Below are 54151 nucleotides of genomic sequence, written 5' to 3'. Positions count from 1 at the left end.
GGCCGTGGTTTGCGCGCGAAGTCCGGCCTTGCGCAGGGCCTTTTCCAGCTCCTTGGCCGGCTCGGCCATAAGCGGGCTGTGGAACGCGCCGCTGACGGCCAGGGGAATGGCCCGGCCCTTGCGCGCCTTGGCCAGCTCGGCGGCCGCCGCGACGGCCGGCCCCTCGCCGGAGATGACGTACTGGCCCGGGGAATTGTAGTTGGCGATCACCAGCAGCTTGCCCGTATCGTTTTTGGCCGTGGCCACCACGTCCTCGATGGCCTCGAGGGAAAGCTTGAGCACGGCGGCCATCTTGCCCTCGCCGCCGGCGGCCTCGGCCATGAGCCGGCCGCGCAGGCTGGTAAGCTCCAGCGCCGCCGCCACCTCGAGCATGCCCGAGGCGGCCAGGGCGGCATATTCGCCAAGGCTGTGCCCGGCAAAGCCGACCACGCCGGAAAGTTTGTCGCGCAGCGCCAGCCACAAGCCCAGGGTGACGGCGGTCATGGCCGGTTGCAGGGCGCGGGTGTCGGCCATGGCCGCCTCGTCGCCCTCCCAATAGATTTCGCGCAGGGGCAGCCCCGAGGCCTTTTCGGCCAGACGCCACAGTTCGGCCGCGTCGGCGGAAGCTTCGGCCAGGACTCGGCCCATGCCCTTTTCCTGCGAACCCTGGCCGGGAAAAAGCACGGCCAGGCGGTTTTCGGTTGCGCTCACGTTCGCCTCTCCTTAGAGATTTTTCGCGTCATTTCGGCCGCGATTGGTAGAGCAATGGGCTCAAATGTGCAACGGTCAATTTAACGGGGGATACGCATGCCGCAAAGCGATACGATGCCCGATGCCGCCGCCGTGGCCAAGGCCGCCACGGCGCTCGGACGGGCGCTTGCGCCGGATCAGGCGGCCCTGCTCGCCGGCTACCTGCAACTTCTCACGCGCTTTCGGCGCAAGATCAACCTGGTCGGACCGCAGGATTGGCCGACCATGCTCGAAACGCTCGTGGCCGACTCCTGGCACCTGGCCGATTTTCTGGCCGGTCCGGAAGCGAAACGCGTGCTGCCGCCTGGGGATGCGCTTGTGTTGGGCCTGGATTTCGGGGCCGGGGCGGGGCTGCCCGGCATCGGCCTGCGGGCTTTTTTCAATCGGGGACCGTACTACCTGCTCGAGTCCCGGCAAAAACGCTGCGTGTTTCTGGCCGAGGCGACGGCAAGGCTGCATCTTTCCGGGGTGCATGTGGCCGAAGGGCGGGTGGAGCGCACCGTGCCGGACATCCTGGCCGGGCATCCGGGCGCGTTCGTCTTGTGCCTAAGCCGCGCCTTCGCCCCCTGGCCGCGGTTTTTGACGCTGTGCCGGGAACTGGTGCGGGAGCCCCTGGCGGTTGTGACCATGACCGGCGAGGCCACGACCGTGGAGGAAACGCCGCCGGGCTGGGCGCTGGCCGCTGCCGCGAGCTACCCCGTCGCCGGCAGGACGCGTCACGTGTCGCTTTTTTCCGGCTCCGCGACGTCCATGTAGGCGTCCTTGAAAATAAGCCGCGTGGCCGTGGCGTCGGCGACATCGGCCAGGTCCATGAGGGATTCCAGGAAATCGAGGATTTCCCCTTTGTCGGCTTCCGAGGCGTTTTCGAATTCGAAGGCCAGGTCGCCGGATTCGAAATAGCGCCGCAACTTGTCGAGATACGTCTGGTCGAGAAGGGGGAAGGGCATACGAAACCGCCTTTTGCCTGGGAGAGGTCAGTGGTGGTACGGTGCGCCGGCGTTGATGGCCGCCGCCCGGTAGAGTTGCTCGTAAAGGACCACCCGGGCCAGTTCGTGGGGCAGCGTGCCGGGACCGAGGGCCAGAGTCATATCGGCGCGGGCGAGCACCTCCGGCGAGAGGCCGAACGCGCCGCCGACGACGAAGCTGGGAGCCCGGCCGGGGTCCTCGATAAAGGCCGCCAGCCGCGCCGCCAGTTCGCGCGAGGGCAGCGACCGGCCGCCCTCGTCCAGCACGACCACGAAGTCGCGCGGGGAAAGCTTCGCCAAAAGGGACTTGCCTTCCTCGGCCTTGCGCCGCTCGTGGTCGGACGCCTTGGCGTCGCGCACCACATGTTCCTCGACCGGCAGATAGCGCCGTAGCGCCGTCAGGTAGTGGGCGGCGGCATCGCGGAAATAAGGGGCCTTGGCGGCTCCGACGACGAAAAGGCGTACGGGTTTCATGGGCGCATTCCCCGGAAGCGGCCGGGTGTGGGCCGGCTGTTAGCCCAGGGGCGCGCTTATTGTCAAAGCGGTCGGCTTGGATTAGGCCAAATGGCGCATCACTGTATCACAACCCGATAGGGAGAGGCATGCCGTCTTGTAACACCGTTCACCGCCGCCTGCGGCAATGCGTCTTTTTGCTGACGGCGGTCCTCGTGGCCTCGGCCCTGGCCGGGGGAACGGCGTTCGCCCAGGAATTGCTTTTGAGCAACCTGGTGCTCAACAATTTCGAAGGGAAGATCCGGGTGCGCTTCGGCGTGGAGCCGACAGGGATCGAACACATCCGGCAGGCGCTTTTGGAGGGCGAGCGGTTGGCGCTCGTCTGCAAGGCCAGACTCGCCGTCAAACGCGATTACGTCTGGAACAAGGAAGTCAGCCACGCGCGCTTCGAAAGTGAGCTGCGCCGGCTCAAGGGCGGCGACTTCGCCGTCAGCCTGCCCGGCCAGGGCTCCATGGCGGACCGGGACCTGTCCGCGCTTTTCCGCAAGGCCTGGAACGAAATCCTCATCGACCTCGGCTCCTGGGACCGCCTGGAACGCGGCCAGACGTACGTGCTGACCCTGGAGCTGTCGCTGGCCCGCCTGGATGTTTCGCCCTGGGTCAAAAAAGGACTTTTCTTCTGGCCCTTTGACCCCGCCACGCCTGTTTCCTACCAGCTTGACTTTACATATTAAAACCCTTCGCATCGGTTGCCTTTGCCGCCGCTTTTCGTATAATGGGCCAGGATTTCCCGAGAAATCGCGGCAAGGAGGCCTTCATGCGGGTTGTGATCGCCGGCGGAACGGGCTTTATCGGCCGGGCGCTGACCCGGTCCCTTGTCCGGGACGGGCACGAGGTTGTCGTGCTTTCCCGGGGGGCTTCGGGGCGTAAGCCCGCTCCGGGAATCACCTATGCTCCCTATGACGGCCGCACCGGAGAGGGGTGGGCGCATCTGCTGGGCGGCGCCCGGGCCCTGGTCAACCTGGCCGGTGAAAACATCGCCTCGGGCTACTGGACCAAGACGCGAAAGGCCCGCATCCTCGGAAGCCGCCTTGACGCCGGACAGGCGGTCATGGACGCCCTGTCCCGCGCGCCCGCGCTTCCGGATGTCCTCATTCAAGGTTCGGCCACGGGCTATTACGGCGACCGGGGCGATGTGCCGATCGCCGAGGATGCCCCGGCCGGAGCGGGCTTTTTGGCCGAGGTGGCGTGCCGTTGGGAGGCGTCCACGGCCGGGGCCGAGGCTTTGGGGCTGCGCCGGGCCGTCATCCGCACGGCGGTGGTCCTTGGCGCGGGAGGCGGGGCGTTGCCTCGTATGCTTGCGCCGTTTCGGTTTTTCCTGGGCGGTCCGCTCGGGTCCGGCCGACAGTATTTGCCCTGGATTCACCTTGCCGACGAGGTGGCGGCCATCCGCTTTCTGATCGACCATGAAGCGGCCGCCGGTCCCTTCAACCTGGCCGCGCCGGAAGCCGTCACCCAGGACGGGTTCGCCGCCGCCGCGGGCAGGGCTCTTGCCCGCCCGGCTTGGCTGCGCCTGCCCGGGCCGGTCATGCGTCTGGCCCTTGGCGAAATGGCCCGGGAACTCTTTCTGGGCGGGGTGCGCGCCGTGCCCGGCCGTTTGACGGAACTCGGCTTTCGCTTTTGTTTCGAAACCTTGCCCGACGCCTTGTCGGACATCCTTCGGCCTTCACGGGAATCCCACCATGCCTGAGGAAGCGGCGACATCCCCCGAAAACCCGCGCGTGCTCATCGTCGAGGACGAGGGAGTGGTGGCCTTGGATCTGGCCAGACGCCTCTCCCAGCTCGGCTATGCCGTCTGCGGCCCGACGGACCGTGGCGAGGATGCCTTGCGCCTGGCCCGGGATCTCTCTCCCGACATCGTGCTCATGGACATCGTGCTGGACGGCGCCCTGGACGGGGTGGACGCGGCCGGGCGCATCCGCGACGAGTTGGCCGTGCCGGTGGTTTTTCTCACCGCCCACGCCGATCCGGAAACTCTGCGGCGCGCCGGCGCGGCCGGTCCTTACGGCTACATCACCAAGCCCTTCGAGAACCGGGACCTGACCACGACCCTGGACATCGCCCTGTACAAGTCCCGGATGGAGCGGCGACTGCGCGATAACGAACAGTGGACGGCCATGACCCTGCACTATCTTGGGGAAGGGGTGATCACCGCCGATCCCCAGGGGTTGGTGCGCTTCGCCAACCCCATGGCCGAAACGCTGCTTGGAGTGTCGGCAGCGCGTCTGCTCGGCCGTGACTTGGCGACGCTTTACAAGACGCTTCGGGACCCCGAGCAAGGCGATATCCCCGACGGGCTGGAGGGCGCTCGGGAAGTGGCGATCTTGTGCCGGGAGGACGGGAGCCGCTTGCCCGTGGAGCAGACCCTGTCGTCCATTTTGGACGACAGGGGGCGGGCGCTCGGAACGGTACTCGTCTTTCGGGACATCAGCCGCCGCCGGGATGTGGAGCGGGCGCTTCGGGATTCCGTGGCCGGCCTGCGCCTGGCGCTTACGGAAACCGTCAACGCTTTGACCGTGACATCGGAAACGCGCGACCCCTTCACCGCCGGCCACCAGGAACGCGTGTCCCGGCTGGCCGAGGCCTTGGCCAAGGCCCTCGGGTTCTCCGACGAGGAGCGGGAAGGCGTGCGCATGGCCGGGCTGGTCCACGATATTGGCAAGATCCATGTGCCTTCGGAAATCCTGACCAAGCCCGAGGCGCTTTCCGCCATGGAAATGGGCATTGTGCGGGACCACAGCACCGTCGGCTTCGACATCCTGAAGGATGTCCCTTTCCCCTGGCCCCTGGCCCGCATGGTGCTCGAACACCATGAGCGGTGCGACGGTTCCGGCTACCCGGCCGGGCTCAGGCGCGAGGACATGCACCCCGGGTCGCGCATCCTGGCCGTGGCCGACGTGGTCGAGGCCATGACCGCCCACCGGCCCTACCGTTCCGCCTGGAGCCTTGAGCACGCGCTGGCCGAACTGGCGAAAGGCCGGGGCCGCCTCTATGACGCCGACGTGGTCGACGCCTGCCTCTCGCTCTTCGAGCGTGGCGATTTTCGGTTTTAGGTTGGGAAAGGAATGTGCGAGAGGGGAAACCCTTTGAAAAGGGTTCTCCCCTCTCGCGCTCTCCCCTTCCTAAACTTCTTAATTTCTGCAGTGTGATACGAATCACACTGCATCCCGATGATAGTCTTTGGAAAGGGGGCCGGGGGATAACCTTTCTTCAGAAAGGTTTCCCCCCGGGAGGCTTTTTACACGCCTTCTTTTTTGATCCAGATCAGGCTGGCTTGGCGGCTGGTGGTCTTGTCGCGCCGGTAGGAGAAAAAGAGCGGCAGGCTTTGGGTGCACAGATCGAGGCCGTAGATGCGGTCCCGGTCGAGGCCGGCCGCGACGAGCTGGTCCCGCGTGAGCCGCCACAGGTCCACGCGTTGTGTGCGGTAGTCGTACCAGGGACGGAATTTTTCCCCGAATTCGCGTTCGAAAGCGGTGAACTCCGCTTCCCCCGGCCCGAGGCTCGGGCCGCGAACCGCCAAAAGCTCACGCGGGTCGAGCCCGTAGCGCACGCAAAACGAGCGCACGGACCGGCCGCACATGTCGGCCACGTTGCCGCGCCAGCCCACGTGCAGCGCGGCGATGAACTTTCCCGATTCGTGGGCGAGAAGCACCGGCTGGCAATCGGCGGTCTTGATGGCCAGGGCCCGGCCGGGCCGGCTTTCGGCCATGCCGTCGCCCGCTTCGATGCTCGGCTGGTCGAGGGTGTCGAATTCCGGTTCGAACACCATATAGACGCCGTGCTCCTGCTTGAGCGAATGCCAGACAGAAAACCCCAGTTCCTCGCGCAGGGCGCGCCGGGTGGCGATGACCGCTTCCGGGTCGGACGCGCCGGTAAAGGCCATGGTGTCCGGGCCGCAGCCAAAGGCGCAGCCGACGCCGGGTAGTCCGGGAAATGCAAAAGGGATGTAATTCATGTGTCAAACCGGTATGTTTGAAGTTCGGTCACCACGATGTCCACGGGCCTGTCCCAGGGGTCGGCCGGCAATTGCGGCACCACCTGGAACGCGTAGGCCAAGCCGATGGTCAGGGCCGATGCCGCCATGGGCAGGGCAAGCAGGCGGTCGTAATAGCCGCCGCCGAAGCCCAGGCGCGCGCCTTTCGCGTCAAAGGCCACGCCCGGCACCAGGATGACGTCCGGTGAATAGGCGCTCGGCGGCAGACAGGCGGCCCGCGGCGGTTCCAGGATGCCGTAGCGACCCGGCACGGCCGCGTCCAGGCTGGTCAGACAGCCGACGTCGAGTTCCCCGGGCGCGTCGGGGCGGCAGCGGGGCAAAAGCACCCGTCGGCCCGATGCCAAAAGCGAACGGACCAGGATGCCGGCGTCCACCTCGCCCCGGATAGGCAGATAGGCCAGTACTTCCCGGGCCGCCGCATAGCGGGGCAGGGCTTCCACCCGACTGGCCACGGCCTGGCTGGCCCGGGCCGCGAGCTCCGGCTCCTGGGCGTTGCGCCTGCCGAGCATGCGGCGGCGCAGGGCGTCCTTGTCGATGGTTGCGGCGGGAGATGGTTGCATTGTTTGCACAACCACAGCATAGTAGCAAGGAGGTGGCGTCAGGGGAAGGGCGCGCCGGGGATCGAAATCGAGGGAGAGGGCATGGCCGAGGAAACGTTTTTCATCGGAATCGGGGATATTCACGACGATATCGCGTCTCTTGAACGCATACCCGACCTGGAGCGGGCGGCCGGTGTCGTTATCAGCGGCGATCTGACCATAAAGGGCGCGGCCGCCGCGGCCAAACCTGTCATTGCGGCCCTGAGGCGGCGCAATCCCGTCATCCTGGCCCAGATCGGCAATATGGACACCGCAAGCGTCGACGCCTACCTTACCGCCGAAGGCATCAACATCCACGCCACAGGCCGGGTCATGCCCGAGGGCGTGGGGTTTTTCGGCTGCGGCTGGTCCACGCCGACCCCCTTTCACACGCCGAGCGAGGCCGGCGAGGAGCGTATCGCCGACTGGCTCGCCACCGCCCATGCCGTGGTCGCCCATTGCCCGCATCTGGTCATGGTTTGCCATACGCCGCCTTTCGGCACAGCCACGGACGTGGTCGGTTCCGGCGTTCATGTCGGGAGCAAGGCGGTGCGGGATTTTATCGAACGTACCCAGCCGGCCGTGTGCCTGACAGGGCATATCCACGAATCCCGGGCGGTGGATACCCTGGGCAAGACCGTCGTCATCAATCCCGGGGCGCTTTCGGGAGGCGGCTACGCGCGCCTGGCTCTTGGGCCGGAGGGGATCGCGGCCAGCCTGCTGGCGTTTTGAATGTGGTGACGCGGCCCTTGCGTCCGGCCGTTTTCCAGGGACGGTCCGACCGGCCGTTGTGGCGTCGACCGGAATGATGACACCCGGGAGTCGTTGATGCGCGTCATAAATATCATCGACATCGTCTTTTATCGGGCCTTCCTGTCCAAGCTTTATCTGACGGCCGGCATCGACTATGTTTTCGCCTTTCCGGAGGACGGCGAGGTTTCCCAGGCCTTGGGCGATCCCACGCCCGATGCCGTCCTGATCCAGGACTCCTACATCAATTGCGACAGCGTCGCGTTGATCGAGCGTATTCGGGAGACGGCCAACGCGGCGGGAAAAATCATTCCCATCCTTTGCCTGCGCCCCTTCGACGCCGGCAGCGAGGATGATGTCGCCGTGCCCCTTCCCCCCGGTCAGGACATCTATCCCGTCAACCGTATAAACCTGACCGACGTGCTGCGGGAGATTCAGGAAAAGCCGCGGCAAAGCGTCTCGTCGCGCCGTTCCATCCTTTTCGTGGACGCCGGCAAGACGCTGCTCCACGTGGTGCGCGCGGCGCTCACCCCGGCCGGTTTTCGCGTGGTGGCCGCCCACAACGCCGAGCAGGCCCTGGCCTTCTGCCGCAAGCACGACTTCGAGCTGGTGCTTACGAGCGTGCTGTTGCCGGGACTGTCCGGTCTCGATTTATGCCGCCGGATCAAGGAGGACAACCCGGGGCGCTATCTGCCGGTCATCATTCTTTCCAGCAGCGACAGCAGCCTGGACATGGATACGGCGTTTAACTGCGGGGCCGACGACTATCTGCTCAAGGCCTTCACCCCGGAGATGCTGGCGGCCAAGGTGTCGGAGCATCTCGACCTGGTCGAGCGCAAACGCCACAATAAGATTCTGGTCGCCGACGACAACAAGCTTATCCGGGAGCTGTTGCGCCACAGCTTTATCAAGGGCGGGCATTGCGTGCTGACCGCCGAGAACGGCAAAAGCGCCCTCGAGCTGGCCAAGGAGCATCTGCCCGACGTGGTGGTGACCGATATCGAGATGCCGGAGATGGACGGCTATACGCTGTGCGAGAAGCTGCGGGACGAGCCGGATTTGCGCAACACCCTGGTCGTGATGATGAGCGGTCGCGACCGGCAAAGCGATATCCTTCGCGGCGAACGCCTGGGCATCTCGCGTTATTTCGTCAAACCCTTCGATGTCGAGAAAATGCAGCTCGTGGTGGAGCAGTTGCTGACCGAGAGCTATCGGCACATCAAGAAAGAGCACGAGCACGTCCTGGCCAGCATGTCGGCCCTCATTACGGCCCTCGAGGCGCGCGACGAATACACCAAGGGCCATACCGCCCGGGTTTCGCGCATGGCCATGCGCCTGGGCCGGGCCATGGAGCTTGGCGATAGGGATCTGCGGGAACTGGAGATCGCGGCCAATCTTCATGACATCGGCAAGATCGGCGTGCGCGACGCCGTGCTCCTAAAGCCCGGCAAGCTCACCCCCGAGGAATACGCCAAGATCCAGGAGCACGCCATTATCGGCGCGGAAATCCTGCGTCCCATCGTCTCCCTGACTCCGGTGCTGCCGCTTATTCTCCTGCACCACGAGCGCTGGGACGGGCATGGCTATCCCACGGCCATCATGGGCGAGGACATTCCCCTGGGCGCGCGCATCATCGCCATTGCCGACGCCTTTGACGCCATGACCACGGACCGGCCCTACAGAAGGGGAATGCCGCTTGCCAAGGCGCTCGGCATCATTGAGGAAGAAGCTGGGCGGCAGTTTTGCCCGATGTGCGCAAAGGCGTTTTTGGCTATGATGCATGACGGCGGCGACATGCAAAAATCCGCTGTGGAGGTTGAATTTACAAAATGATTTTGATGAGTTGGAATGTTAATGGACTGCGGGCCGTGGTACAGAAGAATTTCTGGGACTGGCTTTCGGGCTGTGGGGCGGATGTGGTCGGCATCCAGGAGTCCAAGATTCAGCCCGGGCACGAGGCGGATTTTGGCGGCACGGAGGTCTATCGCACGGTCTGGTCCAGCGCCACCGTCAAGAAGGGCTATTCCGGTGTGGGCTGCTTCTACCGCGTCGAACCCCATGACATCAGCCTGGAATTGCCCGACGAAGCCTACGTCGGGGAAGGCCGGCTGATCCAGATGGAATTTGACGACTTCTATTTCTTCAATGTCTATTTTCCCAACGGCGGACGCGGCCCCGACCGTCTGGCCTACAAGTTCGGCTATTACGATGCCTTTCTGGCCCATGCCGAAACCCTGCGCCGGAAAAAGCCCATCGTGGTTTGCGGCGACTTCAATACCGCCCATACCGCCCTGGACCTCAAAAATGCCAAGTCCAACGAGAAGACATCAGGTTTCTTGCCCGAGGAACGCGCCTGGCTCGACCGCTTCATCGCCGCCGGCTACGTGGACACTTTCCGCATGTTCGAGCCGGAAGGCGGGCACTACACTTGGTGGGATTATCGCTTCAAGGCGCGCGACCGCAACGTCGGATGGCGGATCGACTATTTCTTCGTGTCCGAGGAACTGCGCGGCAAGGTGCGCCGGGCCTGGATCGATTCCGCCGTCATGGGCTCGGACCACTGTCCGGTGGGACTCGATTTGGACGCCTCGTGACGCGGGGCCAGCCAGGGAAAAGATCCGATTTGTTTTGACCGTAAGCGTTTTTTTGCTATAACAAGACTCCATCTCTCTATTCCCCGGGAGGATATATGATGAAACGTGCGTTTGCCGCGTTTGCCGCGGCGGTGTTTGTGGCTGCGACCTGTGCCCTGGCCCTGGCCTCCTCGGCGGGCCCGGGACTGACTTCGGACGAGGCCCTGGCCAAACTCAAGGAAGGCAACGATCGCTACGTGGCCAAGGCTAGCGTCGCGCCGCGCCGGGACGCCGCCCGGCGTCATGAGACCGCGACCGGCGGCCAGCACCCCTTTGCCACAGTGCTCGCCTGCTCCGATTCCCGCGTGCCGGTCGAGGTGGTCTTCGACCAGGGTGTTGGCGATATCTTCGTGGTGCGCGTGGCCGGCAACGTGGCCGCTACCGATGAGATCGGTACCATGGAATACGGGGCCGAACACCTCGGCGTGCCGCTGATCGTGGTCATGGGGCACACCAAGTGCGGCGCGGTGTCGGCGGTGGTCAAAAACGAGCCGGTCACGGAAAATATCGGCAAGCTGGTGGCTCCCATCGTGCCGGCGGTCAAGAGCGTCAAAGCCCGGTTCGCCACGGCCAACACCGATGAGCTCATCGCAAAGTCCATCGAGGCCAACGTGTGGCAGGCCATAAGCGACATCTACGCCAAAAGCCCACTGATCAAGAAGATGGCCGCCGCCGGCAAGGTAAAGGTCGTGGGCGCTCTTTACGATATCGATTCGGGCGAGGTGCACTGGCTCGGGGAACACCCCAACAACGCCATTTTACTTGGCAAATAAAGATGTTTTAAAAGAGACTGGGGGGAAACTTTTCTGAAGAAAAGTTTCCCCCCAGCCCCCCTTTCAAAAGACTTTTAATAGTAACGTGTTGTTGGTGTAACACTCGTAACGTTAGAAAATTTAGGAAGGGGAGAGCGCGAGAGGGGAGAACCCTTTGCAAAAGGGTTTCCCCTCTCGCACTTTCTTTTCAACTCTCTATTATGCGGGCCGTTGTTGTTTGTGTTTTTTTGCTGGTCTACGCCGCCATGGCGTTGGGCCGGCTGCCGGGGCTGGCCTTGGACCGTTGCGGCGCGGCCGTGCTTGGGGCCATCGTGCTGGTCGCAAGCGGGCTCATGCCGGTGCAGGCGGCCTGGAACGCGGCCGACGTGCCGACCTTGGCCCTGCTGTTCGGGCTCATGGTCGTCTCCGCCCAGTTGCGACTCGGCGGCTTTTACACGGCCGTCAGCCGTTCCCTGGTCACCGCCGCCGCTTCCCCGGTCGGGCTGCTCGCCCGGATCATGCTCGCCGTGGCCGTCCTTTCGGCGTTTCTGGCCAACGACATTGTCTGTCTGGCCATGGCCCCCATCGTGGTCGAGGCGACCCGGGGCCGGGGACTCAATCCGCTGCCGTACCTGATCGGGGTGGCCATGGCCGCCAACATCGGCTCGGCGGGCACCTTGATCGGCAACCCGCAAAACATGCTGCTCGGACAGGTCGCCCATTTGTCCTTTTCCGGCTATGCGGCGGAGGTCTGGCCCTGCGTGGCCGTTTCCCTGATCATGGCCTGGGGCCTTACCGTGTGGGCCTGGCGGGGACGATTCGCCGGGCCGGTGATTTCCCTTCGCGTCGACGCTCCCGCCTGGAATCCGTGGCAGTCGGCCAAGGGGCTGGCCGCCCTGGCTGTCTGCCTGTCCGCCTTCGTCTGGGGCGGCGTGCCCCGGGAGAACGTGGCCCTGGCCTGCGCCGGGGCATTGCTTCTCAGCCGGCGCATGGCCTCCCGGGAGACGCTGGCGCTTGTCGACTGGCAGTTGCTGCTGCTTTTTCTCGGTCTGTTCGTGGTCAATAAAGAGGTGGCGGCGGCGGGATTTCTGGACGACCTGCACCGTGGGCTTCTGGCCTGGGGCATCGATTTGGCCCGTCCGGCCTGGCTCTATGCCGTCACCGCCGCCCTTTCCAATGTGGTTTCCAACGTGCCGGCGGTCATGCTCCTGCTGCCGGGGCACGAGAGTCCGGGACAGGCCACCTTGCTCGCCGTTTCGAGCACCCTGGCCGGCAATCTGCTGCTGCCCGGGAGCATCGCCAATCTGATCGTGGCCGGCCAGGCGGAAGGGCCCGGGGTGCGCCTGGGCTTTTGGGAGCATGCCCGGGTGGGCGTGCCGGCGGCCTTGATCGGGCTCGCAGCTTCGGGCTGGTGGCTCTTGCGGTAGCTTGTCAACATGCGCCTTGCCGTGGCGAGGCATTGGGGATTCGGCATGGAAATGGTGGAAAAGGGGATCGCCGCCGGCATGATCCGGGAAGCGGACACGGCCGTGGTGTTTCACGATCTGGATATGCTGGAACGTCGGCTGGGCGAGGTGACGACGGCCTTTGGCCCGGCCGCCCTGGCCGCGGCGGCGATCAAGGCCAATCCGCTGCCGCCGGTCTTGGCCTTTCTGGCCGGGCTTGGGGCCGGTGCCGAGGCCGCTTCCTTGCCGGAGGTCCGGCTGGCCCTGGACGCCGGTTTCACGGCCGGGCGCATCGTGTTTGATTCCCCGGCCAAGACGTTCGAAGAACTGCGCTTGGCCGTCTCCTTGGGCCTTAACGTCAATGCCGACAATCTGGACGAAGTGGAGCGGTTGGGGACGGTCGGCGCTTCCCTTGGCCGCGCGCCCCGGGCCGGGCTTCGCGTCAACCCGCAGGTGGGCCTTGGCCGCATCAAGGCGACCAGCGTGGCCGGGGTCTATTCGAAATTCGGCGTGCCTCTGGCCGACCGCGAGGCCATCCTGGCCGCCTTCGCTCGCTGCCCCTGGCTGGAAGGACTCCACGTGCACATCGGCTCCCAGGGCTGTTCGCTGGATATGCTGGTGGCCGGGGTGGGCGCGATCTACGATCTGGCCTTGGAAATCAACGCCAGGCTGGGGGCGCGCCGGGTGCGCCGGTTCGACCTCGGCGGCGGCCTGCCCGTGGCCTACCGCGATACGGACGATCCACCGACGCCCGGAGTATATGCGGCGGCGCTGGCGGAACGGTGTCCGGGACTTTTTTCGGGGCAGTTCGACCTGGTCACGGAATTCGGCCGCTTTCTCCACGCGCCCTGCGGCTTGGCCGTCAGCCGCGTGGAGTACGTCAAGCGCCAGCCCGGGCACAATACGGCCGTGCTGCATCTTGGCGCGGACATGTTCGTGCGCGAATGCTACAACCCGGAGCTCTGGACCCATGGCGTGACGCTTCTCTCCCCGGACGGCCGGGAAAAAGGCGGGGAGCGCGGTACATGGCATCTGGCCGGGCCGCTGTGCTTCTCCGGGGATTTTCCGATCCGGCAGGCGCGGCTGCCGGACGTCGCCCCCGGCGATCTTGTGGCCATCCATGACGTCGGGGCCTACACCCTGGCCATGTGGTCGCGTTACAACAGCCGCCAGATGCCCCGGATACTGGGCTATCGCCAGGGGCGATTCAATGTGCTGCGCGAACGTGAGGAGCCCGAGGACCTGGTGCGGTTTTGGCGGGGACGGCCCGTCGCGCCGGGCGGCGGCGGACAAGGTCGGGAAGAGTAGCGTCCGCCCGCCGGAAACGGGTCTGGCGAACGGACGCTACGGCTTGGCTACTTGCAGTGGCCTTCGGCCTTGTAGCTTTTGTAGAAATCGCAGTCGCCCAGATCGCAGGCCTTTTTGTAATCCGCGCAGGTCCGGGTCTCGTTGCCGAGTCGCTCGTAGGCATAGCCCCGGTTGGTGAAGTAGGCCGGGTCGGTCGCCTTCATGGAGATGGCCCGGTCGTAATCGGGCAGGGCGTCCTTGAGCCGGCCCATATTGCTCAGGATGTTGGCCCGGTTGTTGAGCAGGTTCGGGTCGGAAGGGTCGGCCTCCACGGCTTCGTTGATCATGGTGAGCGCCGTTTCCCGGTTGCCGGCGGAAGCGGCCTTGGCCGCCATGGCGGCCAGGGATGCGGCGCTGGCCGGATCCCGCGTCGGGGCCTTTTTTTCGGGCTGGGCCTTGGGCTGGCCGGTCGGCAGGGCGGAAGCCGGCGGCGGGGCCATGCTCGCCCGGGGCGGCCGCGACTGTTGGTGCTGCGGCGTCGGAGGCGTGGTGGCGGCCTGCTTGGGGGCTTCGGGTGCCGGGGCGGGGGCCTTGGCCGCTGCCGGAGCCTGTTTGGGCAGCCACAAACCGCTGCGCGGGTCGGGCGAGGGGCGTCGTACGGGATCGGGGATGGGCAGGGGCGCCTCGTCGACTTTCGGCTGCGGCACGCTCAGTTGGGCCGCATTGCGCTCGTTTTGTTCCTGGCGCTGCTGTTCCTCGGTATGCATGGCCGGTTCGGCCTGGCGCATTTTCTCCAGACGCCGCTGCAGGATTTCCTCCCGGGTCAGGGCGCTTGCCGCTCCGGCCAAGGCCAAAAGCACAAGCGTCGTCACAATGATTCGCAGCACTCGAAGCATGATCTTGATCCTGTCGTTCGCCGGCCGTCCGGAGTTACTGGCGGGGCGGAATGGTCAGCGTCTGTCCGTCGCGCAAGGTGTCCGGGTTCATGTTGCCGTTGGCCCGAACGATATCCTCCACCGTCACGCCGAAGGTATGGGCGATGCGCGTGAGCGTATCCCCGCGCTGCACGGTGTACTGGGTCGGTTCGGTCCTGGCGGCGTCCGTCCGGGACTTTTGGTCCCTGGTGTCCTTTTTCGTTTTTTCGGGCTTGGACTTGGCCTTTTGTTCGGAACCGGGAGCCGGGATCTCGATGACGTCCTCGCCTTTAAGCGGCGCGGCCGGGGGCTCGGAAACGCCGGGTCGCGTTTGGGCCTTGGGCGCGGCCGGGGCGGCGGGGGCGGGAGTGGTTTTCTTCACGCCGGCGGTCGCCTCGCCCTTCAAGAAGGCCTTGTATTCCGCTTCGGACAGGTCGCCGCTGCCGTCGGCGTCCAGCTTGGAAAAGACGTCCGGGGTGACGTCGGGGAAGACGAACAGCAGTTCCTCGTACGATATCGCCCCGTTTCTATCATGATCGACATTGCGGAAGGAATCCTTGTCCCCTCCGGAGCAGGCGCAAAGCCCGATACAAAATACGAACGCCGCGCAGGCGATAGTCGGCCGCATAGGCTCCTCTTTTCTGGCTTTGAACAAGCGGCGTAATCGTCGCTTTCGCAGGTGGCGCTTACCATGGGGACAAAGGCCAAGTCACGTGAAAAAACCGCCGTCTTCCGTTGGATAGCCGGGGGAGCGCCCGCCCGCAAGTCTTTGCCTGAAAGGGTTGCCGCCGCATGCCCCCCGGGGTAGGACGGCTGCTGGCCGGACCGCCGGGGCGCGGTCCGTAATACTTTCCGCCATGGGAGGCGCACGATGGATCTGACGACGCTTCGGACAAAGGCCAGGGAAGCTCTCAAGGGATTTTGCCGGGTGTGCCCGGTCTGCGACGGACGGGCCTGCGCCGGCGAGGCCCCGGGCATGGGGGGGATGGCCACCGCCTCGTCCTTCAAGGCCAATCTGGCCGCCCTGTCCGCCTATCGCCTCAATATGCGCACGCTGCACGAGGTGAAAGCGGCCGACACCACCGTCACGCTTTTCGGTCGCGAGCTGTCCATGCCCGTACTGGCCGCGCCCATGACCGGCGTGCTCTACAACATGGGCGGCAAGCTCTCCGAGGAAGCCTTCATCCGCATGATTATCGATGGGGCCGACGCGGCCGGGACGCTCGGGGCCTGCGGCGACGGAGCCGATCCGGCCTTTTTCGGCAGCGGCCTTGCCGCCATCCGCGACCGGGGCGGCCGGGGTATTCCGTTCATCAAGCCGCGCGGCCAGGATGCGGTCAAGGAGATGCTCGGCCGGGCCGCGGACGCCGGGGCCGTTGCCGCCGGCATGGACGTGGACGGCGCGGGACTGCTCGTCATGGCGCTTAACGGCCAACCCGTTTCCCCGAAATCCCCGGCGGAGCTGCGCGAGCTGGTCGAGGCCACGAAGCTGCCGTTTATCGTCAAGGGCATCATGACCCCGGACGAGGCGCTTGTCGCCTTCGACGCCGGCGCGGCCGGCATCGTGGTTTCCAACCATGGCGGGCGGGTGCTCGACCATACGCCCGGCGCGGCCGAGGTGCTGCCGGCCATCGCCCGGGCGGTCAAGGACCGGGGCGTGATTTTGGCCGACGGCGGCGTGCGCACCGGAGCCGACGTGCTCAAATACCTCGCTTTGGGGGCCGATGCGGTGCTGATCGGCCGGCCGCTGGTGGTCGGCGCATTCGGCGGAGGGGCCGAGGGCGTGAGCTTTTTGCTCAACAAAATCAAGACGGAACTCACCTCGGCCATGCTTCTGACCGGCACGGCCTCGGTGCGCGGGGTTTCCCCGCATATCCTGAACCCCCAGCCGATCTGCGCCTAAGGGGAGATGAGCCGGGGGGAAACGTTGTCCTACGGGAAGTTTCTCCCCGCCCGCCCACCTGCCGGGATTTCGCGAGGTCAGAAAGAGAGGGGCGACCCCTTTCAAAGGGTCCCCCCTCTCACACAGTTCCTGCGACAGGCCTTACGCCCTAATCCAGGGAAGGCTTTTCTTCCTCTTCCTTCCAGGCCAGCTCGATGGACAGTTTCCGCTTGGACTTGCCGGGTTTGATCTTCTCCTTGAACTCGATCTCCAGATTGGCCAGAAGCGGCAGGTCGATGCAGACCGGGCCGTTTTCGCCGTTGGCGACGAGCTTGCGCTGGCGCAGGCCGTCCACGATTTTTTCCAGAACGACGGCGGCGTCGTAGGTGAGAAGCTTCTCATCACAATGAAACAGATCGGATTTGTCGCTCATGGTGTTCTCCTTTGGGGATCCGTGGATGATGGCGGAGGTTATTGATCCTCTATACGCATCCCCATCGTCTTTGTCATGACGAGCGTGAGAAAAAAGGGTCGCGCTTGGAAGACGCCACGGCGTCGGGCAGGAAATCGTAGCCCCCGGACTCCGGGTCACATCCGGCTGACGATGAGCTTTTTCCAAAGGGAATAGGCGTTTTTCGTCAGATGGATGCCGTCCTTGGTGAAATTGGGGCCGAGCTTGCCGTCGTCGGCCACAAAGGAGTCGTAGAGGTCGATGTAGCGCACGAAGTGGTTTTGCCGGTCGCACAGTTCCCTGAGCCGGGCATTGGTGGCGATGATGTCGGCGTTGTCGATGTTTTGGCGGCGGGTGGGCAGGATGCTTTGCACGTAGATGAGCGTGTAGGGTGAGATTTCCTGTATTTTGTGAATGATCTTCTCGTAGTTGTCGATAATTCTATTTTGAGCCTGAATCTCATTGATGCCTATCATCAGGAAAAGTTTGTGCGGTCTTTTGGCGGCAATGGGCTCGATGCGCTTTAAAATGTCGGCGCTGGTGCAGGATTCGACACCGTTGATATAGACCTTTTGGGGCTGGTCAAAGAGGTTGTAGATTTCCCAACCCTTGGTAATGCTGTCGCCGCAAAAGACGATTTGCATGGCCAAGAGCACGGGCAAAGCGGCATGCACGGCGAACTCCTCCAACAATTTGCGCCCGCTTAGCCATACGTTTTCGACCGGGGCGACGGGACAAGAAAGCTGATACCGACTTTTTTCAGATAACTCCCTGTCCTCGCCCGGTCAATATGGCGTGGAAAACGTGGGCAGTCCAGGGCCGCGGCCAAATGGCGACCGCCCTGGACTGGTCGGTCGGGCGTCTTAGCGGGCAATGCGTCCGAATCGCTTCCAATCCCCCGCCGGGTAATAGATGTATTCCACCCGGCCTTTCACATCCGCCAGGGGAATGGGTCCGAATTCACGGCTGTCGTGGCTGTGGGCGCGGTTGTCGCCGAGCACGAAGCAATGGCCCGGGGGCACGATGGTTTTGGGATAGTCCCGGCCAGGCCCCTGGTCCGCGACCCGGATGGCATAGGCGATGCCTCCATTTGTTTCGGTGAGAATCGTGCCGTCATCAGGCGACGCGCCTGGCGACCGGTTGGCGGCATCGGAGAGCGGGGTGCCGTTTATGGAGACGATGTTGTCGCGTATTTCAATCGTATCACCGGGCATGGCCACAATGCGTTTGATGTAGTCAAGACGACGGTCGTTTGGATAGCTGAACACGATGATGTCGCCTTTTTTCGGCTGCTGTTGTTTGTAGGTTATTTTGTTGAGCAGCACATAATCGCCGCGCACAATGTTCGGCGCCATGTTGTTGCTTGGTATTTTATAGGCCTGAATCACTTCCTGCTTGATGACGGAGGTCAGGCTGACCGGGTAGAAAATGGAAAATGCGATAAAAAAAGCGTAGATGTACCATTTGTTATACTCTTTGAGTCGGTAGTCCGGCGCTGTTTTTCTCGCCAAGAGGTAGGCGTCCACGGCCGCGTATACAAAAAGCACGAGGACCAGAAAAATGGAGGCAATGGCCGCCATCAACGCCGTCGTGCTCGGCGCATGGCTGGCCGTGGCCACGAGCAATGGGCCAAAGGCAAAACTGCAAAAAAAGAAGACCATGCCCCTGGCGAACCGACCGCAATATATCTGGCCCAGACCCGGAGCCGCCAGGGAAAGGGTTGTGGCCAGAAGCGGCTTGCGCGGTTTTTCGATGGGTTTGTTATCCATGGCGTGTTGCCCTCATTAAGGGATGAGCAAATTCATGGTGATGGCGGAAATGCGGCAAAATCCCAGTAAGGCAAGTCCCAGGCCGAAGACCCAGGCGGTCCAGTCGCCGGATCCTTCCAGCCAGGCCAGCCAGCGGTGAAAGGGCCGCGTGCTCCGGGGGACGGGTTCGTGCTGCGCGATGGCGCGCCGCACCGCTTGCCGGCAATCGCTAAATCCGGTCGTGTCCTGCCGGTAGGCCAGCCAGCATTTGTACAGTTCTTCTTCGTTCATGCCTTCTCCATCCGCGTCCGCAGCAGGCGGCGCAGCTTGTCCTTGCAGCGTGACAGGCGCGATTTGACCGTTCCGAGTTTGATGCCCTCGATGGCGGCGATTTCCGCCAAGGCCAAGCCCTGGACCTCGGCCAGGATGAACACCGTCCGGTCCCGTTCGGGCAAGGCGGCCAAGGCGGCATCGAGGGCCTGGAAGGTTTCCTGCCGCGCCGCATCGCGTTCCGTGTCGCCAGCGCCAATGGCCGTCTCCTCGGCAAAGGGCGCATGGTCGCGCCGTTGCCGGCGGTAATTGAGGCTGGTGTTTCTGGCTATGCGGAAAAGCCAGCTGGAAAAGGCTCCCCGCCCGGCATCGAAGGAGGCGAGCCCCTTGTAAGCCGCCAGGAACGTGTCCTGGACGAGATCATTGGCCTGATGACGATCGTGGATCATATTGACGATCATGACGAACAGGGGCTTTTGGTATTTGAGCACCAGATGTTCAAATAAGCGGCTTTCGCCGCGTAGGATGTTTTCCACGATACTGGCGTCACTATTCATGCATGCCGATCCATGAGTTGCTGCCGCTGGCCAGGGCAAGATTGCGCGCGTTTGCCCTATACTACACCGCGCCGGCTAAATGGTTCCCTTCTTCGGGCTTGGTCGGCAATAAACGTTCGGATTTCGGTCAGCGGACAAAAAAAGCCCCGGACCATGCGGACCGGGGCTCGAAATGGCATCAGGCGAAAATCGCGGCGCGCCAGGGCGATTGGGCGGCTTAGCGCTCGAGAGCGACCAGGTCTTCGTAGGTTTCGCGGCGTCGGGCCAGGGTCACCGTGTCGCCGTCCACCAGCACCTCGGCCGCCCGGGGCCGGGAGTTGTAGTTGGAGGACATGGTGAAGCCGTAGGCGCCGGCCGAGTAGACGGCCAGGTATTCGCCCGGGGCCACGGCCGGCAGTTCCCTGTCCCGGGCCAGAAAATCGCCGGATTCGCAGATGGGGCCGACCACATCCACGTTGAGCGTATCGCGCTCGGCCGGGCGCACCTCGCTGATGGCATGGTAGGAGTCGTAGAGCGAAGGCCGGATGAGGTCGTTCATCGCCGCGTCCACGATGACGAAATCCTTGCTCGGCGTCTTTTTGGTGTACACGACTTCGGTGACCAGAATGCCGGCGTTGCCGACGATGACCCGGCCGGGTTCGAGGACGAGGGTCAGCGGCAAGTCGCCCAGAGCCTTGGTGAGGGCTTGGCCGAACTCGCGGGGATGGGGCGGCTCCTCCTCGTTGTACTGGATGCCGAGTCCGCCGCCGAGGTCGAGGTAGCGGGGCGATATGCCCATGGCGACGAGCTTTTCCCGGAAGATGAGGATCTTGTCCAGAGCCTCGAGGAAAGGCTCGATGGACGTGAGCTGGGAGCCGATGTGGCAGTCGATGCCGACCGGCGTCACGCCCGGAAGTTCCATGGCCCGGGCATAGGCGGCCAGGGAGGTTTCCATGTCCAGGCCGAACTTGTTCTTTTTGAGCCCGGTGGAAATATAGGGGTGGGTCTTGGGGTCCACGTTGGGATTGATGCGCAGGCTGACATTGGCGTTCTTGCCGAGCCGGGCGGCGATGCGGCTTATGCGTTCAAGTTCGCCCATGGATTCGACGTTGAACATAAGGATGCCGGCGTTAAGCGCTTCCTCGATTTCGTTTCCCCGCTTGCCTACGCCCGAATAGACGATCTTGGCCGGGTCGATGCCGGCGGCAAGCGCCCGGTAGAGTTCGCCGCCCGAGACGATGTCCACGCCCGCGCCCATGGCCCCGAGGGTGCGCAGCACGGCCAGGTTGGAGTTGGCTTTGACCGAGAAGCAGGTGAGATGGGGCAGGCCGTCGAAGGCGGAGTCGAAGGCCGCGAAATGGCGGCGCAGGGTGGCGGCGCTGTAAATGTAGAGCGGCGTGCCGTAGGCGGCGACAAGGGTCGAGACGGGCACGTCCTCGGCGTAGAGCTCACCGCCACGGTACTGGAAATGATGCATGGGTCAGTCTCCTTGGGATGCGTCGCCGCCAAAACGGGCCTTCCAGTCGGTCAGCAGGGTGAGTGCTTCGAGCGGCGTAATCCGGTCTAGTTCGAGCCGGGAGAGTTCGTCAAGAAGCGGGGACGCCGCCGTTTCCTGGGGTTCTTCGCGGCTGGGCGCGGATACGCCGAAAAGTCCGGGCAGGATGGGCTGGCCCCGTTCACGGCTGCCCCGCGCGGCATGGGCCGGGTCGCGGCTGCGCTCCAGTTCCTCGAGCAACTGCCGGGCGCGGCGCACCACGTTTCGGGGCACGCCGGCCAGTCTGGCCACCTCGACCCCGTAGCTGCGGTCGGCCGGTCCGGGCAACAGCCGCCGCAAAAAGACGATGTCGCCCTTCCATTCCTTGACCGCGATGTTGGCGTTGCGAAGGCGCGGGAGTCTGCCTTCCAAGGCGGTCAGCTCATGGTAGTGGGTGGCGAAAAGGGTGCGCACCCCTTGGCCGTCGTCGCGGCCGCACAGGTCCTCCACCACGGCCCAGGCCAGGGCCAGGCCGTCGAAAGTGGCCGTGCCCCGGCCGATCTCGTCCAGGATGACCAGGCTGCGCCGGCCGGCCTGGCGCAGGATGCGGGCCGTTTCCATCATTTCCACCATGAAGGTGGACTGGCCCTGGGCCAGGTTGTCCGAGGCCCCGACCCGGCAGAACACCCGGTCGACCAGGCCGATTTCGGCCTTGGTGGCCGGCACGAAGGAGCCGATCTGGGCCAGAAGCGCGATGATGGCGGTCTGGCGCAGCACGGTGGATTTGCCGGCCATGTTGGGGCCGGTGATGAGCAGCACCCGCGTGGCCTCGTCGAGGGTCACGTCGTTGGGGATGTAGTTGCCGACGCCTTGCACGGCCTCGATGACCGGATGGCGGCCGGCCCGGATGCGGATGTCCAGGTCCGGGCGCAGTTCCGGCCGTGTCCAGTCGTTCGCCACGGCCGCCTCGGCCAGTCCCTGCCAGACGTCGAGTCTGGCCACACGGGCGGCGGTGTCCATGATGCGGTCGCGTAGCGCGGCGATGTGGTCGCGCAGGGCGACGAAAAGATTGTACTCGAGGGTCTTGCGCTTTTCCCCGGCCGCCATGAGCTTTTCCTCGAGCTCCTTGAGCCTCGGGGTGACGTAGCGCTCGCAGTTGGCCAGGGTCTGGCGGCGCTCGAAATGCTCGGGCGGATAGCCGGCGGATTTGGACAATTCGAAATAGTAGCCGAAAACCCGGTTGTAGCCGAGCTTGAGCTTGGGGAGCTTGCAGCCTTCCCGCTCTTCGGCCAGCAGCTGGCGGATGCGCTCCTCGCCGTGCTCGGTCAACTCCATCAGCTCGTCGAGGTCGGGGTTGTAGCCGGGCTTGAAAAGCCCGCCCTCCGTGACCAGCACCGGCGGCGAATCGACCAGGGCGCGCGAAAGCAGTTCGCAGGCGTCGTCCAGGTCGTCCCAGCCGGAAAGGAGGTCGGTTGCCGCCTTGGGCGGTTCGGCGGAAGCGGCGGCCAGGGCGCGCAGGCGCGGCAGGGCGGCAAGGGACTGGCGCAGGGCGGTGAAATCCCGTGGCGCGGCCCGGTTGAGAAAAATGCGCGTGGTCAGCCGCTCCAGGTCGTAGACGCCGGCCAGCGCCTCGCGAAGCGCCCGGCGACGTTCCTCGTCCCCCGCCAGCCAGGCCACGGCGTCCTGGGTCTCGAGGATGGGGGCGAGGTCGAGCCAGGGCTGGCGGAGCCAGGATTCGAGCAGCCGGCCGCCCATGGGGGTGACGGTGCGGTCCAGGACGTGCCACAGCGTGCCCTGGCCCTTGCGGCCGTCCAGGCGGCGGAAAATCTCCAGGTTGCGCTCGGTCACCTCGTCGATGAGCATGTGGCGGCCGAGGTTGACCGGCTTGAAGGGAGCCAGATGCCCGATGTCGCGCATCTGGTTGCTGGCGAGGTAGGTGAGAAGCGCCCCCATGGCCCGTACGAGCTGGGGCTTGTCGCCGACGTCCAGGGCGGCCAGATCGGCCACGCCCTGGGCTTTCAGGACCTTGTCGCGGCCGCTTGTCAGATCGAAATGCGGGCGCAGGGGAAAGCGGCTTATCTGCATGCCCTCGCGGGCAAAGTCGCGGGGCGGCTCCAGGCCGTCGGGCAGCAGCAGCTCCCGGGGGCCGATCTTCGCCGCCCACTGCCACAATCGGGCGGCGTCGCGGGCGAAAAGCCCCGACCATTCGCCGGTGGAGAAATCGACCCAGGCGAGCCCGCCGGCTCTCTCGTCGGCGTCGAAATAGAGCGCGGCCAGGAAGTTGTGTTCCTTGGCCCGCAGGTTGCCTTCCTCGACGGCCGTGCCCGGGGTGAGCACCCGGGTTACGGCCCGTTTGACCAGCCCCTTGGCCTGCTTGGGGTCCTCGATCTGGTCGCAGACCGCGACCTTGAACCCCTTTTCCAGCAGTTGGGCCAGATACCCCTCGACGGCCTGATGCGGGACTCCGCACATGGGCACGGGGTTTTCCGCCTCGGGATTGCGCGAGGTCAGCGTCAGTTGCAGTTCCCGGGCCGCCGTTTCGGCGTCCTCGAAAAACATCTCATAGAAATCCCCCATGCGATAGAACAGCAGCGCGCCGGGATGTTCTCCCTTGAGGCGCAGGTATTGCTCCAGCATGGGGGTCATTTTGATTTCCCCCACGGCGCAACGACTGGCGACGAACTAGGCGTCGTCCTTTTTTTCCGCAGCCGTGTCCTCGCTTTTGGGCGTCGTCGTGCTGACGGTGGCGGCGGCGTAGTTGGGCGTCACGAGGGGAGAGGCCACGGTGGATTTCTTCTGGGCCAACTGCTTTTCCATGGCGTTGACCTTGCTTTGCAGACTGCGCACCGAAGAGGCCAACCGGACCTTTTCGGCCAGAAAATACAGGGTGCAAAAGAACCCGCCGGCGACAAAGGACATAAGGAGCACCACGTAGAAGGGAACCGCGGCCGTTTCGGCGTGGAAGCCGAAGACCTCGAGTTTGAGCAACAACGGGGTTTCCAATATGGCCGTGTTCTGCACGAAGAAGAGCATGCAGAAAAAGAAGAACGCAAGCAGGAAAAGCACCTTGATCACGCGCATGGAGGCCTCCTTGTCACGACGTAACGGTTGTGGGGTAATCCGTAAAAAAGGGCAGAAGCCGGTCATAGGTGGAGAGCAGATGCTGCGGTACGACCCGCGTCTCCCCGAAAACGGCCATGAACGAGGAGTCGCCGTTCCAACGGGGCACCATCTGGAAATGGATATGGGAGGCGATGCCCGCCCCGGCCGCCGCGCCGAGGTTGAGCCCGATGTTGATGCCCTGAGGATGCATGGCTTCCTGCATCGCCTTCGTGCAGTAGGTCAAGCCCTTGGTCAGCTCCAGGGTCTCCTCGGGCGTCAGTTCGGTCAGGCAGCTTGCGTGGCGAAACGGCGTGACCATCAAGTGCCCGCAGTTGTAAGGGAACTTGTTCATGATCACGAACGTGTGCCGCCCCCTGGCCAGCACCAGCCGCTCTCTGTCCTCGTCTCGGTTCTCGGGCAGGCAGAACACGCAGGCGTCCGGCTTGGGGCCGAGAATGTAGTCCATGCGCCAAGGCGCCCACAAAACTTCCATACGTACCGTTTACTCCGAAAATTCAATCCGCGCCGATAAGGGAAGCGGTCAGGGCGACGGCTTCCTCGGGCGTGTCGGCGGGCCGGACGCCGGAAAGGTCCGCGTAGTGCCCGATGGCCACCACGGGCCGGCCGATTTTGAGCGCCACGCCGATTTCCGACAGGGTTCCGGCCCCGCCGGAAACGGCTATTGCCGCTTCGCCGTTTTTGACCACCAACACGTTTCGCGCAATGCCGAGGCCGGTGACGATGGGCACGTCGACGTAGGGATTGGCTGCCGCCGGATCGTCGCCGGGCAGGATGCCGATGGTGCGTCCGCCGGCTTCGCGCGCGCCCTGGCAGACGGCGGTCATGACCCCGCCGAGTCCGCCGCAGACCACGGTCCATCCCCGGCCGGCCAGAAGCGCGCCAAGACGCCTGGCCAGCGCGGAAGTGGCCGCGTCGCACGTCCCCGCTCCGATGACCGAGACCCGCCTTTGCAAAGCCGTGTCCATGTCCGCCTCGTATTACACGCCTCTATCTCCAAGGGCAAGGGACGGTTAGGCCTAAGGCGACAAGTTGCGGCCCGGGGGCTTGAGTCCGGGCGGCGGCCGGACTAGAATTCCGTTCCATGTTCGACTTCGTACCGCAAAATTTCCCAACCTCCCCGGGTGTTTATCTCATGAAAGGGGGCAAGGGGAAAATCCTCTACGTCGGCAAGGCCAAGAACCTGCGCGCCAGGCTCAGTTCCTATTTCCGGGGCGAGGCCGGCCACAGCGTCAAGACGGCCGCCCTGGTCGCCCGCATCGCGGCGGTGGAAGTGCTTCTCACCGCTTCGGAAAAAGAGGCGCTGCTCCTGGAGTCGAGCCTGATAAAAAAGCACCGTCCGCGCTACAACGTGGTGCTCAAAGACGACAAAAACTACATTCTTTTCAAGCTCGACAAGCGCTCTCCCTATCCGCGCCTGGCATTCACCCGGCGCGTGTCCCGCGACGGCGCGGCCTACTTCGGCCCGTTCACCTCGGCCGCCGCCGCCCGGACCACCTGGAAGGAGCTCGGCCGGGTGTTCGCCCTGCGCAAATGCGGCGACAAGACGCTCAACAACCGCATCCGGCCCTGCCTGTACCATTTCATCGGCCAGTGCCTGGCCCCGTGCGTCAAGGCCGTGGACCCCGAAACGTACATGGCGCTGGTGCACCGGGTGGAGGCCTTTCTGACCGGCCGCTCGGCCGAGGTGCTCAAGTCCGTGCAAAAGGAGATGGAGCAGGCTTCCGAGCGGCTCGATTTCGAGGAGGCGGCCCGGCTTCGCGATCTTCTTTTCGCCATGCGGCGCACGGTGGAAGGGCAGGCCACGGTGTTGACGCGCCTGGTCGACATGGACGTGGCCGATTTTACCGTCACCGACCACGGCGTGGGGCTGTGCGTGCTTTTTGTGCGCCAGGGGCGGCTGCTCGACCGCAAGACGTTTTTCTTTCCGGGCATCGAGGCCGGGGAGGCGGTCGGCGCGGCCGGCAGCGCCCTGGTGCAGTTCTACCGGCCCGAAAGCTTCATACCGGCCCGGGTGGTGGTGCCGCCGAGCCTGGCCCCGCAAACGGCCGTCGGTTTCGTTGCGGACGGCGAGCCCGAAGCCGCCGATGCGACCGGAGAGGCTTCGGGCGACGGCGCGGCCCTGGCCGAGATTCTGGCCGAGCGCCGGGGCGGGCCGGTGCGGCTGGGACCGCCGCGCGGGCGCGAGGAGCGAAAGCTGCTGGAGCTGGCCGGGGCCAATGCCCGGCGCGCCGCCGAGGAAGCGGTCAAGGCGGCCGAACGCGACGTGCTGCCGTCCCTGGCCGGTTCCTTCGGTTTGGCGGCGCTCAACCGCATCGAGGCCGTGGACGTCTCGCACCTGGGCGGCAAGGGCGTGCGGGTGGGCATGGTGGTTTTCGAGGCGGGCGCGCCCAAGAAGAGCGATTACCGGGCCTATGCCTTTCCGGAACTGGAGGGCACCTCAGACGACTATCTGGCCCTGGCCTCCTTTGCCGCCAAGCGGGCCGCCTCCGGGCCGCCGTGGCCGGACCTGCTCCTTGTCGACGGCGGCAAGGGCCAGCTCGAGGCCGTCGGGCGGGCGCTTACCGAGGCCGGAGCCGGCGGGGCCTTCGCCCTGGCCTCCATCGCCAAGGGCGACACACGCAGCCAAAACGAGATGGGCGACGTCATTTACGTGCCGGGCCGCAAAAATCCCTTGGCGCTTCGGCCCGGATCGCCGGAACTGCTTTTCCTCCAGCGCGTGCGCGATACGGTCCATGACTTTTCCATCGGCCGGCAGCGCCGGGCCAGGACCAAAACGGGACTGCAAAGCGCCGTGCTCGACCTGCCCGGCGTCGGCCCCAAGACGGCGCGAAAATTGTGGGAAGCCTTTGGCTCGGTCGCGGCCATGAAAGCGGCAAGCCCCGCCGATCTCGCGCTCAAAGCCGGCCTTGGCCCCAAGCAGGCGGCCAAGTTGGCCGACAGCCTGGCCGGGCTTGCGGGTTGATTTGTGCGGACTTTTTGGTCTACCAAAAGTGAATCGTTTGTAATCGGAGCCCGCATGTCCCCCCTACAGGAATTTTTGGCCTTGGCCGGCGCCATCGCGCCAGAGCACCGCTATCGCACGGTCTATGACGCGGATTTTCATGTTCTCGTGCCAGGAAAGGAACCCATTGACGCCGGCACCCTCGACGCCTTTTCGCGCATCGATTTCGCCGGCCGCACGGTGGTCGATCTCGGCTGCAATTTCGGCTTTTTCAGCTTCCAGGCCCGCCGGCTTGGCGCGGCAGCGGTGGTTGGCGTGGACCGGGAACCCATGGTCCTCGACGGCTGCTCGCTGTTGCGCCAACATTTTCATCTTGATGCGGTGGCCTTCGAGTGCCACGACCTCGACGATCCGGCTTGCCCGCTGCTGTCGCGGGCATTCGACATCGCCATGCTCGTGGAATTTATCGGCAAGACCTTCGTGCTCGAAAACCGGGTGGCTCCGGCCCTGGCGTTTTTGGAGCGGCTTTCAGACCGGGAACTGATCGTTTCGGTGCAGAAGATCTACTGGATCCGCAAGGAGCTCGGCACCACGCCCGGACGCCTGCGGGACATCTATCCCTCCCGGTATATCGATGGCGGCGATTTCCGGCTCCTCGACTACGTGCGGGATTTTTTCACCCCGCGCTGGCGCATGGAAGCGCTTTCCCCGCTGACCGACGGCTACGAAAAACCGCGCAAGCTCTTACGCTTCGTGCCAGCGTAGCAAGGGAGAGACGCCATGCCGGACGGCACCAAGCGCGCCGACATCCGCCCGGGACTTCCCGTGTCGATCGTGCTCAAAAAGGACCAGCGCACGGGCGCGCTCACCGAAGGCGTGGTCAAGGATATCCTGACCAAATCGCCGTACCATTCACGCGGGATCAAGGTTCGTCTCACGGACGGACAGATCGGCCGCGTGCGCCTGATTCGCTCGCCGGGGTAGTTTTTTTGAAAACGCGCCGGGGGAGAACCTTTTTGAAAAAAGGTTCTCCCCCGGACCCCCTTTCCAAAAACTTCTAAAGGTGATGCCCTGTTATCGTGCGGCAGTTGCCCATTAAAAAGTTTAGGAAGGGGAGAGCGCGAGAGGGGAGAACCCTTTGCAAAAGGGTTTCCCCTCTCGCACTTTCTTCGCTCCTTTTCTTACTGCGCCTTCCATAAGGTCTGGACGGGCGTGAAGGCCGCTTCCAGGGCGGGGCTGACTTCGATGGTCACTTCCTCTTCGCCGCGCGTAACCCGGACGTGTTCCTTGGGGACGAGCCCGGCTTGCCTAGCCGTATCCGCCCACCTTGCTTCCTCGGAAGCCAGAATATCCTCGAAGCCCGCCTCCGGCTCGGCCGGGCGGTAAAAGCTCGACACCGTCACCCACTGCGTTTCCTTGGAGTCCTCGCTCACGTCTTTTTCCTTTTTCCCGGCCGGCAAGGGCCGATGCCGCGTTCACCGCGCCGGGACGTTTATCTTGGGATGCCCGGCAGGGGGGCCGCGGCCAGCGCATAATCGGCCCAGGCCGGGGTGTGGGGTTCGAGCCGGCCGTCCCCCCGGATATGCACCACCCGCGCGCCTTGGGAGAGCAGGGCCGGGGCTATGCGCCAGGCCCTGTGACAGCGCCTGGGGTCCTCTTCGGCGCAGACCAGGGCCAGCCGGTAAGCCTGCCGCCAGGCCGAGACCACCCGGTCGATGCCCAGGGAAAACGAGACCGCGTCCGCCACGGACGTCCCGCGCCCGCCGAGTTCCCGGCCGAAAAAAAGATAGCCCACGCCCCAGGATTTGAGCGACGCCGCCAAAGCGTCCTTGCAGAAATGCGGCAGATGGCGCGAGTAGGGCTCGGCGCGCACGTCGATGAGCAGATTGACGCCGTGGCGGGCGAGAAGGCTCAAAAAAACGGCCCGGTCGTGGTTGTCGTGGCCCAGGGTGTAGATGGGCGGCCGGGTGAGCTCCCGGGTCATTTGGCCGCCCCGGCCAGTTCCTTGTGGCGAAAGCAGCCGGTCAGGTGGTCGTTGACGAGCCCCGCCGACTGGAGAAAGGCGTAGACGCAGGTGGGGCCGACAAAGGAAAATCCCCGGGATTTGAGGTCGCGGCTTATGGTTTCGGACAGGGGCGTGGTGGCCGGGACCTGATGCAACGCCGAAAAGTGGTTGACGATGGGGCGGCCGTCGACAAAGCGCCAGAGGTAGGCGTCAAAGGAGCCGAAGGCCTCCTGGATGGCCAGGAAGCCTTTGGCGTTGGCCACCGAGGCCCTGATCTTGGCCTTGTTGCGGATGATGCGGGCATCCTCCGCCAGGGCGGCGAGCTTTGTCGCATCGTAGCCGGCCACGCGCGCCGGGTCGAAGCCGTCGTAGGCGGCCCGGTAGCCTTCCCGACGCTTGAGGATGGTCAGCCACGACAGGCCGGCCTGAGCGCCTTCGAGGATGAGCAGCTCGAAAAGCGCCCGGTCGTCGTGCAGCGGCACGCCCCATTCCGTATCGTGGTAGCGCACGTAGATGTCGAGGTCGCCGCACCAGGGGCAGCGGATGGGGGCGGCGGCGTCCGCGGTCATGGTCATATTCCCAGTTCGCCCCACAAGGCGTCGATGCGGGCCTTGACCTCCCGGGACATGACCAGCGAATCGGGCCATTCGCGCATATGGCCTTCCTCGGGACCCTTCTTCGTGGCGTCTATGCCGATCTTGCCGCCGTAAAAAGGCGTCGGCGAGGCATGGTCCAGGGCGTCGAGGGGGCCGTCCACGATGACGATGTCGCGCCGGGGATCGACGTTGTTGCCGAGCCGCCAGAGCACCTCGGAGGTGTTTTGCACGTTGACCCCGGCATCCACCACCACGATGATCTTGGTGAACATCATCTGCCCGAGGCCCCAGATGGCGTACATGATCTTGCGCGTCTGGCCGGGATAGCGCTTGTCGATGGAGACGAAGCAAAAGTTGTGGAACACGCCTTCGAGGGGCAGGCTCATATCCACGATTTCCGGAAGCTGCTTTTTTATAAGCGGCAAAAACAGGCGTTCGGTGGCCTTGCCCATGTAGCAGTCCTCCATAGGCGGAGGACCGACGAGGGTCGCCGGATAGACGGCGTCCTTGCGGTGGGTGAGCGCCGTGACGTGGAAGACGGGATAGTCGTCGGCCAGGGAATAATAGCCGGTGTGGTCGCCGAAGGGCCCTTCGCGGCGGCGTTCGCCCGGGTCCACATAGCCCTCCAGCACGAACTGGCTCGAGGCCGGGACCTGCAAGTCCACGGTCTTGCACTGGACCAATTCCACCGGGGCCTGGCGCAGAAACCCGGCGAAGAGAAATTCGTCGATATCGTCCGGCAGCGGGGCGGTGGCGGCATAGGTGCAGGCCGGGTCCGGGCCGATGGCCACGGCCACGGGCAGGCGTTCGCCGCGTTTTTCCGCCAGATGGTAGTGGTAGGCCCCGCCCTTGTGGCGGTGCCAGTGCATGCCGGTGGTGTTTTTGTCGAAGACCTGCATGCGATACATGCCCACGTTGCGCTTGCCGCTTTCCGGGTCTTTGGTCACGACCACGGGCAGGGTGATGAAGGGGCCGGCATCGCCGGGCCAGGTGGTCAGCACCGGCAAAAGGGACAGGTCCACGTCGTCGCCGGTCATGACGACATCCTGGCAGCGGCCGGAATTGACGGTCTTGGGGAAGATGCCGGCCATTTTGGCCAGCTTGGGCAGCATTTTGAGCTTGCCGATGAGCCCGTCCGGCTTTTCCATCTCCAGCACGGCGTCGATGCGGTGCCCCAGGGCGTCGAGATCATCGCAGCCAAGGGCCAGATGCATGCGGGGAAACGAGCCGAAGGCGTTGGTGACCACCGGAAAGCGTGATCCCTTGGGCTGTTCGAAATAGAGGGCCGGGCCGACGGCCTTGGACACCCGGTCCGTAACCTCGGCGATTTCCAGATACGGATCCAGTTCGGGCTTTACGCGCCGCAGTTCGCCTTTTTTTTCCAGAAGCCGCAAAAATTCCTGCAAGTCCTTGTACGCCATGGGGAAACGCTCCAAAGGTCGGTGGATTGGGCCGCGCCGGCCGGTCCCGACATTTATACCCGAAGGCGAAGCCCCGTAAAGGGCCGGGCGGTCGCGGCCACGATCCGGGCCAGGAATCCGGCGGCAAGCGGGGCGGGCAGCGCTCCGGCCGACAGGCAGGCCGGGGCCAGGACGGCCTTGCCGAAGCGCAGGTCGGCCAGCATGGCCATGCAGTCGGCGGCCTCTTGCGGGTGTTCGAGCATGAGCCGGTAGACGGTGCGGGCCGGCGCTTTCCGGGAAGCGGGGTGGTGGCTGGCCTCGATGGCGAGGCGCCCCGGACCCGAAAGGTGGCCGAAAAGACGCAAACGGAACCCCGGGCCGCCTTGCTCCGGGGAAAGACGCGCCGTCAACGCTTCGGCCTGGGTGAGCCCGGGAAACACCCAGGGGAGGTAACGCGGGTGACCTTCGATGCGGGGCACGAAGGTCCGGGCCAGCCGGAAAAGCTCCTGCACGGCGCTAAAATCCGCCTGCGCGGGGGCATCGCCAGCCAACCAATCGCGGAAATGGCGACGGGCGGCGGTGAGGTCGAGGGGCGGGCAGGACGGCGGCGCAAGCCGGCTCAGATGGCGCTCGAAACGGGTCCGCGCGGCGGCGATGCCGGCCAGGAGCAGGCCCGGCTCCGTGGCGGAACTGGGCGGCGGGGTAATGTCCTTTAAAATCAGTTCCGGTTCGAGGGCCTTGATGCGAAAGATCAGCTCGCGGCCGGGCACGGGCTCGTGGTCCAGGCTGGCCAGAAGCTTGATGCCGGAGACCACTACCCAGAAAAGCCCGCCCGGTCCGGGCGAAAGGAGTCTTCCCTTTACGGTTTGACCGACCGTATGTCCGCGCCGGAAGGCCTGGAGGTTGGATGCGATGTGCTGCATGATTGTGAACCGGGGGAGGGAACCCTTTTTTGCAAAAAAGGGGTTCCCTCCCCCGGACCCCCACCCTCCCCAAAAACTCTTAAATGGTGGGGGAAAGTTCTTAATTTTATGCGGCGCTTCGCCGCTGGCGCGGTCGTTGCCGCAATCGTGTCCGGCGTCGAGGAGCGAAGCTCCTCGTGTCGCCGGGCCGATTGCGGCAACGAACATACGACGTCCCACCGCCCAACAGCACTAAACCAATCCGACCCAGCCGCTCTCCCGCCTCACCGGCCCAACCCGGTAAAAGGGGGTCCGGGGGACATCAAGTCCCCCGGCGGGTCCAGGGCAGAGCCCTGGCGGAGTCCGGGGCAGAGCCCCGGTGACCTCTATGCCTTTTCCTGGGCCAAAATCAGCTCTACCTCTTCCCGGGACAGGCCGGTGGCCTTGGCCAGGGCCACCGGGGACTGGCCGCGGCGGGAGCCGTTTTTGATGATCTGGCGCAAGAACTCCGGCGACCGGATGCATTCCTCGGCTTTTTTGACCAGTTTTTCCAACTCGTCGCGGCGCTGTTCCAGTTGCTGGTCGAGTTCGGCCAGTTGGGCCTGGCGTTGCCGGAAACTGCCCACCAGCTCTTGTTCGAGCTTGGCGTTGAAGTCGAGTTTTTTGAGCAGTCCGTCCTGGTTTTTCTGCATCTTGGCCAGCAGGTCTTCGGAGCGGCGCAGGCGCGAGAAAAAAAGGACCACCAAAAGGAGCAGGGCGAGTTCGCAGACGGTCAGAAAGATGACGAGGGTGGAATAGCCATTCATGAAGCGGACATCCGGGCCGGCGCGGGGAGGCGGGGAAAAGCGGGGCCGCGCTGGCGGTTGCCGCCGGTCCCGGGCGTGTGACGACGTCCCCGGCCGCGCGCATCCTATATTTTCAGGTTGATGATCTGGCCGGCAAAGGGCGACGTGTTGCTGGCCTGGGTTTCTTCGGGCTCCGGCTCCGGGTGACGGCGCTGGCGATGTTGCTGTTCTCCGCCGGCCTGACGCTGGCGTTCGTCCCCGACGGAATCCATGGCGCTTTGTTCCTCGATGCGTTGGGGCTGCTTGCGCTGTTCGGCCAGGGCTTGCTGGGCCATCACCTGCGAGGCGGCCAGGGCGGCTTCCGGTTGGACCAGCTCGGCATGCGCCACGTTTTGCACGTAGGGCATGGTCTGGAAGATGGTGGTCAGATCGATGGACATCTACTTCACCAGGTAATCCTCGATAAGCAGGTTATCCAACGGTTGGGCCCCGATAAACTGGTTGATGACCGACAACACGTCTTTTTTCAGGACCTCGGCATTGTTCTTATCGGCCAGAAACTCGAATTTCTTATTCTTGAGATAATAATACACGGCATCGCGCACGACAATAATGTTGCGCTTGAATTCCAGCTCCACGGGTTTTTCCTGGGTTACGGCCGTGAAACGGATGGTGAGAAAGCGCGTGCGCCCCTGGGCGTCGGTCAGCTCCACGAGAAAAGGCTCCATGGGCATGACGATTTCCTGTTTGGGCGCGGGCGGTTCGGGGGGCGGCGGCACGGGCGCCGGGGGCGGCATGGGCGCCTCCTCGGCCGGCGGCGTCTCCTCGGCCGATTCCGGCGGGGGCGCGGGTTTTCTCAGCAGAAAAAAATAGACGGCCGCGCCGATGAGGAGCAGCAGCACCGGCGCGACGATCAGAATGAGCTTTTTTTTGGAGGGCTTTTCCCCCTCGGTCTCGATCGGAAAAGGGGAGGCTTCCTCGGCCTGTCCCTCTTCGGCGGCGGGAGTCTCTTCCTCGTCTTCGAGAAAGGGCGCGTCGTCGAGGTCGAGGTCGACCTTTTGCAGCGCCTTGGGGAGGTCGTCGGACAGCTCGCTGTCGTCGAGCTTGGCCTTGACCTGGGACTCGAGACCGTCGTCGACAGCCATGGTTGCCTCGTGGCGTATGCCGCTTCGCGCCGCGAGAACGGTCTGGCGGGCGGCCGGGGAGCCGTATTGCCCCTGGCGGGACGTGGCGGCTCCGGGGGCCCGTCGTCACGCGGGACCGCGTGGGCGCATGGCCGGCGGCAAGCGGATTACTTTTCGAAAATCTTGTCTATCTTCTGGCCGAGGGTTTCCGCCGTGAAGGGCTTGACGATGTAGTTGGAAACCTTGGCCTGGACGGCTTCGATGATGTTTTCCTGCTGGGCTTCGGCCGTGACCATGAGAAAGGGCGTTTCGGCGAACTCCTCGCTGGAGCGCACCTTGCGCAGCAGTTCGATGCCCGGCATCTTGGGCATGTTCCAGTCGGAGATGATGAAATCGACCTTGTCCTTATTGAGGGTTTCCCAGGCGGTGCTGCCGTCGTCGGCCTCGATGATGTTGTTAAACCCCAGCTGCCTGAGAATATTTTTAATGATCCTGCGCATGGTGGAAAAATCGTCGACGACCAGGATGCGCATTTCCTTGTTGGCGGCCATGGCTTTTCTCCTGTGCTTGCAAATGCCCGTCAGTCGCCCGGCGCGGGGCGACGCGCGGCATGGCGGATTATTCTTTTTTGCCGGGCAAACCGGCTTCGGGCCATACCGGCGTCAGTGCTGCTCGATGTTGAATTGGGCCTTGAACTTTTGGCGAAGCCTGGCCAGGGCCTGGGAGTGCAATTGTGATACTCTTCCCTCGGTGATGCCCATGACCTCGGAGGTCTCCCGCATGTTCAATTCCTCACCGTAATAAAGCGACAATACCAGCTTTTCCCGGGGAGTCAAATCGTCGATCAGGGAGGCGAGCTTGTCGACGAGCTCCTTGAACTCGGCCGATTTGTAGGGCTCGTTTTCCAGCTGGTTCTTCTGGTAGGAGGAGATGTTTTCGGTGATGGCGTCGAGGCTCAGGCACAGCTGGTTTTGCAGGGCCTCGAGGCCCTGGGTCACCTCGCGTTCGGAAAGTCCCGTGGCCTCGGCCAGCTGCTCGACGGAAGGCGTCCGGCCCGAGTCGCTTTCGATGCGCCGCGAAGCCTCTTCCAGGGTGCGCACCCGGTGGCGCTGGCCCCTGGAAAACCAGTCCATGCGTCGCAGGTCGTCGAGCATGGCCCCCTTGATGCGGGATTCGGCGTAGGTTTCGAACTTGATGCCGAGTTCCGGTCGGAATCTTCCCAATGCCTCGAGCAGCCCCATGGCCCCGGCGCTTAAAAGCTCGCCCAGCTCCACGGACTGGGGCAGCTTGGCTTTGAGCCGCGTGGCCACGATTTTGATCTTGGGCGAGTAGTGACGCACGATCTCCTGGCGATCGCGCGCATCGAAATCGTCCCACCGCTTCGCCCCGGATTCGAGGTCAAGCCAGGGGCTGTTCCTGGAAGAGGAGTTTTTTCCAGAAGAATTTGATGTTTCCATCGAGCTTCGCGTCCACTTCCCAGGAATCGATCGTTTGGGCCAGCTCTTGAAGCTTTTTGCTGGCCGGAGCCTCCGGCGTCAGGTGGCAGAACGGTTTTTGGCGGATAACCGCGTTTTTCACTGCCGGGTCGCTTGGCACAGCCCCCGTGAAGTCCAGGGAGATGCCCGACAGAAAATGGTCGCAGGCCGTGGACAGCTTTTCATACACGGCTTTGGCCGCCTTGAGGCTCGGGGCCATGTTCACCAGGACGCGGAAGCGGTGCACGTCGTGGTGCAGGTGCATGACCTTGATCAGCGCATAGGCGTCGGTCAGCGACGTCGGCTCCGTGGTCAGCACGAGCAGCCGTTCCCGCGCGGCCAAGTTGAAATAAATGACATTGTCATTAATTCCGGCCCCGGTGTCCACTAGCAAATAATTGATGCGGCCTTCAAGGTGGTCCATGGCTTCCAGCAGGTCGAGCTTTTGGCCGGTGGACAGGGCCAGCATTTCGCTCACGCCCGACGAGGCGGGCAGGATGGAAAACCCGAACGGCGTCTCCATGAGCACCTGCCGCAGGTCCACGCCCTCATGGAAGAGATGGAACAGGTTCATCTTGGGCGTGAGGCCGAGCAGGATATCGACGTTGGCCAGCCCCAGGTCGGCGTCGAGCAGTACGACCTTGCGTCCCATTCGGGACAGGCAATAGGCCAGATTGACCGAAATATTGGTTTTGCCGACGCCGCCCTTGCCCGAGGTGACGGAAATCACCCGGGGGATGTCCGTCCCGTTCGGGGCGTGTGACGGCAGTTCGGATGTGCGGCTAGCCATGCAGAGTCCTTAAGCGCCGGCGGCGGCATCGGCATACTCGCCGGGCAACTGGTGTTTGAAGAGCAGTTTCCACACGGCCTTGCCCGAGGCCGGCGTCATGCCGTGGGTCAACTCCGGTCCATGGGCCAGGGCCGAAATGGGGAGGGATGCGGCATGCGCCATATTGACAAGGCAACCATAATTACAGGCTTCGTCGAGCTTCGTCCAGATGATGCTGGCAAGCGGCTCACAAGCGTAGATCCGCCAGAAATGCGCCGTCTGCGCCGGGGCGTAAAGCGGGGAAAGAACCAGATGGGCGCACAGGTCCGTCCGTCCGGCAATGCCCATCTCCCGGCACCAGCCGGCCATGGCCCCCTCACCGCGAAGGCCCGGCGTGTCGATGAACACCGCGTCCCCGGACGCCGCCCCGTCCAGGATGCGGCGGAAATCCTCGGGGCCGTCGGCCTCGGCGTAGGTCAGGCCAGAGAGTTCCGCGTAGTGGCGCAGAAGCAGCCGGCCCTTGCCGCGATCGCCGTCGGCGTTGACCACCACCACCCGCCGGCCGGACTCTTCGCGGCGCACGGCCAGGGCCTGGCGCAACAGGGCGGTGGTCTTGCCCACGCCGCTCGGCCCGACGAACATATGGGCGGTTTGCGGCCACTGGCCGGCCGTCAGTGGTTTGACGCGTACCATTCGGGACAGGGCCGGAATCACCTTGTCTTCGCCGCCGTCGACGATGGAGCGGAAAAGGGCCAGGATGGACGCCTCGTCCACGCCTTCCCGTTCGAGATACTCCAGGGCCAGGCGCTGGCGCGGGGCCAGGATGCCGAAATCCATGCGCGGCCGCAGAAGCGCCAGCATGTGTCCCTTGATTTCGTCCCATTCCCGGGTCCAGTCCGCCGGCGCGGGGGAGGAGGGCGCGACTGTCGCGGCCTGTCGCGCCGGGCCGTTGGCGTTTTTTCGGGCGGGCGCGGGCTCCGCCTGCTTTTGGGGCTGTACCAACGGCTTTTCGGGCTGCTCCAGGGCGGCCATGACCTCGCACAGGCAGTGGCCGTTTTCGCGCACGGTCTGGTTGCCCAAAATGACGGCCTCGGAGCCGAGTTCCTGGCGCACCTGCGACAGTACGGTCGCCATGCTTTCGCCGCGAAAAGTCTTAACCCGCATTGGTCAATCCTATGTTGCCGACGGATTGCAGCTTGATCTCGGCGGGGATCTCGGCTTGGGAGATCACCGGCAGGTTGGGGATGAACCGCGAGAGCAGCTGGGAAAGATGCGGCCGGACCAGCGGCGTGGTCAAAAGCACCGGCTGTCCCTCGGCCAGCATGGCCTTGTCCATGGTTTTCTGGATGGCCTGGATGATGCGCTGGGCCAGTCCCGGCTCCATGGCCAGATAGGCGCCGTGGTCGGTCTGGCGCACGCTTTCCTGGATGGCGCCCTCGACCTTGGGGGCGAGGTTCAGGATCGGCAGGGCGCCGTCGCTCGTCAGGTACGGCTTGACGATGGTGCGGCCCATGCGCGAGCGCACGTACTCGGTGAGCTGGTCGGGGTCTTTGACCGAAGCCCCGTAGTCGGCCATGGTTTCGACCACGGTCAGCAGGTCGCGGATGGACACGTTTTCCTTGACCAGGTTTTGCAGTACCTTCTGGACGCCGCCGAGGTTCATGGTCCCGGGCACCAGATCCTCCACGGCCTTTGGCGCGCGCTTGGCCAGGTTGTCGAGGAGCGTCTGCACTTCCTGGCGGCCCAGAAATTCGTGCAGATGCCGCTTGAAGACCTCGGTCAGGTGGGTGGCGATGACCGTGGCCGGATCGACGACGGTGTAACCGGCCAGCATGGCCTCTTCCTTTTGCAGCTCCGGCACCCACAAGGCGGGCAGGTTGAAGGCCGGCTCGCGGGTTTCCACGCCCTTGATGCGGTGCTTGGCGTCGCCAGGGTCCATGGCCAGGAAGTGGTCGATGAGGATTTCGGCCGAGGCCACCTCGTTGCCCTTTATGAGCACCACGTACTGGCCGGGACGCAACTGCAGGTTGTCGCGCAGGTGCAGCGAGGGGACGACCACGCCCATGTCCAGGGCGAACTGGCGGCGGATGGAGCGGATGCGCGAGAGCAGGTTGCCGTTTTGCTCCTCGTCGACCAGCGGAATAAGCCCGTAGCCCACTTCCAGCTCCAGGGCGTCGAGGGGCAGCAGCGTTTGGACCTCTTCGGGCGTTTCCAGTTCCGGGGCCGGCTTTTTCTCCTGCTGCTCGGCCTCGGCCTTGAGCATCTCCTGTTGCTTTCCGGACAGGCGGGCCACGAAGAAGAGCAGGGCCGACATGATGAGGAAGGGCAGGGTCGGCAGGCCCGGGACGATGGCGAATAAGAGCAGGATGCCCGAGACCAGACGCAAGGCCCGGGGATGGAAGGTGAGCTGGGCCAGGAATTCCTCGCCCATCTTGGCCTCGGCCGCGGCCCGGGACACGATCAGGCCGGCGGAGGTGGAAATGATGATGGACGGGATGATGGAGACCAGGCCGTCACCGATGGTGAGCAGGGTATAGGTCTGGGCGGCGTCCTTCCAGTCCATGCCCTTTTGCATGACGCCGATGAGGAAGCCGCCGCAGATGTTGATCGCCGTGATGATGATGGTCGCGGTGACGTCTCCGGAAACGAACTTGCCCGCGCCGTCCATGGCGCCGTAGAAGTCGGCCTCCTTGCGGATGGCTTCGCGACGATCCGTGGCCTGTTTTTCGTTTATGATCCCGGCGTTCAAGTCCGCCTCGATGGCCATCTGCTTGCCCGGCATGGCGTCCAGGGTGAAGCGGGCGGCCACTTCGGCGATGCGGGTAGTGCCGGAGACGATGACTTTCTTGTTGATGGCGAAAAGAACCAGAAAGATGACGCAGCCGACGATGTAGTTGCCGCCCACCACGAACTGGCCGAAAGCCTGGATGACGTGGCCGGCGGCCGAGGGGCCCTCGTCGCCGTGGAGCAGGATCAGGCGCGTGGAGGCCACGTTCATGGACAGGCGCAGCATGGTGGTGACCAAAAGCAGGGTCGGATAGATGGAGAATTCCAGCGGCGAACCCATGAACATGCTGGTGATGAGCACCACCAGACTCACCGAGATGGAGAAGGTGAGCATCAGGTCGATAAACGCCGGCGGGACGGGCACCAGCATGACGAACAGGATCAGCACCACGCCGGCGGCCAGCATGACGTCGCCCTGCTTGGTGAAGCGCTCGTAATTGAATTTGACCGGTTCGGCTGTGTTCGCCATGATTTTGACGCCCTTTCCCCGGCCTTGGCCGATCAGCGATTGTGGCCGGGACGCTTGAACTTGTCGAGCTGGGCCAGGATCGAGGCCACTGCCTGGTAGAGGTCCTCGGGTATGGTCTGGCCGATTTCCACGTTCTTATACAAGGCCTGTGCCAGGGGCTTGTTCTCCCGGATGGGAATGCGGTTTTCCCGGGCGATTTCCTTGATCTTCTCGGCCAGATGATCGGCGCCCTTGGCCAAAAGCAGAGGAGCCGGTGATTCCTTGGGATCGTAGCGCAGGGCGCAGGCGAGGTGGGTCGGGTTGGTGATGACCACGTCGGCCTTCGGGACGTCCTGGAGCATGCGCCGCTGCATGACCTCCATCATCTTGCGCCTCTGCTGCTGTTTGACGACGGGGTCGCCGAGGGCCTGCTTGGTCTCGTCCTTGACCTCGTCCTTGGTCATCTTGAGGTTTTCCTCATAGTCCCAGCGCGTGTACCAGACGTCGAGGACGGCGATCAGCACCATGGGAAACAGGGTATAGAGCACCATGGTAAAGCCGTTTTCCAGCAAAAAAGTCGTCAGGGATTGGGTCGACTGGTAAAAAAGAGGCAGGAACTCGTTGAATTTGTTCTTGATAATCAGGTAGGGCGCGACGGCGATGGCCGAGGCCATGGCCACCTGCTTGCCGAGCTGCACGAGAGTCTTCGGATTGATGAGGAGCTTTTGCAGCGCGGCTATGGGATTGAACAGGTTGCTGAAATCCGGCTCGAACAGTTTCGAGTGCCAGATGCTGCCGACCTGGATCCGCTGGGTGATGAAGGCGATGATGGCGATGACCACGAGAAGCGGCAGCAGCATCATGGCCAGTTTGCCGGAAAGCATCCAGAAAAGGGCGTTGACCGCGTCGACCGTGGCTTCGAAGTGCAGGCGCTGGCCTAGAAAAAGGGTGAAGACCTCCTTGAGGTCGTCGCCCAGGGAGCGGATCGTCAAACGGATGACGAAAAGCCCGGCGAACAGCACGGTGAGCTTGGGCAGTTCCTGGCTGCGGGCGACCGACCCTTTTTCACGGGCTTTGTCGCGCCGTTTTTGGGTGGCTTGTTCTGTTTTGCTCGGATCTCTGGCCATGGCGGAAAAGGGCGTTTATCCCGACGCCTTGAGCATGAGCGTGTACATCGGGCCGATCTCGGCGACATAGCGCCCGACATAGAGCGCCAGCGCGCCGAAGACCAGGGTCATGAAGAGAAAGCCCACGCCGATTTTGAGCGGAAAACCGATGAAAAGCACGTTCATCTGGGGCGCGGCCCGGGCCACCAGGGCCAGGGCCAAGTCCACCAGGAAGATCGAGGCCATGATCGGGGCCGCGATTTTAAGCGCCATGACGAACATCTGTCCGGAAAAGACGATGAGATGCTCGCCCAGGGCCGGGCTTATGAGCAGCCCTCCCGGCGGCACCAGCTTGAAGCTCTGCGCCAGTCCGCCGAGCAGGACCAGATGCCCGTTCAAGCTCAGAAAAAGCATGGTGGTCACCTGGCTCATCAGGTGCCCGAGGCCCGACTCCGAGGCGCCGGTCAGGGGGTCCATGCTGTTCATGAGCGAAAAACCCATGGAAAAGCCCATGATGGCGCCGGCGCACTGTACGGCCGCGAACAGAAACAGAACCAGGATGTTGAGCAAAAGGCCCATGACCACTTCGCCGAGGAGCATGAGTGACAACGACCAGACGTTGGCCGGCATCATGGTCCCGGGAAAGGACAGCATGGGAAAGACGGCCAGGGTCAGCATCAGGCAAAACGCCGCCTTGACCATGTTCGGCAGGAGGTTGGCCCCGAAAAACGGCAGCAGAAACACCACCAGGCTTATGCGCATGAGCGTCAGCACGAAGCTGAACACGGTGGCGGGGTCGAACTGGAACAGATTCATGCCGACAGGCAAGCAAAAGCCGGGCCAGGGGACCTATTCCAGAATGTAGCGCATGGGGTCCACGGGCATGCCGCCAAGGCGCGTCTCATAGTGCAGATGGGGCCCCGTGGATTGGCCGAGGTCGCCCACGTGGCCGATGGTCTGGCCCCGCTTGACGGTCTGGCCGGCGGTGACTTCCGTGTCGCGCAGATGGCTGTAGGAGGTCGTCAAGCCGCCGCCGTGGTCGACGGTCACGGCGGATCCCCCGTCGTCGGCCTCGCCGGCGAAGGTGACCGTTCCGTCGGCCGGAGCCACCACCGGCGTGCCGATGGGCGCGGAAATGTCGAGGCCCTTGTGCAGCTCCTTTTTTCCGGTAAACGGTGACACCCGTTCGCCGAAAGGCGAGGAAATCCAGCCGGTCACCGGCCAGGACATGGGCATGGAGGTGGGCAGGCTTCCTTTCTTGGACAGGGCGCTTACAAGTTCCTGCTGGCGTACGCGTTCCAGGGAGGCGGTCTGGCGCAGGCGGCCGAGGAATTCGTGGAGCTTGCGGGTGAGCATTTCCTGGCGGTAGAGCGGCAGGTATCTTTTTTCGAAATCCTTGTCCCCGGCTCCGTCCGAGGAAACGTCGCGCGGCTCCTTGTCCAGGCCGACCATGAGGCGCAGCTTGGCGTCGAAGCCGCGCAGCCTGGTGAGGTCGGCCTCCAGGGTCTTGACCTTTTCCGACAGGGCCAAAAGCTGGGTGGTCTGCTCCGTGGCCTGCTTCTCCTTGGCGGTCACGTCGCGTTCCATCTGTTTATAATTATAAAAATATTTTACCAAAAAGACATTGCCGGCCACGAGCAGGGCGGCCAGGAGAAGGATGGCCGCGAAAAGCCAGCCACGCAGGCGCAGCTTGCGGCACACGCCGTGCTGATCCCGGAAAACGACGATATGGTAGTTTTTAAACATGACGACGTTGTTGGCGGCTAGCCGGGCCATGCGTCCTTGTCAAGCTGCCAGCGGCCCAGGGCGTGCTCCAGGTTGACGGCGCGTTTCTTGTCGCCGGCGCAGATGCCGGCGATCCACCCCTCGGCTTCGTGGCGCATGGACTTGCCGGCCATGGGGCAGGGATTGGCGAAGACCGGCAGTTCCCAGGCCTTGGCCGCCCGGATGATGCTTTTTTTGTCGACCAGAAGCAGCGGACGGATGACCGTCAGCCGTCCGTGAAAAAAGGATTCCCGGCAGGACAGGCCGTCCACGCGGCCGTTTTGGAACATGTTGAGGAAAAAGGTCGCGGCCAGATCGTCGGCGTTGTGGCCGAAGGCCAGGTGGGTGAGCCCATAGGCGGCGCACAGGTCAAAAAGCCGCTTGCGGCGCAGCCAGGCGCAATAAAAACAAGGGGAGTTTTTTTTGTTCTCTTCGGAAAAGGCCCGAGGGCCGAAGTCCGTGACTTCGATATGGGCGGCCAGGCCCATCTCCGCCGCCAGATCGACGAGCGGCAAATGGTTTTCCTTGTCGAAGCCGGGGTTTAAGTGGAGCAGCATCAGCTCCACGGGAAAGGGAACGATGCGACGTCGGATGGCGAGGACCGCCAGCATCACCAGGCTGTCCACGCCGCCGGAAACGGCCACGCCGACCCGGGCCTTCGGCGCCAGCTGTCCGGTCCGCATCATGAGTTTGCCGGCCTTGGCCACGCAGGTCCGCTGGGCATAGCCCAGGTCCCGGGTCCGCAGGAATCGTGTCGCGCCCGTCATCGGTCCTTCCGGTTACAGGGTGTTTTCCATGAGAATGCCGCGTACTTCGGCGATATGCTCGAGGATGGCGGCCATGACGTTTTCCATCTGGACGGGGGTGAGGTCGAGGCGGGCGAACACGGCCTCGGAAGGCGTGTACTGCATGCCGTCGATGCCCATGCCGATGCCGGTCATCTTGGCGATGACGTCTCCCACGTGCACGAGGTCCAGGGCCAGGTCCGGCTCGGGGCATTCGTCGGGGCGCAGGCGGTAGCGCACCACGTTGACGATGGGGACCGGGATGGACCAGCCCTCGAGGAGCATGGCCCCGAGTTCGGCGTGGTTGATGCCGAGGACTTCCTCCTCGGCCTGCTCGAAGGAAATCTGGCGTTCGTGGGCCAGGGCCAGGATGGGGGCCGCGTCCACCTCCAGAAAGGAGCCGAGCACCGTCTTGCCGATGTTGACGAGCAGGCCCGCCGTGAAGGTGTGGGGCGGGGCGGCCAGGTCCAGTTCCCTGGCCAGGGTTTCGGAGGCCGTGGCCACGGCCACGGAATGTTCCAGCAGCTCTCCCGGGCGCAGGCCGTAGCCCTTGATGGCGAAGCGGGTCATGGGCGCGACGCCGGAGGCGATCACGAGCTGGTAAACCCGGTGCAGCCCCAGGCGCATGAGCGCCTCCTTGACCGAGGTCACCTTGCCGCCGGAACCGAAGAACGAGGAATTGGCCATACGCAGCACGTTGACCGTGAGCCCCGGGTCGTATTCGATGATGCGGGCCAGTTTGCGCAGATCCGCTTCCGGGTTGCCGATATAGGACAGCACCTTCTGTACGGGCATGGGCATCTGGGGGATGGCCATGGCCTTTTGGATGATTTCCTCGCGTCGGTTCATAAATCCCAGGACCTCCCGCAAGATGAGATCACAACCCTGCCCGTTTCGGCGAAAAGGCGCATGGTGCGCGGAATGGTGCCGCCGACATCCTCGGCCAACAGGCGCATTTCATTGATCTGCAGCAGTTTTTTCAGTGCCGCGAAATTGTTGGCTCCCGTATCGAACTGGTTGGAAATATGCATCATCCGGCCGCAGCCGGCGGCCTTGAGGATCAAGTTTTCCTTGGTGGCCCCTCTATTGAACAGGGCTCGCATCATTTGCGGCACGCCCAGATTAACATACATGAAGGGGTTTTTGACAGGCTCCTTGGCGCCGTCCCTGGCCACGGGCAGCAGGCAATGGATGAGCCCGGCCACGCCGGTCGTGGGGTCGTAGGCGGCAAGCCCGAGGCATGAGCCCAAAGCATGTGTGACAAGCACATCCCTGGCCCGGTGGGTGACCTTCATGTCGGAGATGCTGACGATGATCTCCATGGGCTGTGGCCTGCGCGGTCCTTGGCGGCAAAATGGTTGAGGTTCTTCGAAAACCGGGGCGTAAACCTATCCGGAAAGGCGGGCGAGGACAAGGTCGCGACATGGTTGTGGACAGAATCCGGCCAAGCGCATACCTTCCCCAGGTTTCCGCAGACGTTGCGGACACCGGGCAAAGGCCCGTCAGGAGCCGACGATGTCCATCGAATTCTTCAAACACCTCATTGAGCAATACGGCTACCTCGCCCTTTTTGTCGGCACCTTTCTCGAAGGGGAGACCATTTTGCTTCTGGCCGGATTCGCCGCCCAATCGCCGCAGTTCGGACTGGATTTGCGCTATGTGATCCTTTTTGCCTTTGCCGGCAGCCTGGCCGGAGACCAGACCGCCTTTTTCATCGGCCGCCACTTCGGCCGCCGGCTGATCCACAAAAGCGAGAAATGGCGGACCCGGGCCGAGCGGGTCCACACCATGCTCAAGAAATATCACGAAATCCTGATCCTTTCCTTTCGGTTTTTCTACGGTCTGCGCAATCTCACGCCCTTCGTCCTCGGCACGGCCGACATCACCGTGCACAAGTTCTTCTTGCTCAACGCCATCGGCGCGGGCATATGGGCCGTGGTCTTCGCCTCGGCCGGCTATGCCTTCGGCAGCATTCTGGAAAACGTGCTGATCCGGCTGATCGACAACGTGCATCATGTCGAACTGGCCATATTGGGGCTGGCCGCCGTGGTCATTGCCGTCGTTTGGGTCGTCAAGCGACTGCGCCGCCGTTGACGCGTTCCCACCGGACTTCTTGCTTTCTTTTTATAAGCAACCTAACAAGTTCATTTTGCCGGGCATTGCAGGCCAGTAGCCGCGGGCCGCGCGGGGAAATACGGTGCCGTTTCGGTGACGTTGTCGCGCGAGCCTTGCGTCGGCAAAGGAATTCTTTGAACTTCGCAAAAAAACGTGTAGCTTCACCATTACCCCGGCATACCGTCCGTGGGTGTCGTTTTGAAATGCGCGCGGCAGTATCAAGCGCGAGCGTCCGGTGCGGCTTTTCGTAAAAGCCGAAGAGGCGGGGATGGGGACAATGGCCGATACCATACACCACGCGCAGCCCACTCTCGAAATGTTGCGACAATGCCGTGCCGTCCTTGGCGGCATGGAGCACGGCCTGTCGTCTCTCATGAAAGGGCGCGAGCGGGATTTTCTCGGCCTTGGGGAAAATCTCATGGCCCTGCAATCGGGCTGCGAGGACATCTCTCGCCATGCCCAGGAGCTGGTGGAGCAAACCGCCGGCGAAGACATGCACGCCGCCCTCGGTCGCCTCTCCGGCGAGCTGACCACCCTGACCGACGTCTCGATCAACGATGCCGGCCGCCGCAGCCTGGCCGACATCGAAAACGTGGGCAGGATCGTCGAGGAACTCTCCGGCATAACCTCCGCCTTCTCCAAGATCGTCAAGCACTTGAGTATGCTCGGCATTGCCACCCGCATCGAAAGCGCCCGGCTCGGCGCTGACGGGCGCGGTTTTTCCACCCTGGCTGACGACGTGGAGAAGCTCGCCCACCTGATCGTGGACCACTGCGGGGCCATCGCCGCCAAGGTCGAAACCCTGCGCGGCCATGTGCAGGCGGCCAGGGAGCGGACCAGGGGCATCATCAAGGCCCAGGAGCACTGCTACGACGTCATTTCCCGGGAACTGACGGCCAATATCGAAAGCGTGGCCGAAATGGCCGGCCGATCCGCCGAGGTCTCCCGCCAGCTGTCCCTGACCGCCGGCGAGATAGAGACCGATATCGGCCAGGCGGTACGTTCGCTGCAGTCCCACGATATCGTCCGCCAGCAGATCGAGCACGCCGAGCGCGCCCTGGCCGAAGTGGCCGGAGTGCTCGAAACCGATCCCAAGCACGACGACGCCGGCGAGGACGCCCGCGATTTGCTGGCCTTCGTCGCCGATGTCCTCACTCTGCAGGATTCCCAACTCAAAAGCGCCGACCGCCATTTCTCCGAGGCGGCGGGGGTGCTGCGCGAAAGCCTCTCCTCCCTTGCCTCCCGTATCCGGGGCTTCGGCGGGGATATCGCCGGCGTGACCGGTGTTGACAGCCCCTTGACACGGGTGCAGGCGGGCATTGCCGCAGTCAAGGCCGAACTTGGCGATTTCGCCGCCCAGGGAGAAGCGCTTGGCGGCATCATGGACTCGGTTGCCGCCACCATTACCGGCATGGGCGGCTCCATCGAGGCCATCGAGGAGGTCGGGGCGGAAATCGAACTGATCGCGCTCAACGCCAGCATCAAGGCCGCCCATACCGGCGAGGCCGGCGCGGCGCTCGGCGTGTTGGCCCTGGCCATCCAGCATCTGTCCGCCGACGCCAGACGCCAGACCGACGCCGTGGCCGCCATCCTCGGCGACATTTCAAACGCCGCAGAGACGCTGCGGGACAACGCCGGCAAACACAACGACCAGTCCGAAGCCTGGCGCGTGGTGGGCGAACTCGACGCCGTCCTGGCCGACGTCGTGGCGACGGCGCAGAAGTGCCGGTCGCTTTTCGCTTATTTGCGCGATGCCAGCGATACCCTCGGGACCAGGGCCGCCGAGGTCGGGCGGGGCATCGACTTCGATCGCGAGATCGGCTCCCGCCTGGCCGCTATCCGGCGGACCCTGAATGACCAGCTGGGCAAGGCCCGGAAGATCGTGCCCGAAGGCGGGCGGGGAACCAGCGCGCGTTTGCGCGAGCTCTACGACCGCTACACCATGGAGGCGGAACGGGCCGTGCACGAAACGGCGTTCGGCCTGGCCCCGACCGGAAACAAGGATGCGCCCGGCACGCCGGCCCCCGAGGCGGCGACGGCCGGTGCAGGGGGTTTCGGGGACAATGTCGAATTGTTCTAACCACGATTCCAACACGCGGGCAGGGAGGGCCGTTTGTCCATGAACACGCAGGAAGACGCCCACCGCGCCGCGTACCTGGAAGAAGCTCGGGATCTGCTCGCCGATCTCGAAGCGTCGCTGCTGGAACTCGAGCGCACCCCGGACGACGCCGATCTGCTTCACAAGATTTTCCGCGCCCTGCACACCATCAAGGGCTCCGGGGCCATGTTCGGCTTCGATGATATCGCCGCCTTCACCCACGATGTGGAATCGGTCTTCGACCGCGTCCGAAACGGCCTGCTGGCGGTCGACGGGAGGCTGCTCGACCTTTCGCTGCGCGCCTGCGACCACATCAAGAGCCTGCTTTCTCCCGACGAGGAGGACCTTGCGGCCCGGGAGGCGGACGGGCGGGATATCCTCGAGGGGTTTCGCGCCTTTGGCGGTGAGGCGGCCAAAGGGGCCCCCGCTGCCCAGGCCGAGCCCGCCCCGCAGACGCCCGCCGCCGAGGTGATGCGCATTTTCCGGCTGCGCTTCCGTCCCCAGCCCGGCATGCTGGCCTCGGGAAACAACCCCCTGCATCTGCTCGAGGACGTCATCGCGCTGGGCGATTGCCGCCTGTATGCCCATATCGATGATGTGGAGCCCCTCGACGCCCTGGACCCCGAGGCCTGTCTGACCTGGTGGGACTGCGTCATCCGCACAACGGCCGATGCGGCGGCCCTGACCGATGTGTTCGTGTTCGCCGAGGACGACTGCGACCTTTCCGTGGAAGTCCTTGACGACGGCTGCGCCGTGAACGGGGAGCAGGTCCATTGCCGCCTGGGCGACATCCTGATTTCCCGTGGCGACATCACCCCCGAGGATCTGGCCGAGGCTCTGGCCACCCAGCGTCGCCTGGGCGACATCCTCAAGGACAAGGGCGTCGTCAGCAACGGGCAGGTGGCTTCGGCGCTGTCCGAACAGGCCGCCGTGCGCGAGCTGGCCGGCAAGGCTCACGAGCGTTCCGAGAAGGCTTCGAGCATCCGGGTCGCCGCTGACAAGCTCGACTCCCTGGTCGACCTCGTGGGCGAGCTGGTCATCGTTCAGGCCCAGATCAAGCAAGCCGTGGAGGAGCGGGGCGATCCGCTGCTGCGTTCCCTTGCCGAGCATCTGGAACGCCTCGGCGACAGTCTGCGCGATTCCACCCTGTCCATCCGTATGCTGCCCATCGGGGCCACCTTTGGCAAATTCCGCCGTCTGGTACGCGACCTGACCGCCGAGCTCGGCAAGGAGATCGAGCTTGTGACCACGGGCGAGGAGACCGAACTCGACAAGACGGTTATCGAGCGCTTGGGCGATCCGCTGGTCCATCTCCTGCGCAACAGCATCGACCACGGCATCGAATCGCCCGAGGCCCGGGAGGCGGCGGGAAAGCCCGCGGCAGGCGTCATCCGCCTTGGCGCGGCCCATGCCGGCGGCGAAGTGGTCATCACCGTGGCCGATGACGGGGCCGGACTCGATGCCTCGGCCATCCGCACCCGGGCCGAGGAACGGGGGCTTATTCCTCCCGGCCTGGAGATGACCGAAAAGGAGCTTTACAACCTCATTTTCCTGCCCGGTTTCTCCACGGCCAAGTCCGTCACCAACATTTCCGGCCGGGGCGTGGGCATGGACGTGGTCAAACGGGCCATCGAAACGCTTCGCGGCGTTGTGGAGATCGACTCCGAGCCGGGCCGGGGCACCGTCATCACCGTACGGCTGCCCCTGACGCTCGCCATCATCGACGGTTTGCAGGTGCAGGTGGGCGCGGAATACTATGTCTTGCCCCTGGCCCAGGTCGAGGAGTGCCTCGAGATGGCGCGCAAGCCCGATGACGACGGCGAGGCTGGGATGCTCAACATGCGCGGCGAAGTCGTGCCCTGCCTGCGCCTGCGCGACCTGTTCGCCATCGAAGGGACGTCGCCGACCATCGAACCCATCGTTGTCGTGGCCGTCGACGGGTCCAGAGTCGGGCTGGCCGTGGACCGGGTGATCGGGGAACACCAGACCGTCATCAAAAGCCTGGGGCCGTTGTACCGCGACATCGGGGAATTTTCCGGGGCAACCATCCGGGGCGACGGCCGCATGGCCTTGATTCTGGATGTGTCAGCTTTGGTGCGACGGGGCGAATCCGGCGGCATCCGCCGTGTCGCCGCTGCCTGACCGGACGGCCGCCCACCGCGCGGGCGGGCCTGTTTTTCAAGGGACGCGTCACGAACGTCGCCCGCTGAGGGAGGAAAATATGGCCGAGGCCGCAAGCGCAAATGACAACCAATACCTCACCTTCACCCTGGAACGCGAGCTTTTCGCCCTGGACATAAGCTCGGTGCGCGAGGTTCTGGAGCTGGTCAACATCACCCGCGTGCCGCGCACCCCGGAGTACATCCGCGGCGTGATCAACCTGCGCGGCCGTGCCGTGCCGGTGGTGGACCTCAAGCTCAAGTTCGGCATGGGCGCCACCGAGCGCACGGTCAACACCTGCATCATCATCGTCGAGGTGGCCCTCGAAGGCGAGTCCACGGTGCTCGGGGCCCTGGCCGACTCGGTCCAGGAAGTCTACGAGATGGAAGCCGGGCAGATCGAGCCGGCTCCGCGCATGGGCACGCCGATTCGGGGGGAATTCATCCGGGGCATCGGCAAGTCCGGCGAGAAGTTCATCATCATCCTCGACATCAACAAGGTTTTCACTTCCCTGGAACTGGCCGGGCTGGCCCAGAGTCTCGGCGAGGCAACCCCGGAAAACGCGGAGGCCTGATCCCCATGGCGGCTGTCGGCGTCCAGGCCAGGGCCAGCGGCCTTGCGACCATGACCGAGAAGGAATTCAGGAAGCTCAGTGAATTCATTCATACCGAAGTCGGCATCAAGCTGCCGCCGTCCAAGAAGGTCATGGTTGAGGCCAGACTGCAAAAGCGTCTGCGTACCCTCGGCATGGCCGGGTATCACGACTATTACGAGTTCCTTTTCAGCCCCCAGGGCCTGGACGAGGAACTCGTGCACCTCATCGATGTCATCACCACCAACACCACGGAGTTTTTTCGTGAGCCGCGCCATTTCGAGGTCCTGACCCAGGATGTCCTTCCCACTTGGCGCGCCGCCTACGGCCCCTCGCGTCCGTTTCGCCTGTGGAGCGCCGGCTGTTCCACAGGCGAGGAGCCCTATACGCTTTCCATCGTGCTGTCGGAATTCGCCCAGCGCACGCCGGGATTTCGCTTCTCCATCATGGCCACGGATATTTCCACCAGGGTGCTGGCCATGGCCAAAAACGGCGTCTATCCCGAGGAGCGCCTCGCCAAAATGTCCCTCGATCTCAAGCGCCGCTATTTTTTGCGCAGCAAGGACCGGGCAAAAAAACTCGTGCGCCTGATGCCCGAGTTGCGCCGGGTCATCGACTTCAGGCGCTTGAACTTCATGCAGCACTTTAGCTTTCCGGAGCCCCTCGACACCATCTTTTGCCGCAACGTCATGATCTATTTCGATCGGACGACCCAGGAACAGCTGCTGCAGAAATTCTGCACCCAGCTGCGCCGGGACGGGTTTCTTTTCATCGGCCATTCCGAGAGCCTCACCGGAATGGACTTGCCCTTGCGACAGCATGCTCCAACAGTATATAAGAAGATCTAGCCGGTGCTCCAACCTGTGAAAAGAGGCCGTCCGTGAAAAACGCCATCAAAGTCCTTGTGGTGGACGATTCCGCGCTTGTCCGGCAAACGCTCACCGATATTTTGTCCTCGGATCCCGACATCGAAGTCATCGGCGCGGCCGCCGATCCCTATGCCGCTGTCAAACGCATGGAGATCGAAGCGCCGGACGTCATCACCCTCGATATCGAAATGCCGCGTATGGACGGGCTGACCTTCCTGCGCAAGATCATGACCCAGCATCCCATTCCGGTGGTCATCTGCTCGACGCTGACCGAAGCCGGCTCGGAGACCACGCTTCGGGCCATGGAATACGGGGCCACGGACATCATCCTCAAGCCCAAGCTCGGCACCCGGCAGTTTCTGGAGGAGTCGCGCATCCGGGTGGTGGACGCGGTCAAGGCGGCGGCCCGGGCCAAGATGAAAAAGCTTTTGCCCGTCAGCGCCATGAAGGTCGCGCCCAAGCTTTCGGCCGACGTCGTGCTGCCGGGGCCGGTCGGCAAGGCCATGTTCCAGACCACCGAGAAGGTCGTGGCCGTGGGCGCGTCCACAGGCGGCACCGAGGCCTTGCGCGAATTCCTTGAAGCCATGCCCCAGAACTGTCCCGGCATCGTCATCGTGCAGCATATGCCCGAGCAGTTCACGGCCGCCTTTGCCAAGCGCCTGGACGGGATCTGCCGCATCATGGTCAAGGAGGCGGCGGATAACGACACGATTTTGCGCGGTCAGGCGCTCATCGCCCCGGGAAACCGCCACATGCTGCTCAAGCGCAGCGGCGCGCGCTATTACGTCGAGATCAAGGACGGCCCGCTGGTGCGCCGCCACAGGCCGAGCGTGGACGTGCTGTTTCGCTCCGCCGCCCGCTACGCCGGCAAGAACGCCGTGGGCGTCATCATGACCGGCATGGGCGACGACGGGGCCACCGGCATGCAGGAGATGCACGAGGCCGGGGCCCACACCATCGCCCAGGACGAAGCTTCCTGCGTGGTCTTTGGCATGCCCCAGGAAGCCATCAAGCTCGGCGGCGTGGACAGGGTCATGCCCCTCGGCGCCATCGCCGGCGAAGTGGTCCGATCGTGCTCCGGATAAGTGAAGATGCGAGGCGTGCCGCCGGGGGGAAACCTTGTCTTACGAAAGGTTCTCCCCCCGGACCCCCTTTCCAAAGACTTTTCTAATGATGGCGCGTTAGTTGTACGTCACCTGTAGCCGTTGAAAGGTTTAGGAAGGGGAGAGCGCGAGAGGGGAGAACCCTTTACAAAAGGGTTTTCCCTCTCGCACCATCTTCCTCCCATGCGCTTCCCCCGTCACTCGCCCTTCTCGAAACCCTCTGGAAACAATCCTTGTTTGGGGCTATGGTGCGCCTCGACGCATTTCGCGTCGTGACCGCAACCCAGGGCGGCGGGCCGGGACGCATTTTCCCGATAATCGTCGTGGGGCACGCGGGACCGGGCGATCGCCCGCGCGCCGCATGCCCGCATTTCCGTACGCCGCCACCTCAAAGGCCCAATTATGGACAAGGTATTGCTCGATTACGGCAGCGGGGGGCGGGCCTCGCAACGCATCATCAACGACCTGTTTTTCCGCCATCTCGGCAACGACATCCTGGCCCGCATGGATGACGCCGCCGTACTCTCCGTCAAAGGCCCCATCGCCATGAGCACCGACAGCTTTGTGGTCGATCCGGTCTTTTTCCCGGGCGGCGACATCGGCTCACTGGCCGTGCACGGCACGGTCAACGACGTGTCCATGATGGGCGCGCGACCGCTTTTTCTGACCTGCGGCTTCATCCTCGAAGAAGGCCTGCCCATGGCCGATCTCGAACGCATCGTGGCCTCCATGGGCGAGGCGGCCCGCAAGGCCGGGGTGCGCATCGTGGCCGGCGACACCAAGGTCGTGCCCAAGGGCGCGGCGGACAAGATCTTCATCAACACGGCCGGCATTGGCGAAATCCGGGTCGATCCGGCCCCGAGCGGCCACCGGGCCGCCGTCGGCGACGCGGTGCTGATTTCCGGCTCCATGGGCGATCATGGCCTGGCCATCCTGTCCACCCGCGAGGGGCTTTCCTTTGATGCGCCGGTGGTCAGCGACAGCGCCTCCCTGGCCGGCATGGTGTCCCGGCTGCTCGAAGGGCTGCCGGACGTGCACGTGCTGCGCGACCCGACGCGCGGCGGACTGGCCACCACCTTAAACGAGATCGCCGGCCAGTCCGGGGTCGGCATCGAGCTGACCGAGGACGCCATTCCCGTGGACCCGGCCGTGGCCGGCGGCTGCGCCGTGCTCGGCCTCGACCCCTTGTACCTGGCCAACGAGGGCAAATGCATCTGCATCGTGCCCGGGGGCGACGCCGAAGCTGCTCTGGAAATCTTGCGGTCCGATCCCCTGGGGGGCAAGGCGGCCATCGTCGGCCGGGTCGTCGACGACCATCCCGGCAAGGTGGCCATGATCACGCCCCTTGGCGGGAAACGGCTTCTCGGCATGCTCGAAGGCGAGCAACTGCCCCGCATCTGCTGACGCCGCCAAATGGCAAGAGAGTGGGACGATATCAACCTTTGACCCGATGGGAGCGCGAACATGAGCGTGTGCGATGTGGTGATCATGGGGGCCATGGGGCGCATGGGCGCGACCCTGGCCCGGCTGGCCAAGGCCGATCCGGACAACTACCGTCTGGTCGGGGCGCTGGAACGTAGCGGCTGCACCGACGGCCTGGCCGGGCTTGAGTGCACTGTGGGCGACGACCTGGCGACCGTTCTGGCCAAATGTCCGGGCGCGGTGGTCATCGACTTCACGGCGCCCCAGGCGAGCGTGGCCTCGGCGGAAATCGCGGCCAAAGCGGGCAATCCCATGGTCGTCGGCACCACGGGCCTCACCCCCGAGCAGACGGCCGCCCTGGCCCGGTCGGCGGAAAAAACGCCTATCTTTTTCGCCCCCAATATGAGCGTGGGCTTAAACGTGCTTCTCACCGTGCTGCCCGACCTCGTGCGCAAACTCGGCCCGGCCTACAACCTCGAGGTCATGGAAATCCACCATAACAAGAAGGCCGACGCGCCGAGCGGCACGGCCATCAAGCTCGGCCAGTGCCTGGCCGCGGCCCGGGGCCAGGATTACGACGCGGTCAAGCGCCATACCCGCGACGGCATCATCGGCCCGCGCACCCAGGACGAGATCGGTGTGGCGGCGCTTCGCGGCGGCGATGTGGTGGGGGACCATACGGTCTATTTCTTCGGTCCCGGCGAGCGCATCGAAGTGACCCACCGGGTGGGCAACCGGGAAACCTTCGCCCAGGGAGCCCTGCGGGCCGCCGCCTGGGTGGGGCGGCAAAAGCCCGGCAAACTCTACGCCATGGCCGACATGCTGGCTTAGGGAGAGAGATAAGAATGTGCGAGAGGGGAA

58 protein-coding genes (1 of these 58 cut by a window edge) are annotated in these 54151 nt (G+C 64.2%); 22 read left to right on the top strand and 36 right to left on the bottom strand.

Features of this window, described 5'->3' with window-relative positions; all coding sequences use genetic code 11:
- Window positions 1-690: the 5' portion of an ACP S-malonyltransferase gene (locus DESFRDRAFT_RS13690; protein WP_005994834.1), read on the bottom strand. 261 nt of this gene lie to the left of the window's left edge; 690 of the gene's 951 nt are visible here — the first part of the coding sequence; it begins with the start codon at window positions 688-690; its stop codon lies off the left edge, out of view.
- A gap of 96 nt (window positions 691-786) precedes the next feature.
- On the opposite strand from DESFRDRAFT_RS13690, the gene DESFRDRAFT_RS13685 reads away from it, so the two are divergent.
- Window positions 787-1485: a 16S rRNA (guanine(527)-N(7))-methyltransferase RsmG gene (locus DESFRDRAFT_RS13685; protein WP_005994833.1), complete on the top strand. Its 699-nt coding sequence runs from the start codon at window positions 787-789 to the stop codon at window positions 1483-1485.
- Here the strand turns inward: DESFRDRAFT_RS13685 and DESFRDRAFT_RS13680 are convergent.
- Both DESFRDRAFT_RS13680 and DESFRDRAFT_RS13675 read right to left on the bottom strand, forming a co-directional pair.
- Window positions 1446-1676 (bottom strand): hypothetical protein, encoded by a 231-nt coding sequence (locus DESFRDRAFT_RS13680; RefSeq protein ID WP_005994832.1) that lies wholly within the window; start codon window positions 1674-1676, stop codon window positions 1446-1448. The two genes, DESFRDRAFT_RS13685 and DESFRDRAFT_RS13680, sit on opposite strands and share 40 nt — an antisense overlap.
- Before the next feature lie 27 nt (window positions 1677-1703).
- Entirely contained in the window at window positions 1704-2168 is a 465-nt protein-coding gene (locus tag DESFRDRAFT_RS13675) for a 23S rRNA (pseudouridine(1915)-N(3))-methyltransferase RlmH (RefSeq protein WP_005994831.1), read from the bottom strand.
- A 128-nt stretch (window positions 2169-2296) separates the two neighbouring features.
- Between DESFRDRAFT_RS13675 and DESFRDRAFT_RS13670 the strand changes: the two genes are divergently transcribed.
- The 3 genes from DESFRDRAFT_RS13670 to DESFRDRAFT_RS13660 all read left to right on the top strand — a co-directional run bounded on the left by DESFRDRAFT_RS13670 (window position 2297) and on the right by DESFRDRAFT_RS13660 (window position 5260).
- The gene (locus tag DESFRDRAFT_RS13670; RefSeq protein WP_005994830.1) at window positions 2297-2881 is read left to right on the top strand and encodes a DUF4390 domain-containing protein; all 585 of its coding nucleotides are present in this window, start codon (window positions 2297-2299) and stop codon (window positions 2879-2881) included.
- A gap of 83 nt (window positions 2882-2964) precedes the next feature.
- Window positions 2965-3897, top strand: a complete 933-nt coding sequence (locus DESFRDRAFT_RS13665) for a TIGR01777 family oxidoreductase (protein WP_005994829.1) — start codon at window positions 2965-2967, stop codon at window positions 3895-3897.
- Window positions 3890-5260, top strand: a complete 1371-nt coding sequence (locus DESFRDRAFT_RS13660; RefSeq protein ID WP_005994827.1) for an HD domain-containing phosphohydrolase — start codon at window positions 3890-3892, stop codon at window positions 5258-5260. The genes DESFRDRAFT_RS13665 and DESFRDRAFT_RS13660 overlap by 8 nt, the downstream gene beginning before the upstream one ends.
- Before the next feature lie 185 nt (window positions 5261-5445).
- On the opposite strand, the gene DESFRDRAFT_RS13655 is transcribed toward DESFRDRAFT_RS13660, so the two are convergent.
- Both DESFRDRAFT_RS13655 and DESFRDRAFT_RS13650 read right to left on the bottom strand, forming a co-directional pair.
- Window positions 5446-6162: a polyphenol oxidase family protein gene (locus DESFRDRAFT_RS13655; protein ID WP_005994825.1), complete on the bottom strand. Its 717-nt coding sequence runs from the start codon at window positions 6160-6162 to the stop codon at window positions 5446-5448.
- Complete coding sequence (locus tag DESFRDRAFT_RS13650; RefSeq protein ID WP_005994823.1) at window positions 6159-6761, bottom strand: 5-formyltetrahydrofolate cyclo-ligase; 603 nt, start codon at window positions 6759-6761, stop codon at window positions 6159-6161. Before DESFRDRAFT_RS13650 ends, DESFRDRAFT_RS13655 begins: the two co-directional genes overlap by 4 nt.
- A gap of 81 nt (window positions 6762-6842) precedes the next feature.
- Here DESFRDRAFT_RS13650 and DESFRDRAFT_RS13645 point away from each other — a divergent pair, with 81 nt between their 5' ends.
- The 6 genes from DESFRDRAFT_RS13645 to DESFRDRAFT_RS13620 all read left to right on the top strand — a co-directional run bounded on the left by DESFRDRAFT_RS13645 (window position 6843) and on the right by DESFRDRAFT_RS13620 (window position 13667).
- A complete protein-coding gene (locus DESFRDRAFT_RS13645; protein ID WP_005994821.1) occupies window positions 6843-7511 on the top strand; it encodes a metallophosphoesterase family protein in 669 nt (222 codons plus the stop codon).
- Between the two features lie 96 nt (window positions 7512-7607).
- Window positions 7608-9362 (top strand): response regulator, encoded by a 1755-nt coding sequence (locus tag DESFRDRAFT_RS13640; RefSeq protein ID WP_005994819.1) that lies wholly within the window; start codon window positions 7608-7610, stop codon window positions 9360-9362.
- On the top strand, window positions 9359-10123 hold the full coding sequence (locus DESFRDRAFT_RS13635) for an exodeoxyribonuclease III (RefSeq protein ID WP_005994817.1): 765 nt from the start codon (window positions 9359-9361) through the stop codon (window positions 10121-10123). The genes DESFRDRAFT_RS13640 and DESFRDRAFT_RS13635 overlap by 4 nt, the downstream gene beginning before the upstream one ends.
- A 98-nt stretch (window positions 10124-10221) precedes the next feature.
- A complete protein-coding gene (locus DESFRDRAFT_RS13630; protein WP_043794941.1) occupies window positions 10222-10935 on the top strand; it encodes a carbonic anhydrase in 714 nt (237 codons plus the stop codon).
- 227 nt (window positions 10936-11162) lie between these two features.
- Window positions 11163-12341: an SLC13 family permease gene (locus tag DESFRDRAFT_RS13625; protein WP_233489615.1), complete on the top strand. Its 1179-nt coding sequence runs from the start codon at window positions 11163-11165 to the stop codon at window positions 12339-12341.
- Between the two features lie 9 nt (window positions 12342-12350).
- Complete coding sequence (locus tag DESFRDRAFT_RS13620; protein ID WP_233489614.1) at window positions 12351-13667, top strand: type III PLP-dependent enzyme domain-containing protein; 1317 nt, start codon at window positions 12351-12353, stop codon at window positions 13665-13667.
- Window positions 13668-13714: 47 nt separating this feature from the next.
- Here DESFRDRAFT_RS13620 and DESFRDRAFT_RS13615 read toward each other — a convergent pair whose 3' ends face one another.
- Together DESFRDRAFT_RS13615 and DESFRDRAFT_RS13610 are read right to left on the bottom strand one after the other, a co-directional pair.
- Complete coding sequence (locus tag DESFRDRAFT_RS13615) at window positions 13715-14542, bottom strand: tetratricopeptide repeat protein (RefSeq protein ID WP_005994809.1); 828 nt, start codon at window positions 14540-14542, stop codon at window positions 13715-13717.
- A gap of 34 nt (window positions 14543-14576) precedes the next feature.
- Complete coding sequence (locus DESFRDRAFT_RS13610; protein ID WP_005994807.1) at window positions 14577-15188, bottom strand: LysM peptidoglycan-binding domain-containing protein; 612 nt, start codon at window positions 15186-15188, stop codon at window positions 14577-14579.
- A 243-nt stretch (window positions 15189-15431) separates the two neighbouring features.
- Here DESFRDRAFT_RS13610 and DESFRDRAFT_RS13605 point away from each other — a divergent pair, with 243 nt between their 5' ends.
- On the top strand, window positions 15432-16463 hold the full coding sequence (locus DESFRDRAFT_RS13605; protein WP_005994805.1) for an alpha-hydroxy-acid oxidizing protein: 1032 nt from the start codon (window positions 15432-15434) through the stop codon (window positions 16461-16463).
- Between the two features lie 148 nt (window positions 16464-16611).
- On the opposite strand, the gene DESFRDRAFT_RS13600 is transcribed toward DESFRDRAFT_RS13605, so the two are convergent.
- The 10 genes from DESFRDRAFT_RS13600 to DESFRDRAFT_RS13555 all read right to left on the bottom strand — a co-directional run bounded on the left by DESFRDRAFT_RS13600 (window position 16612) and on the right by DESFRDRAFT_RS13555 (window position 25009).
- Window positions 16612-16875, bottom strand: coding sequence for an amphi-Trp domain-containing protein (locus tag DESFRDRAFT_RS13600; RefSeq protein WP_005994803.1), 264 nt, complete (start codon window positions 16873-16875; stop codon window positions 16612-16614).
- 155 nt (window positions 16876-17030) lie between these two features.
- Window positions 17031-17567 carry a GDSL-type esterase/lipase family protein gene (locus DESFRDRAFT_RS13595; protein WP_005994801.1) on the bottom strand — a complete coding sequence of 179 codons (537 nt, stop codon included), beginning with the start codon at window positions 17565-17567 and terminating at the stop codon, window positions 17031-17033.
- Between the two features lie 189 nt (window positions 17568-17756).
- On the bottom strand, window positions 17757-18662 hold the full coding sequence (gene lepB, locus DESFRDRAFT_RS13590; RefSeq protein ID WP_005994799.1) for a signal peptidase I: 906 nt from the start codon (window positions 18660-18662) through the stop codon (window positions 17757-17759).
- 15 nt (window positions 18663-18677) lie between these two features.
- Entirely contained in the window at window positions 18678-18932 is a 255-nt protein-coding gene (locus DESFRDRAFT_RS13585; protein ID WP_005994797.1) for a hypothetical protein, read from the bottom strand.
- On the bottom strand, window positions 18929-19468 hold the full coding sequence (locus DESFRDRAFT_RS13580; protein WP_005994795.1) for an RNA polymerase sigma factor: 540 nt from the start codon (window positions 19466-19468) through the stop codon (window positions 18929-18931). The genes DESFRDRAFT_RS13585 and DESFRDRAFT_RS13580 overlap by 4 nt, the downstream gene beginning before the upstream one ends.
- 217 nt (window positions 19469-19685) lie before the next feature.
- Entirely contained in the window at window positions 19686-20924 is a 1239-nt protein-coding gene (lysA, locus tag DESFRDRAFT_RS13575; protein ID WP_005994793.1) for a diaminopimelate decarboxylase, read from the bottom strand.
- A gap of 3 nt (window positions 20925-20927) precedes the next feature.
- On the bottom strand, window positions 20928-23567 hold the full coding sequence (mutS, locus tag DESFRDRAFT_RS13570) for a DNA mismatch repair protein MutS (RefSeq protein WP_005994791.1): 2640 nt from the start codon (window positions 23565-23567) through the stop codon (window positions 20928-20930).
- Window positions 23568-23603: 36 nt separating this feature from the next.
- Window positions 23604-24002, bottom strand: coding sequence for a LapA family protein (locus tag DESFRDRAFT_RS13565; protein ID WP_005994789.1), 399 nt, complete (start codon window positions 24000-24002; stop codon window positions 23604-23606).
- A gap of 13 nt (window positions 24003-24015) precedes the next feature.
- A complete protein-coding gene (locus DESFRDRAFT_RS13560; RefSeq protein WP_005994787.1) occupies window positions 24016-24516 on the bottom strand; it encodes an HIT family protein in 501 nt (166 codons plus the stop codon).
- 22 nt (window positions 24517-24538) lie between these two features.
- Window positions 24539-25009: a TIGR00725 family protein gene (locus DESFRDRAFT_RS13555; RefSeq protein WP_005994785.1), complete on the bottom strand. Its 471-nt coding sequence runs from the start codon at window positions 25007-25009 to the stop codon at window positions 24539-24541.
- A 116-nt stretch (window positions 25010-25125) separates the two neighbouring features.
- On the opposite strand from DESFRDRAFT_RS13555, the gene uvrC reads away from it, so the two are divergent.
- The 3 genes from uvrC to DESFRDRAFT_RS13540 are packed head-to-tail and all read left to right on the top strand — an operon-like array spanning window position 25126 to window position 27969.
- A complete protein-coding gene (gene uvrC / locus DESFRDRAFT_RS13550; protein WP_043794936.1) occupies window positions 25126-27006 on the top strand; it encodes an excinuclease ABC subunit UvrC in 1881 nt (626 codons plus the stop codon).
- A 54-nt stretch (window positions 27007-27060) separates the two neighbouring features.
- Window positions 27061-27750 carry a class I SAM-dependent methyltransferase gene (locus DESFRDRAFT_RS13545; protein WP_005994781.1) on the top strand — a complete coding sequence of 230 codons (690 nt, stop codon included), beginning with the start codon at window positions 27061-27063 and terminating at the stop codon, window positions 27748-27750.
- Window positions 27751-27765: 15 nt separating this feature from the next.
- Entirely contained in the window at window positions 27766-27969 is a 204-nt protein-coding gene (locus DESFRDRAFT_RS13540; protein WP_005994779.1) for a YwbE family protein, read from the top strand.
- A 197-nt stretch (window positions 27970-28166) separates the two neighbouring features.
- Here the strand turns inward: DESFRDRAFT_RS13540 and DESFRDRAFT_RS13535 are convergent, their stop codons facing one another.
- From DESFRDRAFT_RS13535 to DESFRDRAFT_RS13445, 19 genes are all read right to left on the bottom strand, one after another.
- Window positions 28167-28418 (bottom strand): hypothetical protein, encoded by a 252-nt coding sequence (locus tag DESFRDRAFT_RS13535; RefSeq protein ID WP_005994776.1) that lies wholly within the window; start codon window positions 28416-28418, stop codon window positions 28167-28169.
- A 59-nt stretch (window positions 28419-28477) separates the two neighbouring features.
- A complete protein-coding gene (locus tag DESFRDRAFT_RS13530; protein WP_005994774.1) occupies window positions 28478-28969 on the bottom strand; it encodes a DUF488 domain-containing protein in 492 nt (163 codons plus the stop codon).
- Entirely contained in the window at window positions 28966-29559 is a 594-nt protein-coding gene (locus DESFRDRAFT_RS13525; RefSeq protein ID WP_005994772.1) for a DNA-3-methyladenine glycosylase I, read from the bottom strand. The genes DESFRDRAFT_RS13530 and DESFRDRAFT_RS13525 overlap by 4 nt, the downstream gene beginning before the upstream one ends.
- Before the next feature lie 2 nt (window positions 29560-29561).
- Entirely contained in the window at window positions 29562-31007 is a 1446-nt protein-coding gene (locus tag DESFRDRAFT_RS13520; RefSeq protein WP_005994770.1) for a menaquinone biosynthesis decarboxylase, read from the bottom strand.
- A gap of 53 nt (window positions 31008-31060) precedes the next feature.
- On the bottom strand, window positions 31061-31909 hold the full coding sequence (locus tag DESFRDRAFT_RS13515) for a hypothetical protein (protein ID WP_005994768.1): 849 nt from the start codon (window positions 31907-31909) through the stop codon (window positions 31061-31063).
- A gap of 365 nt (window positions 31910-32274) precedes the next feature.
- Window positions 32275-32694 (bottom strand): hypothetical protein, encoded by a 420-nt coding sequence (locus DESFRDRAFT_RS13510; RefSeq protein WP_005994765.1) that lies wholly within the window; start codon window positions 32692-32694, stop codon window positions 32275-32277.
- A 104-nt stretch (window positions 32695-32798) separates the two neighbouring features.
- Complete coding sequence (locus DESFRDRAFT_RS13505) at window positions 32799-33113, bottom strand: hypothetical protein (protein WP_005994763.1); 315 nt, start codon at window positions 33111-33113, stop codon at window positions 32799-32801.
- Window positions 33114-33818 carry a flagellar basal body-associated FliL family protein gene (locus DESFRDRAFT_RS13500; protein WP_005994761.1) on the bottom strand — a complete coding sequence of 235 codons (705 nt, stop codon included), beginning with the start codon at window positions 33816-33818 and terminating at the stop codon, window positions 33114-33116.
- Between the two features lie 146 nt (window positions 33819-33964).
- A complete protein-coding gene (locus DESFRDRAFT_RS13495; protein ID WP_005994760.1) occupies window positions 33965-34348 on the bottom strand; it encodes a chemotaxis response regulator CheY in 384 nt (127 codons plus the stop codon).
- A gap of 111 nt (window positions 34349-34459) precedes the next feature.
- Complete coding sequence (locus DESFRDRAFT_RS13490; RefSeq protein WP_043794935.1) at window positions 34460-35254, bottom strand: FliA/WhiG family RNA polymerase sigma factor; 795 nt, start codon at window positions 35252-35254, stop codon at window positions 34460-34462.
- Window positions 35196-36062 (bottom strand): MinD/ParA family protein, encoded by an 867-nt coding sequence (locus tag DESFRDRAFT_RS13485; RefSeq protein ID WP_005994758.1) that lies wholly within the window; start codon window positions 36060-36062, stop codon window positions 35196-35198. Before DESFRDRAFT_RS13485 ends, DESFRDRAFT_RS13490 begins: the two co-directional genes overlap by 59 nt.
- A 9-nt stretch (window positions 36063-36071) precedes the next feature.
- Complete coding sequence (locus tag DESFRDRAFT_RS13480; protein WP_233489613.1) at window positions 36072-37175, bottom strand: flagellar biosynthesis protein FlhF; 1104 nt, start codon at window positions 37173-37175, stop codon at window positions 36072-36074.
- A 19-nt stretch (window positions 37176-37194) separates the two neighbouring features.
- Window positions 37195-39297: a flagellar biosynthesis protein FlhA gene (flhA, locus tag DESFRDRAFT_RS13475; RefSeq protein WP_005994756.1), complete on the bottom strand. Its 2103-nt coding sequence runs from the start codon at window positions 39295-39297 to the stop codon at window positions 37195-37197.
- A gap of 32 nt (window positions 39298-39329) precedes the next feature.
- Window positions 39330-40403: a flagellar type III secretion system protein FlhB gene (gene flhB / locus DESFRDRAFT_RS13470; RefSeq protein ID WP_005994755.1), complete on the bottom strand. Its 1074-nt coding sequence runs from the start codon at window positions 40401-40403 to the stop codon at window positions 39330-39332.
- A 15-nt stretch (window positions 40404-40418) separates the two neighbouring features.
- The gene (gene fliR / locus DESFRDRAFT_RS13465; RefSeq protein WP_005994754.1) at window positions 40419-41198 is read right to left on the bottom strand and encodes a flagellar biosynthetic protein FliR; all 780 of its coding nucleotides are present in this window, start codon (window positions 41196-41198) and stop codon (window positions 40419-40421) included.
- Between the two features lie 33 nt (window positions 41199-41231).
- Window positions 41232-42128 (bottom strand): M23 family metallopeptidase, encoded by an 897-nt coding sequence (locus DESFRDRAFT_RS13460; protein WP_043794938.1) that lies wholly within the window; start codon window positions 42126-42128, stop codon window positions 41232-41234.
- A 17-nt stretch (window positions 42129-42145) separates the two neighbouring features.
- Window positions 42146-42913, bottom strand: coding sequence for a tRNA lysidine(34) synthetase (locus tag DESFRDRAFT_RS13455; protein WP_005994751.1), 768 nt, complete (start codon window positions 42911-42913; stop codon window positions 42146-42148).
- A 12-nt stretch (window positions 42914-42925) separates the two neighbouring features.
- A complete protein-coding gene (locus tag DESFRDRAFT_RS13450) occupies window positions 42926-43780 on the bottom strand; it encodes an HDOD domain-containing protein (protein WP_005994750.1) in 855 nt (284 codons plus the stop codon).
- Window positions 43777-44253 (bottom strand): chemotaxis protein CheD, encoded by a 477-nt coding sequence (locus DESFRDRAFT_RS13445; protein WP_005994749.1) that lies wholly within the window; start codon window positions 44251-44253, stop codon window positions 43777-43779. The genes DESFRDRAFT_RS13450 and DESFRDRAFT_RS13445 overlap by 4 nt, the downstream gene beginning before the upstream one ends.
- 193 nt (window positions 44254-44446) lie before the next feature.
- Here DESFRDRAFT_RS13445 and DESFRDRAFT_RS13440 point away from each other — a divergent pair, with 193 nt between their 5' ends.
- The 8 genes from DESFRDRAFT_RS13440 to dapB all read left to right on the top strand — a co-directional run bounded on the left by DESFRDRAFT_RS13440 (window position 44447) and on the right by dapB (window position 54121).
- Entirely contained in the window at window positions 44447-45025 is a 579-nt protein-coding gene (locus DESFRDRAFT_RS13440; protein ID WP_005994748.1) for a DedA family protein, read from the top strand.
- A 298-nt stretch (window positions 45026-45323) separates the two neighbouring features.
- Window positions 45324-47126 (top strand): methyl-accepting chemotaxis protein, encoded by a 1803-nt coding sequence (locus DESFRDRAFT_RS13435; protein ID WP_144005043.1) that lies wholly within the window; start codon window positions 45324-45326, stop codon window positions 47124-47126.
- A 39-nt stretch (window positions 47127-47165) separates the two neighbouring features.
- Window positions 47166-49286, top strand: a complete 2121-nt coding sequence (locus DESFRDRAFT_RS13430) for a chemotaxis protein CheA (protein ID WP_005994746.1) — start codon at window positions 47166-47168, stop codon at window positions 49284-49286.
- A 79-nt stretch (window positions 49287-49365) separates the two neighbouring features.
- A complete protein-coding gene (locus DESFRDRAFT_RS13425; protein ID WP_005994745.1) occupies window positions 49366-49878 on the top strand; it encodes a chemotaxis protein CheW in 513 nt (170 codons plus the stop codon).
- 5 nt (window positions 49879-49883) lie between these two features.
- Entirely contained in the window at window positions 49884-50744 is an 861-nt protein-coding gene (locus DESFRDRAFT_RS13420) for a CheR family methyltransferase (protein ID WP_005994744.1), read from the top strand.
- A gap of 32 nt (window positions 50745-50776) precedes the next feature.
- Entirely contained in the window at window positions 50777-51850 is a 1074-nt protein-coding gene (locus DESFRDRAFT_RS13415; RefSeq protein ID WP_005994743.1) for a protein-glutamate methylesterase/protein-glutamine glutaminase, read from the top strand.
- Between the two features lie 420 nt (window positions 51851-52270).
- Window positions 52271-53272, top strand: a complete 1002-nt coding sequence (gene hypE, locus DESFRDRAFT_RS13410) for a hydrogenase expression/formation protein HypE (protein WP_005994741.1) — start codon at window positions 52271-52273, stop codon at window positions 53270-53272.
- Window positions 53273-53332: 60 nt separating this feature from the next.
- Window positions 53333-54121: a 4-hydroxy-tetrahydrodipicolinate reductase gene (gene dapB / locus DESFRDRAFT_RS13405; protein ID WP_005994738.1), complete on the top strand. Its 789-nt coding sequence runs from the start codon at window positions 53333-53335 to the stop codon at window positions 54119-54121.
- Window positions 54122-54151: the final 30 nt, after the last annotated feature.

Source organism: Solidesulfovibrio fructosivorans JJ], from assembly GCF_000179555.1.
Taxonomy (GTDB): domain Bacteria; phylum Desulfobacterota; class Desulfovibrionia; order Desulfovibrionales; family Desulfovibrionaceae; genus Solidesulfovibrio; species Solidesulfovibrio fructosivorans.
The sequence above is the reverse complement of the archived record's forward strand: the minus strand, read 5'-3'. Positions and strand labels throughout refer to the sequence as shown.

Coding starts and splice junctions, on each gene's coding strand:
- DESFRDRAFT_RS13685 (WP_005994833.1), top strand. CDS start 787: ATGCCGCAAAGCGATACGATGCCCGATGCCGCCGCCGTGGCCAAGGCC.
- DESFRDRAFT_RS13680 (WP_005994832.1), bottom strand. CDS start 1,676: ATGCCCTTCCCCCTTCTCGACCAGACGTATCTCGACAAGTTGCGGCGC.
- DESFRDRAFT_RS13675 (WP_005994831.1), bottom strand. CDS start 2,168: ATGAAACCCGTACGCCTTTTCGTCGTCGGAGCCGCCAAGGCCCCTTAT.
- DESFRDRAFT_RS13670 (WP_005994830.1), top strand. CDS start 2,297: ATGCCGTCTTGTAACACCGTTCACCGCCGCCTGCGGCAATGCGTCTTT.
- DESFRDRAFT_RS13665 (WP_005994829.1), top strand. CDS start 2,965: ATGCGGGTTGTGATCGCCGGCGGAACGGGCTTTATCGGCCGGGCGCTG.
- DESFRDRAFT_RS13660 (WP_005994827.1), top strand. CDS start 3,890: ATGCCTGAGGAAGCGGCGACATCCCCCGAAAACCCGCGCGTGCTCATC.
- DESFRDRAFT_RS13655 (WP_005994825.1), bottom strand. CDS start 6,162: ATGAATTACATCCCTTTTGCATTTCCCGGACTACCCGGCGTCGGCTGC.
- DESFRDRAFT_RS13650 (WP_005994823.1), bottom strand. CDS start 6,761: ATGCAACCATCTCCCGCCGCAACCATCGACAAGGACGCCCTGCGCCGC.
- DESFRDRAFT_RS13645 (WP_005994821.1), top strand. CDS start 6,843: ATGGCCGAGGAAACGTTTTTCATCGGAATCGGGGATATTCACGACGAT.
- DESFRDRAFT_RS13640 (WP_005994819.1), top strand. CDS start 7,608: ATGCGCGTCATAAATATCATCGACATCGTCTTTTATCGGGCCTTCCTG.
- DESFRDRAFT_RS13635 (WP_005994817.1), top strand. CDS start 9,359: ATGATTTTGATGAGTTGGAATGTTAATGGACTGCGGGCCGTGGTACAG.
- DESFRDRAFT_RS13630 (WP_043794941.1), top strand. CDS start 10,222: ATGAAACGTGCGTTTGCCGCGTTTGCCGCGGCGGTGTTTGTGGCTGCG.
- DESFRDRAFT_RS13620 (WP_233489614.1), top strand. CDS start 12,351: ATGCGCCTTGCCGTGGCGAGGCATTGGGGATTCGGCATGGAAATGGTG.
- DESFRDRAFT_RS13615 (WP_005994809.1), bottom strand. CDS start 14,542: ATGCTTCGAGTGCTGCGAATCATTGTGACGACGCTTGTGCTTTTGGCC.
- DESFRDRAFT_RS13610 (WP_005994807.1), bottom strand. CDS start 15,188: ATGCGGCCGACTATCGCCTGCGCGGCGTTCGTATTTTGTATCGGGCTT.
- DESFRDRAFT_RS13605 (WP_005994805.1), top strand. CDS start 15,432: ATGGATCTGACGACGCTTCGGACAAAGGCCAGGGAAGCTCTCAAGGGA.
- DESFRDRAFT_RS13600 (WP_005994803.1), bottom strand. CDS start 16,875: ATGAGCGACAAATCCGATCTGTTTCATTGTGATGAGAAGCTTCTCACC.
- lepB (WP_005994799.1), bottom strand. CDS start 18,662: ATGGATAACAAACCCATCGAAAAACCGCGCAAGCCGCTTCTGGCCACA.
- DESFRDRAFT_RS13585 (WP_005994797.1), bottom strand. CDS start 18,932: ATGAACGAAGAAGAACTGTACAAATGCTGGCTGGCCTACCGGCAGGAC.
- DESFRDRAFT_RS13580 (WP_005994795.1), bottom strand. CDS start 19,468: ATGAATAGTGACGCCAGTATCGTGGAAAACATCCTACGCGGCGAAAGC.
- lysA (WP_005994793.1), bottom strand. CDS start 20,924: ATGCATCATTTCCAGTACCGTGGCGGTGAGCTCTACGCCGAGGACGTG.
- mutS (WP_005994791.1), bottom strand. CDS start 23,567: ATGACCCCCATGCTGGAGCAATACCTGCGCCTCAAGGGAGAACATCCC.
- DESFRDRAFT_RS13565 (WP_005994789.1), bottom strand. CDS start 24,002: ATGCGCGTGATCAAGGTGCTTTTCCTGCTTGCGTTCTTCTTTTTCTGC.
- DESFRDRAFT_RS13560 (WP_005994787.1), bottom strand. CDS start 24,516: ATGGAAGTTTTGTGGGCGCCTTGGCGCATGGACTACATTCTCGGCCCC.
- DESFRDRAFT_RS13555 (WP_005994785.1), bottom strand. CDS start 25,009: ATGGACACGGCTTTGCAAAGGCGGGTCTCGGTCATCGGAGCGGGGACG.
- uvrC (WP_043794936.1), top strand. CDS start 25,126: ATGTTCGACTTCGTACCGCAAAATTTCCCAACCTCCCCGGGTGTTTAT.
- DESFRDRAFT_RS13545 (WP_005994781.1), top strand. CDS start 27,061: ATGTCCCCCCTACAGGAATTTTTGGCCTTGGCCGGCGCCATCGCGCCA.
- DESFRDRAFT_RS13540 (WP_005994779.1), top strand. CDS start 27,766: ATGCCGGACGGCACCAAGCGCGCCGACATCCGCCCGGGACTTCCCGTG.
- DESFRDRAFT_RS13530 (WP_005994774.1), bottom strand. CDS start 28,969: ATGACCCGGGAGCTCACCCGGCCGCCCATCTACACCCTGGGCCACGAC.
- DESFRDRAFT_RS13525 (WP_005994772.1), bottom strand. CDS start 29,559: ATGACCGCGGACGCCGCCGCCCCCATCCGCTGCCCCTGGTGCGGCGAC.
- DESFRDRAFT_RS13520 (WP_005994770.1), bottom strand. CDS start 31,007: ATGGCGTACAAGGACTTGCAGGAATTTTTGCGGCTTCTGGAAAAAAAA.
- DESFRDRAFT_RS13515 (WP_005994768.1), bottom strand. CDS start 31,909: ATGCAGCACATCGCATCCAACCTCCAGGCCTTCCGGCGCGGACATACG.
- DESFRDRAFT_RS13510 (WP_005994765.1), bottom strand. CDS start 32,694: ATGAATGGCTATTCCACCCTCGTCATCTTTCTGACCGTCTGCGAACTC.
- DESFRDRAFT_RS13505 (WP_005994763.1), bottom strand. CDS start 33,113: ATGTCCATCGATCTGACCACCATCTTCCAGACCATGCCCTACGTGCAA.
- DESFRDRAFT_RS13500 (WP_005994761.1), bottom strand. CDS start 33,818: ATGGCTGTCGACGACGGTCTCGAGTCCCAGGTCAAGGCCAAGCTCGAC.
- DESFRDRAFT_RS13495 (WP_005994760.1), bottom strand. CDS start 34,348: ATGGCCGCCAACAAGGAAATGCGCATCCTGGTCGTCGACGATTTTTCC.
- DESFRDRAFT_RS13490 (WP_043794935.1), bottom strand. CDS start 35,254: ATGGAAACATCAAATTCTTCTGGAAAAAACTCCTCTTCCAGGAACAGC.
- DESFRDRAFT_RS13485 (WP_005994758.1), bottom strand. CDS start 36,062: ATGGCTAGCCGCACATCCGAACTGCCGTCACACGCCCCGAACGGGACG.
- DESFRDRAFT_RS13480 (WP_233489613.1), bottom strand. CDS start 37,175: ATGGCGACCGTACTGTCGCAGGTGCGCCAGGAACTCGGCTCCGAGGCC.
- flhA (WP_005994756.1), bottom strand. CDS start 39,297: ATGGCGAACACAGCCGAACCGGTCAAATTCAATTACGAGCGCTTCACC.
- flhB (WP_005994755.1), bottom strand. CDS start 40,403: ATGGCCAGAGATCCGAGCAAAACAGAACAAGCCACCCAAAAACGGCGC.
- fliR (WP_005994754.1), bottom strand. CDS start 41,198: ATGAATCTGTTCCAGTTCGACCCCGCCACCGTGTTCAGCTTCGTGCTG.
- DESFRDRAFT_RS13460 (WP_043794938.1), bottom strand. CDS start 42,128: ATGTTTAAAAACTACCATATCGTCGTTTTCCGGGATCAGCACGGCGTG.
- DESFRDRAFT_RS13455 (WP_005994751.1), bottom strand. CDS start 42,913: ATGACGGGCGCGACACGATTCCTGCGGACCCGGGACCTGGGCTATGCC.
- DESFRDRAFT_RS13450 (WP_005994750.1), bottom strand. CDS start 43,780: ATGAACCGACGCGAGGAAATCATCCAAAAGGCCATGGCCATCCCCCAG.
- DESFRDRAFT_RS13445 (WP_005994749.1), bottom strand. CDS start 44,253: ATGGAGATCATCGTCAGCATCTCCGACATGAAGGTCACCCACCGGGCC.
- DESFRDRAFT_RS13440 (WP_005994748.1), top strand. CDS start 44,447: ATGTCCATCGAATTCTTCAAACACCTCATTGAGCAATACGGCTACCTC.
- DESFRDRAFT_RS13435 (WP_144005043.1), top strand. CDS start 45,324: ATGGCCGATACCATACACCACGCGCAGCCCACTCTCGAAATGTTGCGA.
- DESFRDRAFT_RS13430 (WP_005994746.1), top strand. CDS start 47,166: ATGAACACGCAGGAAGACGCCCACCGCGCCGCGTACCTGGAAGAAGCT.
- DESFRDRAFT_RS13425 (WP_005994745.1), top strand. CDS start 49,366: ATGGCCGAGGCCGCAAGCGCAAATGACAACCAATACCTCACCTTCACC.
- DESFRDRAFT_RS13420 (WP_005994744.1), top strand. CDS start 49,884: ATGGCGGCTGTCGGCGTCCAGGCCAGGGCCAGCGGCCTTGCGACCATG.
- hypE (WP_005994741.1), top strand. CDS start 52,271: ATGGACAAGGTATTGCTCGATTACGGCAGCGGGGGGCGGGCCTCGCAA.
- dapB (WP_005994738.1), top strand. CDS start 53,333: ATGAGCGTGTGCGATGTGGTGATCATGGGGGCCATGGGGCGCATGGGC.